The organism is Streptomyces sp. WAC03905 (genome assembly GCF_057371075.1).
This window is the reverse complement of sequence record NZ_JBXYDZ010000003.1, coordinates 4,963,037-5,019,332: the sequence shown is the minus strand read 5'-3', so window position 1 is coordinate 5,019,332 and position 56,296 is coordinate 4,963,037. Positions and strand designations below refer to the sequence as shown.

General features: G+C 72.1%; 50 protein-coding genes, 3 tRNA genes, 2 pseudogenes and 1 riboswitch (2 of these 56 cut by a window edge). Of the genes and pseudogenes, 13 read left to right on the top strand and 42 right to left on the bottom strand.

What is annotated here, in order from left to right; genetic code table 11:
• Positions 1 to 545: pseudogene (locus AC2RP6_RS25155) on the top strand (bifunctional DNA primase/polymerase); it begins 80 nt to the left of the window's first position.
• A tRNA-Lys gene (locus tag AC2RP6_RS25150) sits at positions 536 to 609 on the top strand. Before AC2RP6_RS25155 ends, AC2RP6_RS25150 begins: the two are co-directional and overlap by 10 nt.
• Before the next feature lie 58 nt (positions 610 to 667).
• On the opposite strand, the gene AC2RP6_RS25145 is transcribed toward AC2RP6_RS25150, so the two are convergent.
• Positions 668 to 1,903 (bottom strand): M6 family metalloprotease domain-containing protein, encoded by a 1,236-nt coding sequence (locus tag AC2RP6_RS25145; protein WP_486448247.1) that lies wholly within the window; start codon positions 1,901 to 1,903, stop codon positions 668 to 670.
• A gap of 345 nt (positions 1,904 to 2,248) precedes the next feature.
• On the opposite strand from AC2RP6_RS25145, the gene AC2RP6_RS25140 reads away from it, so the two are divergent.
• Positions 2,249 to 4,138 (top strand): putative bifunctional diguanylate cyclase/phosphodiesterase, encoded by a 1,890-nt coding sequence (locus tag AC2RP6_RS25140; protein ID WP_486448246.1) that lies wholly within the window; start codon positions 2,249 to 2,251, stop codon positions 4,136 to 4,138.
• Positions 4,139 to 4,444: 306 nt separating this feature from the next.
• Here AC2RP6_RS25140 and AC2RP6_RS25135 read toward each other — a convergent pair whose 3' ends face one another.
• The 4 genes from AC2RP6_RS25135 to AC2RP6_RS25120 all read right to left on the bottom strand — a co-directional run bounded on the left by AC2RP6_RS25135 (position 4,445) and on the right by AC2RP6_RS25120 (position 8,781).
• Positions 4,445 to 4,753, bottom strand: coding sequence for a DUF397 domain-containing protein (locus tag AC2RP6_RS25135; RefSeq protein WP_486448245.1), 309 nt, complete (start codon positions 4,751 to 4,753; stop codon positions 4,445 to 4,447).
• Positions 4,713 to 5,561, bottom strand: a complete 849-nt coding sequence (locus tag AC2RP6_RS25130) for a helix-turn-helix domain-containing protein (RefSeq protein WP_486448244.1) — start codon at positions 5,559 to 5,561, stop codon at positions 4,713 to 4,715. The genes AC2RP6_RS25135 and AC2RP6_RS25130 overlap by 41 nt, the downstream gene beginning before the upstream one ends.
• Before the next feature lie 154 nt (positions 5,562 to 5,715).
• Positions 5,716 to 7,413 carry a glycosyl hydrolase family 18 protein gene (locus AC2RP6_RS25125; RefSeq protein ID WP_486448243.1) on the bottom strand — a complete coding sequence of 566 codons (1,698 nt, stop codon included), beginning with the start codon at positions 7,411 to 7,413 and terminating at the stop codon, positions 5,716 to 5,718.
• A 255-nt stretch (positions 7,414 to 7,668) separates the two neighbouring features.
• Positions 7,669 to 8,781 (bottom strand): LLM class flavin-dependent oxidoreductase, encoded by a 1,113-nt coding sequence (locus AC2RP6_RS25120; protein WP_486448242.1) that lies wholly within the window; start codon positions 8,779 to 8,781, stop codon positions 7,669 to 7,671.
• A 251-nt stretch (positions 8,782 to 9,032) separates the two neighbouring features.
• Here AC2RP6_RS25120 and AC2RP6_RS25115 point away from each other — a divergent pair, with 251 nt between their 5' ends.
• A complete protein-coding gene (locus AC2RP6_RS25115; protein WP_030665996.1) occupies positions 9,033 to 9,791 on the top strand; it encodes an IclR family transcriptional regulator in 759 nt (252 codons plus the stop codon).
• An 89-nt stretch (positions 9,792 to 9,880) separates the two neighbouring features.
• On the opposite strand, the gene AC2RP6_RS25110 is transcribed toward AC2RP6_RS25115, so the two are convergent.
• The 5 genes and pseudogenes from AC2RP6_RS25110 to AC2RP6_RS25090 all read right to left on the bottom strand — a co-directional run bounded on the left by AC2RP6_RS25110 (position 9,881) and on the right by AC2RP6_RS25090 (position 16,141).
• A tRNA-Lys gene (locus AC2RP6_RS25110) sits at positions 9,881 to 9,954 on the bottom strand.
• 86 nt (positions 9,955 to 10,040) lie between these two features.
• Positions 10,041 to 11,724 (bottom strand): annotated as a pseudogene (locus tag AC2RP6_RS25105) (AMP-binding protein).
• Positions 11,725 to 11,750: 26 nt separating this feature from the next.
• A complete protein-coding gene (locus tag AC2RP6_RS25100) occupies positions 11,751 to 12,344 on the bottom strand; it encodes a lytic polysaccharide monooxygenase auxiliary activity family 9 protein (RefSeq protein ID WP_486448241.1) in 594 nt (197 codons plus the stop codon).
• 192 nt (positions 12,345 to 12,536) lie between these two features.
• Positions 12,537 to 14,783: an SPFH domain-containing protein gene (locus AC2RP6_RS25095; protein WP_486448240.1), complete on the bottom strand. Its 2,247-nt coding sequence runs from the start codon at positions 14,781 to 14,783 to the stop codon at positions 12,537 to 12,539.
• An 11-nt stretch (positions 14,784 to 14,794) separates the two neighbouring features.
• On the bottom strand, positions 14,795 to 16,141 hold the full coding sequence (locus AC2RP6_RS25090) for a peptidoglycan-binding protein (RefSeq protein WP_486450442.1): 1,347 nt from the start codon (positions 16,139 to 16,141) through the stop codon (positions 14,795 to 14,797).
• A 215-nt stretch (positions 16,142 to 16,356) separates the two neighbouring features.
• On the opposite strand from AC2RP6_RS25090, the gene AC2RP6_RS25085 reads away from it, so the two are divergent.
• Positions 16,357 to 16,430: transfer RNA gene (locus tag AC2RP6_RS25085), tRNA-Lys, on the top strand.
• 104 nt (positions 16,431 to 16,534) lie between these two features.
• Here AC2RP6_RS25085 and AC2RP6_RS25080 read toward each other — a convergent pair.
• The 14 genes from AC2RP6_RS25080 to AC2RP6_RS25015 form a co-directional block, all read right to left on the bottom strand.
• The gene (locus AC2RP6_RS25080; RefSeq protein WP_486450441.1) at positions 16,535 to 17,161 is read right to left on the bottom strand and encodes a class F sortase; all 627 of its coding nucleotides are present in this window, start codon (positions 17,159 to 17,161) and stop codon (positions 16,535 to 16,537) included.
• A 66-nt stretch (positions 17,162 to 17,227) separates the two neighbouring features.
• Positions 17,228 to 17,845 (bottom strand): hypothetical protein, encoded by a 618-nt coding sequence (locus AC2RP6_RS25075; protein WP_486448239.1) that lies wholly within the window; start codon positions 17,843 to 17,845, stop codon positions 17,228 to 17,230.
• A 153-nt stretch (positions 17,846 to 17,998) separates the two neighbouring features.
• Complete coding sequence (locus AC2RP6_RS25070) at positions 17,999 to 18,778, bottom strand: HAD-IIA family hydrolase (RefSeq protein WP_486448238.1); 780 nt, start codon at positions 18,776 to 18,778, stop codon at positions 17,999 to 18,001.
• Positions 18,779 to 18,901: 123 nt separating this feature from the next.
• Positions 18,902 to 20,416: an alkaline phosphatase family protein gene (locus AC2RP6_RS25065; protein ID WP_486448237.1), complete on the bottom strand. Its 1,515-nt coding sequence runs from the start codon at positions 20,414 to 20,416 to the stop codon at positions 18,902 to 18,904.
• Between the two features lie 163 nt (positions 20,417 to 20,579).
• Positions 20,580 to 21,677: a 2-aminoethylphosphonate ABC transporter substrate-binding protein gene (locus tag AC2RP6_RS25060; RefSeq protein WP_486448236.1), complete on the bottom strand. Its 1,098-nt coding sequence runs from the start codon at positions 21,675 to 21,677 to the stop codon at positions 20,580 to 20,582.
• 50 nt (positions 21,678 to 21,727) lie between these two features.
• Entirely contained in the window at positions 21,728 to 22,525 is a 798-nt protein-coding gene (locus tag AC2RP6_RS25055) for an ABC transporter permease (protein WP_486448235.1), read from the bottom strand.
• Positions 22,512 to 23,327: a 2-aminoethylphosphonate ABC transporter permease subunit gene (locus tag AC2RP6_RS25050; RefSeq protein ID WP_486450440.1), complete on the bottom strand. Its 816-nt coding sequence runs from the start codon at positions 23,325 to 23,327 to the stop codon at positions 22,512 to 22,514. The genes AC2RP6_RS25055 and AC2RP6_RS25050 overlap by 14 nt, the downstream gene beginning before the upstream one ends.
• A 388-nt stretch (positions 23,328 to 23,715) precedes the next feature.
• Positions 23,716 to 24,765 (bottom strand): ABC transporter ATP-binding protein, encoded by a 1,050-nt coding sequence (locus AC2RP6_RS25045; protein WP_486448234.1) that lies wholly within the window; start codon positions 24,763 to 24,765, stop codon positions 23,716 to 23,718.
• A complete protein-coding gene (locus AC2RP6_RS25040) occupies positions 24,762 to 25,514 on the bottom strand; it encodes a phosphonatase-like hydrolase (protein ID WP_486448233.1) in 753 nt (250 codons plus the stop codon). The genes AC2RP6_RS25045 and AC2RP6_RS25040 overlap by 4 nt, the downstream gene beginning before the upstream one ends.
• A 5-nt stretch (positions 25,515 to 25,519) precedes the next feature.
• On the bottom strand, positions 25,520 to 26,647 hold the full coding sequence (locus AC2RP6_RS25035; protein WP_486448232.1) for a TIGR03364 family FAD-dependent oxidoreductase: 1,128 nt from the start codon (positions 26,645 to 26,647) through the stop codon (positions 25,520 to 25,522).
• 148 nt (positions 26,648 to 26,795) lie between these two features.
• Positions 26,796 to 27,572: a GntR family transcriptional regulator gene (locus AC2RP6_RS25030; protein ID WP_486448231.1), complete on the bottom strand. Its 777-nt coding sequence runs from the start codon at positions 27,570 to 27,572 to the stop codon at positions 26,796 to 26,798.
• 168 nt (positions 27,573 to 27,740) lie between these two features.
• Entirely contained in the window at positions 27,741 to 28,499 is a 759-nt protein-coding gene (locus tag AC2RP6_RS25025) for a hypothetical protein (protein ID WP_486448230.1), read from the bottom strand.
• A 571-nt stretch (positions 28,500 to 29,070) separates the two neighbouring features.
• The gene (locus tag AC2RP6_RS25020; RefSeq protein WP_486448229.1) at positions 29,071 to 30,249 is read right to left on the bottom strand and encodes an ROK family transcriptional regulator; all 1,179 of its coding nucleotides are present in this window, start codon (positions 30,247 to 30,249) and stop codon (positions 29,071 to 29,073) included.
• Positions 30,246 to 30,422: a hypothetical protein gene (locus AC2RP6_RS25015; RefSeq protein ID WP_486448228.1), complete on the bottom strand. Its 177-nt coding sequence runs from the start codon at positions 30,420 to 30,422 to the stop codon at positions 30,246 to 30,248. Before AC2RP6_RS25015 ends, AC2RP6_RS25020 begins: the two co-directional genes overlap by 4 nt.
• Before the next feature lie 48 nt (positions 30,423 to 30,470).
• On the opposite strand from AC2RP6_RS25015, the gene AC2RP6_RS25010 reads away from it, so the two are divergent.
• Entirely contained in the window at positions 30,471 to 31,721 is a 1,251-nt protein-coding gene (locus AC2RP6_RS25010) for a Gfo/Idh/MocA family oxidoreductase (RefSeq protein ID WP_486448227.1), read from the top strand.
• Here the strand turns inward: AC2RP6_RS25010 and AC2RP6_RS25005 are convergent.
• From AC2RP6_RS25005 to AC2RP6_RS24990, 4 genes are all read right to left on the bottom strand, one after another.
• Complete coding sequence (locus AC2RP6_RS25005; RefSeq protein WP_486448226.1) at positions 31,708 to 32,565, bottom strand: fumarylacetoacetate hydrolase family protein; 858 nt, start codon at positions 32,563 to 32,565, stop codon at positions 31,708 to 31,710. The two genes, AC2RP6_RS25010 and AC2RP6_RS25005, sit on opposite strands and share 14 nt — an antisense overlap.
• A 122-nt stretch (positions 32,566 to 32,687) precedes the next feature.
• Positions 32,688 to 33,533 carry a YidC/Oxa1 family membrane protein insertase gene (locus tag AC2RP6_RS25000; RefSeq protein WP_486448225.1) on the bottom strand — a complete coding sequence of 282 codons (846 nt, stop codon included), beginning with the start codon at positions 33,531 to 33,533 and terminating at the stop codon, positions 32,688 to 32,690.
• Between the two features lie 119 nt (positions 33,534 to 33,652).
• Positions 33,653 to 33,991 (bottom strand): DUF6412 domain-containing protein, encoded by a 339-nt coding sequence (locus AC2RP6_RS24995; RefSeq protein ID WP_486448224.1) that lies wholly within the window; start codon positions 33,989 to 33,991, stop codon positions 33,653 to 33,655.
• Positions 33,992 to 34,091: 100 nt separating this feature from the next.
• Positions 34,092 to 34,874 carry a class E sortase gene (locus AC2RP6_RS24990; RefSeq protein ID WP_486448223.1) on the bottom strand — a complete coding sequence of 261 codons (783 nt, stop codon included), beginning with the start codon at positions 34,872 to 34,874 and terminating at the stop codon, positions 34,092 to 34,094.
• Between the two features lie 74 nt (positions 34,875 to 34,948).
• Between AC2RP6_RS24990 and AC2RP6_RS24985 the strand changes: the two genes are divergently transcribed.
• From AC2RP6_RS24985 to AC2RP6_RS24975, 3 genes are read left to right on the top strand one after another with little or no spacing between them, the layout of a single operon-like run.
• Positions 34,949 to 35,965: an SEC-C metal-binding domain-containing protein gene (locus AC2RP6_RS24985; protein ID WP_486448222.1), complete on the top strand. Its 1,017-nt coding sequence runs from the start codon at positions 34,949 to 34,951 to the stop codon at positions 35,963 to 35,965.
• Complete coding sequence (locus tag AC2RP6_RS24980; RefSeq protein ID WP_486448221.1) at positions 35,962 to 36,861, top strand: NaeI family type II restriction endonuclease; 900 nt, start codon at positions 35,962 to 35,964, stop codon at positions 36,859 to 36,861. Before AC2RP6_RS24985 ends, AC2RP6_RS24980 begins: the two co-directional genes overlap by 4 nt.
• On the top strand, positions 36,851 to 37,318 hold the full coding sequence (locus AC2RP6_RS24975) for a very short patch repair endonuclease (protein WP_486448220.1): 468 nt from the start codon (positions 36,851 to 36,853) through the stop codon (positions 37,316 to 37,318). The genes AC2RP6_RS24980 and AC2RP6_RS24975 overlap by 11 nt, the downstream gene beginning before the upstream one ends.
• On the opposite strand, the gene AC2RP6_RS24970 is transcribed toward AC2RP6_RS24975, so the two are convergent.
• The 4 genes from AC2RP6_RS24970 to AC2RP6_RS24955 form a co-directional block, all read right to left on the bottom strand.
• On the bottom strand, positions 37,315 to 38,526 hold the full coding sequence (locus tag AC2RP6_RS24970) for a DNA cytosine methyltransferase (RefSeq protein ID WP_486448219.1): 1,212 nt from the start codon (positions 38,524 to 38,526) through the stop codon (positions 37,315 to 37,317). The two genes, AC2RP6_RS24975 and AC2RP6_RS24970, sit on opposite strands and share 4 nt — an antisense overlap.
• 120 nt (positions 38,527 to 38,646) lie before the next feature.
• The gene (locus AC2RP6_RS24965) at positions 38,647 to 40,479 is read right to left on the bottom strand and encodes a DEAD/DEAH box helicase (protein WP_486448218.1); all 1,833 of its coding nucleotides are present in this window, start codon (positions 40,477 to 40,479) and stop codon (positions 38,647 to 38,649) included.
• On the bottom strand, positions 40,476 to 41,888 hold the full coding sequence (locus AC2RP6_RS24960) for a ParB N-terminal domain-containing protein (protein ID WP_486448217.1): 1,413 nt from the start codon (positions 41,886 to 41,888) through the stop codon (positions 40,476 to 40,478). The genes AC2RP6_RS24965 and AC2RP6_RS24960 overlap by 4 nt, the downstream gene beginning before the upstream one ends.
• Positions 41,889 to 41,987: 99 nt before the next feature.
• Positions 41,988 to 42,677 (bottom strand): HNH endonuclease, encoded by a 690-nt coding sequence (locus tag AC2RP6_RS24955; protein WP_486448216.1) that lies wholly within the window; start codon positions 42,675 to 42,677, stop codon positions 41,988 to 41,990.
• Positions 42,678 to 42,970: 293 nt separating this feature from the next.
• Between AC2RP6_RS24955 and AC2RP6_RS24950 the strand changes: the two genes are divergently transcribed.
• A complete protein-coding gene (locus AC2RP6_RS24950; RefSeq protein ID WP_486448215.1) occupies positions 42,971 to 43,735 on the top strand; it encodes a hypothetical protein in 765 nt (254 codons plus the stop codon).
• On the opposite strand, the gene AC2RP6_RS24945 is transcribed toward AC2RP6_RS24950, so the two are convergent.
• On the bottom strand, positions 43,736 to 44,323 hold the full coding sequence (locus AC2RP6_RS24945; RefSeq protein WP_486448214.1) for a hypothetical protein: 588 nt from the start codon (positions 44,321 to 44,323) through the stop codon (positions 43,736 to 43,738). It abuts the gene before it with no gap.
• Positions 44,324 to 44,784: 461 nt separating this feature from the next.
• Positions 44,785 to 45,321 carry a GNAT family N-acetyltransferase gene (locus AC2RP6_RS24940; RefSeq protein ID WP_486448213.1) on the bottom strand — a complete coding sequence of 179 codons (537 nt, stop codon included), beginning with the start codon at positions 45,319 to 45,321 and terminating at the stop codon, positions 44,785 to 44,787.
• A 443-nt stretch (positions 45,322 to 45,764) separates the two neighbouring features.
• On the opposite strand from AC2RP6_RS24940, the gene AC2RP6_RS24935 reads away from it, so the two are divergent.
• Entirely contained in the window at positions 45,765 to 46,064 is a 300-nt protein-coding gene (locus tag AC2RP6_RS24935; RefSeq protein ID WP_486448212.1) for a hypothetical protein, read from the top strand.
• Positions 46,065 to 46,110: 46 nt separating this feature from the next.
• Here the strand turns inward: AC2RP6_RS24935 and AC2RP6_RS24930 are convergent, their stop codons facing one another.
• The 5 genes from AC2RP6_RS24930 to AC2RP6_RS24910 all read right to left on the bottom strand — a co-directional run bounded on the left by AC2RP6_RS24930 (position 46,111) and on the right by AC2RP6_RS24910 (position 51,851).
• The gene (locus tag AC2RP6_RS24930) at positions 46,111 to 47,499 is read right to left on the bottom strand and encodes a DUF445 domain-containing protein (RefSeq protein WP_486448211.1); all 1,389 of its coding nucleotides are present in this window, start codon (positions 47,497 to 47,499) and stop codon (positions 46,111 to 46,113) included.
• 946 nt (positions 47,500 to 48,445) lie between these two features.
• On the bottom strand, positions 48,446 to 49,093 hold the full coding sequence (locus AC2RP6_RS24925; protein ID WP_486448210.1) for a DUF1707 SHOCT-like domain-containing protein: 648 nt from the start codon (positions 49,091 to 49,093) through the stop codon (positions 48,446 to 48,448).
• A gap of 108 nt (positions 49,094 to 49,201) precedes the next feature.
• On the bottom strand, positions 49,202 to 50,173 hold the full coding sequence (locus tag AC2RP6_RS24920) for an ABC transporter ATP-binding protein (RefSeq protein ID WP_486448209.1): 972 nt from the start codon (positions 50,171 to 50,173) through the stop codon (positions 49,202 to 49,204).
• A gap of 3 nt (positions 50,174 to 50,176) precedes the next feature.
• The gene (locus AC2RP6_RS24915; RefSeq protein ID WP_486448208.1) at positions 50,177 to 51,043 is read right to left on the bottom strand and encodes an ABC transporter permease; all 867 of its coding nucleotides are present in this window, start codon (positions 51,041 to 51,043) and stop codon (positions 50,177 to 50,179) included.
• Positions 51,036 to 51,851 carry an ABC transporter permease gene (locus AC2RP6_RS24910; protein WP_486448207.1) on the bottom strand — a complete coding sequence of 272 codons (816 nt, stop codon included), beginning with the start codon at positions 51,849 to 51,851 and terminating at the stop codon, positions 51,036 to 51,038. The genes AC2RP6_RS24915 and AC2RP6_RS24910 overlap by 8 nt, the downstream gene beginning before the upstream one ends.
• Positions 51,852 to 52,027: 176 nt before the next feature.
• Here AC2RP6_RS24910 and AC2RP6_RS24905 point away from each other — a divergent pair, with 176 nt between their 5' ends.
• Positions 52,028 to 54,541, top strand: a complete 2,514-nt coding sequence (locus tag AC2RP6_RS24905; RefSeq protein ID WP_486448206.1) for a transglycosylase domain-containing protein — start codon at positions 52,028 to 52,030, stop codon at positions 54,539 to 54,541.
• A gap of 57 nt (positions 54,542 to 54,598) precedes the next feature.
• Here the strand turns inward: AC2RP6_RS24905 and AC2RP6_RS24900 are convergent, their stop codons facing one another.
• The 3 genes from AC2RP6_RS24900 to AC2RP6_RS24890 form a co-directional block, all read right to left on the bottom strand.
• On the bottom strand, positions 54,599 to 54,919 hold the full coding sequence (locus AC2RP6_RS24900; RefSeq protein WP_030026576.1) for a DMT family transporter: 321 nt from the start codon (positions 54,917 to 54,919) through the stop codon (positions 54,599 to 54,601).
• Positions 54,920 to 54,950: 31 nt separating this feature from the next.
• Positions 54,951 to 55,020, bottom strand: a riboswitch (guanidine-III (ykkC-III) riboswitch).
• Positions 55,021 to 55,066: 46 nt separating this feature from the next.
• Complete coding sequence (locus AC2RP6_RS24895) at positions 55,067 to 55,408, bottom strand: GroES family chaperonin (protein ID WP_030009035.1); 342 nt, start codon at positions 55,406 to 55,408, stop codon at positions 55,067 to 55,069.
• Positions 55,409 to 55,451: 43 nt separating this feature from the next.
• Complete coding sequence (locus AC2RP6_RS24890; protein ID WP_486448205.1) at positions 55,452 to 55,772, bottom strand: DUF3618 domain-containing protein; 321 nt, start codon at positions 55,770 to 55,772, stop codon at positions 55,452 to 55,454.
• Positions 55,773 to 55,882: 110 nt separating this feature from the next.
• Here AC2RP6_RS24890 and bcp point away from each other — a divergent pair, with 110 nt between their 5' ends.
• Positions 55,883 to 56,296, top strand: the 5' portion of a protein-coding gene (gene bcp, locus AC2RP6_RS24885; RefSeq protein WP_486448204.1) for a thioredoxin-dependent thiol peroxidase. 54 nt of this gene lie beyond the right edge of the window; the window shows 414 of its 468 coding nt (coding positions 1-414); it begins with the start codon at positions 55,883 to 55,885; the stop codon falls past the right edge of the window.

Below are 56,296 nucleotides of genomic sequence, written 5' to 3'. Positions count from 1 at the left end.
CGTCACCCCGCAGGGCGCGGCCTGGCTCACCTCGGCCTCCGCGCACCCCCGCCGCACCCTCGCGCTGTGGGAGGCCCGCCCCGGCCTGCCGGCCACCCTGCCCTGCGGGACCGCCTTCGACGTCGTCAACGTCCCCCTCGTCCTCGGCCGCCGCGTCCTGGACCTGCTGTGGGCCGAGGGTCCCGGTTCCGGCCCGGTGGCGGTGCACCGCGGCCGGATGCTGCTCTTCGCAGCCCCCGGCGCCGCGCACCGGCTGCCCGCCCTGCTGGCGTGGGAGGAGTGGGGGGCCTCCCGGCCCGCCCCGGCGCCCCTGTGCCACGGGCGCGGGGACGCCGTCACCGTGCCGCCGCTCGCCGCCGGCCCGGGCCCGTCGCGGTGGCTGGTGGCGCCCGACGCCCGGGAGCCCTGGCTCCCGGGGCCCGAGGCTCTGCTCTGGGCCTTCGTACGGGCGGCCCGCACCGCCGCACCGACCGGACCTGGGGATATCGATTTTTCCTTCCGCGGATCCTCCTGCTAATGTCTTCCTCGTCAGCAAGCGCCGCTAGCTCAGTTGGTTAGAGCAGCTGACTCTTAATCAGCGGGTCCGGGGTTCGAGTCCCTGGCGGCGCACAGACGGAAGAAGGCCCCCCACGCGAGTGGGGGGCCTTCTTCGTGCGCCGTCACACCGTCATGTCGTGATCTTCACCGTGTACGCGCCGGACCGGGTGCGGTCGGCCACCTCGACGGTGATCCGCTCCCCCGGCACCGTGAAGGTCTCGCCCACGCCCAGCGGCGCGTCCGCCAGCGGCGGGTACACCGAGCGGTCCCAGCACGCCTCCGTCGCCGGGTGCGCGTCCAGCACCTCGATCGGGCCGCCGCCGGACGCCGCCTCGTTGCGCACCCGGTAGACGAGGACCCCCTCGGTGCAGGTGTCGCCGTCGTTGCCGGACGATCCCCGCGCCTCGACGGCGATGGCGCTGCCGGGCCCGGTACGGACGACCGCGAGCCGGGTGCCGCTCGTGCCGCCGCTTGGCGGCGCCTGCCCGAGCGGCTGCAGGGTGTGCAGCGAGGAACCCGACTGGACGCAGTCCACCTGGGCGGGGTCCAGCCAGCCCAGCTTCCACTTGTGCCAGGCGAAGAGGTCGGGGGACATGCCGAACTGGCTGCCCATGACGTCCCAGTCCCCGACGTAGGTGTCCCAGTCGCCCTTGCCGTCGGTGGGCCGGTGGTAGAGGTCCGGCAGGTCGAAGACGTGTCCGGTCTCATGGGCCAGCACGTTGCGGTCGGGCGGGTGGCGCTCGAAGACGGTGACGATCCGCCGCAGTTCCGTGCCGTCCGCGACGATCGGGCGGTCGAAGTTCACGACCTTCGTGGCGTCCGAGTCCACCCCGGGCGCGTCCGGGTCGGCGACGAAGTAGACGATGTCGTACTTGCCGAAGTCCACCTGCGCGTCGGCCGCGGCGACGGCGTCGCGCAGGTAGGCGGCCCGGTCGCCGGGGGCCCAGTCACGCTTTATCCCGTAGGCGGTGGACGGCCGGGGCATCCGGATCCACTGCTTCTGCGGGTGCGGGGCCAGGCGGAACCGCCCGTAGGAGGCCTGCTCGAAGAAGTCGCTGGTGGCGGGGAAGTAGTCGCGGGTGAGCAGCTCGGGCGTCACCGTGCTCCGGTGGTCGGGGAAGGAGAGGAAGACCATGACCGCGTCGAGGGTGCGCTCGGGTTTGGGGTAGGCGCCGTTCCAGGTGTCCAGCCCCAGGGAGTGGTGCGCGCCCGTACGGGTCAGCGCGCAGGGCCCGGCGCCGGAATCGGCCACCGCGGGACCCGCGACGAGCGACATGGCGGCGAGCGCCGTCAGGGAAGTGAGCGCCGCAGCGGTACTTCGGACGCGAGAGCGGTCCACTCCCCCGGGTGTCTGCTGTCGCGTCACATCGACCTCCGGTGGTGGATTCGTACCTGTTTAGCCACCTTGAGGCGATTGTCTTACTAATGCCCTGTTCCGGTGCCCCACACGAGTGAGGGGTGAGGCAAGCCGGTGACCCCCGGACTTCACGTCGACACCTACAGAACGTCACGACCGATCACCCGAGATCAGCAGGGACCCTCTCCCGCTCAGACCCACGCAGAAACGATCACGCGATCTTGGTCCGACGATCCGTCATCACGCCGAACTCCCGCGTCTCAACCGGTGACGCCGCTGGATAGGGCCTCCCGGCAGCCTCTATGATCGGCACACTTTCCTGCACGGACACTCACGAACACTGCGGGGCCAACGGTGAGCGGAACCTCAGAAGGAACCGGTTCGGCGGCCGACAGCATCCGATCGGCCATTACGGAGCGTCACCCGTCCGTGCCGGCAGTGCCGTCGGCATCGCATCAGCATCGCGCCGATTCCGATCTGCGCGACTACCGGGCCGCGTTCAACGCGGCCCACCTCGCCATGGCGGTCGTCGACCGCGAGGGCTACGTCGTCACCGCCAACCAGGCCTTCGCCGGCCTGCTCGGCAGCGAACCCCAGGCGCTCGTCCACCGCTCCGCCGCCGACCTGGTGGACCTGGCCGCGGAGGCCCGCACCTGGGCCGCCTACCAGGAGGTCCTGCGCGGCCGTCAGGCCCGGCTGCGCTGCACCCGCCGGCTCAAGCACCCCGACGGGCACTCGCTGTGGACCGAGGTCACCCTCGGACCCGTACCGGGCACCGGGAACGTCCTGCTGTCCGTCACCGACATCAGTGACCGGCGCGACCTCCAGGCCCGGCTGCGCCACCTGCAGATGCACGACCCGGTCACCCGGCTGCCCAACCGAGCGCTGTTCTTCGAGCGGCTCTCCGCCGCCCTGGAGGCGTCCTCCTACGAGCACGGCGGCGGCACCGGCCGGATCGGCCTGTGCTACCTGGACCTGGACGGCTTCAAGGCCGTCAACGACACCCTCGGCCACCGCGTCGGCGACCGGCTGCTGACGGCCGTCGCCGCCCGTCTGACCCAGTGCGCCGACCAGTCCGGCTACGGGCGCAGGGGCGGCCACCTCGTCGCACGGCTCGGCGGTGACGAGTTCGCCCTGCTCGTGGAAGACTCCACCGGCACCGAGCAGCTCGCCGACCTCGCGCGCAGCGTACTGACCGCCGTGCAGGAGCCGTTCGACCTGGCCGGGCAGCGGCTGTCGGTGTCCGCGTCCATCGGCGTGGTGGAGCGGGCCACGGACGGCACCTCGGCGACCGGCCTGATGCAGGCCGCCGACACGACCCTGTACTGGGCGAAGGCGGACGGCAAGGCCCGCTGGACCCTCTTCGACCCGGAGCGCAACGCGCACCGCATGACCCGGCAGGCGCTGTCGTCGACGCTGCGGCCGGCCGTGGAGCGGGGCGAGTTCGCCCTGGAGTACCAGCCGCTGGTGGACCTGGAGAGCGGCGCACTGCGCGGGGTCGAGGCCCTGGTGCGCTGGAACCACCCGCAGTTCGGCACGCTCACGCCGAATCGGTTCATCGGTATCGCCGAGGAGGACGGGTCCATCGTCCAGCTCGGGCAGTGGGTGCTGCGCACCGCGTGCCGGCAGGCGCGGCGCTGGCAGATCGAACAGCCCAGCGACACCCCGGTCTTCGTGTCCGTCAACGTCGCCGTGCGGCAGGTGTGGGACTCCGACCTGGTGGGTGACGTCGCGGAGATCCTCGCGGAGACGGGCCTGGCGCCGCAGCTGCTTCAGCTGGAGCTGACCGAGTCGGCGGTCATGGGGTCGGCCGGCAGGCCGCTGCAGGCCCTCCAGGCGCTGAGCGACATGGGCGTCCGCATCGCCATCGACGACTTCGGCACCGGCTATTCGAACCTGGCGTACCTCAGCCGCCTGCCGGTCTCGGTGCTGAAACTGGACGGCTCCTTCGTCCGGGGCTTCCGCTACGACGACGGCGCGCACCCGAACCCGGCCGACGAGACCATCGTCGAAGCCCTGGTCCAGCTCGCGCACCGGCTGGGCCTGACGGTGACCGCGGAGTGCGTGGAGACCGCGGGCCAGGCAGCCCGGCTGCGGCGCGTCGGCTGCGACACCGGCCAGGGCTGGCTGTACTCCCGCGCCGTGGCCCCGGACGTGATCGCCCGCATGATCGGCCGTCGCGTGGAACCGGACCCGGCGGCCGCCCCCCTCCCCGACGAACCGGCCCCGCACCCCCTGGTCTGACCGGCCCCGACCGCGCCGGGACGGCACGGCCGACCCGGTCAGGGGCGCGGCTCAGCCCGTTGCTCCCGTCTGGGCGCGCGGTGCACCAGCGCCCCCGGGGATCGTGGCCTGCCTGGTCACCCTGTTCGGGCCGGACGCGGCAGGCGGCCGTAACCCTGGGGGCGGGCCGCTGCCGGACGGCGCCGGGCGTCACGGACGGGGCCGCCGGCAAGCGGCTCGGGTTGTCGCGCCGTACCGTCAGGCGGCAGGTGGCCACGAGCCGCTTGGAAGCGGGCCTCAAGGCGGCCCAGCAGGGCCGGCCGTAGGTCAGACGCTGCGGACGAAGGCGGTGAAGGCCTCCGTCCCGACGGTCAGGGTGGGCCCGCCGGGATTCTTGGAATCCCGCACCGCGACCCTGCCGGGCAGGCCGTGGCCACCGCCGTACGTAGCCGTGCGCCAGGCGGCGCCGCCGAGGGGTGCGCACTCGACGCACTCGCCGCCGGTGTTCCCGCTGTACGAAGCCTTGCGCCAGGCGGCGCCGTCGAGGGGTGCGCACTCGACGCACTCGCCGCCGTTGGAGCCGCTGTAGGACGACTTACGCCACAGCACGCTCGTCAGGTTCTGGATGGTTCCCATAGCGTTCCTCCATTACGCGAGCGATCAGCTCCGCCGACGCCCGGGGAGAGAGGGCTTCAGCCTGCAAGCGAGCGTAGCCGAGCGAACGCTCCTTGATCACTTGCGGGTTGGCAGTCATATGGCCGGAGTCGTAGCTCTCGCTGTAGTGAACGTCCGGATTGCCATCGAACCGCAGAAGGGTGAACGAGCCCATCATTCCCGCATGCTGGCCGGCCGTGAAGGGCAACACCTGGACTTCCAGCCACTGGCGGTCCTGCATGTTCAACAGGTGGGCGAGTTGGTCGTGCATGACCTCCCGTCCGCCGATCTCCCGATGGAGCGCCGCCTCGTCCAGTACCACCCACAGCACCGGCGGACTCTCTCGGGCGAGGATGCGCTGCCGATCCATGCGCGCCGCCACCGCAGCGTCGAGGGTGTCGGGCTTCTCCACGGCCAGAACGGCCCGCGCATAATCCTCCGTCTGGAGGAGGCCGTACACCAGCTGACACTGGAAGGTGGAGATGAATGCGGCTCGCGCTTCCATCTCAGCGTATGCCTGGAACCAGGGCGGCAGCTGGCTGCGCAGGACGAGGCCCACCAGGCGGGAGAACACTCCGCCCGTGCCGAGGGCGGCATCCAGGCGCTCCGAGAAATCCCTGGTCGGGACGCGGCGGCCGTTCTCCACCATGCCGATCAGGGAACCGGTGCAGAAGATGATCGCGCCCAGCTCGGCCTGCTTCAGGCCCGCCTCTTCTCTCAGCCGGCGCAGCTCGAAGCTGTAGTAGTCCAGCGGCGAGGCGCTGGGATCGATGTCGCGGGCCAGGACCATGGGACGGCACCCCCGAGCGGGAAGACGGACTTGTGGCCGAGGGTAGCGACAGCGCTACGGTCCGGTGTCCGGAATGCGGCAACCATGTCACACACCTCCGCCCCACCCGGGAGGGGTGGGGCGGAGGCGTCGCTCGGCGCGGGGTGGGGGGAGATCAGCAGGCGCCGAGGTCCTTCCAGACACCCCATTCACCGGTGGTGCCCGGCGTCTCGTTCTGCGTCCACCACTGGGCCTTGTACTTGCGGCCGTTGTGGGAGACCTCGCTGCCGCCGGTGTAGACGGTGCCCGCGACGTAGGCCGGGGTCGAGCCGCAGCCCGTGGTCGGCGGGGTCGTGGGAGGCGTCGTCGGCGGGGTGGTCGGCGGGGTGGTCGGCGGCGTCGTGGGAGGCGTGGTCGGCGGGACCGTGGTGCCGCCCAGGGCGTCGGAGATCTGGCCCAGCAGGGTGGCGTTGTTGTCCAGGCCGAGCAGGGAGTACATCATCGCGCCGGCCAGACCGCGCTGCTTGCCGTAGTCGACCCGGGCCTGGATGGACTTCTGGTTCAGGCCGGTGAAGAACTCGCCGTCCTTGTAGAAGTACGAGGACTTCGACTGGTCGTCCCAGAAGGTGGTCGCCGGGTTGTCGACGATGCCGCCGAGCTCCTTGTAGTGCGCGATGCCCGCCTGCTGGCTGAGCGGTCGTGCGCCGGAGCCGCCGGTCGCGGTCTGGGCGAGGCCGTTGGTGGTGCCGGCCGGGACGCCCTTCCAGCCGCGGTAGTAGAACTCGTAGCCCAGCGTCAGCTTGTTGGCGGGGAAGCCGCCGGTGATGCCGTACGCGGGGTTGCCGTCGATCCAGGAGTCGATGGCGTTGTCGATGCTGTACTTCTCGGTGCCCGGCGCGATCGGGTCGGTCGGGTCGGCCGCGGAGGGGTACAGCGGGGACTGGTGGTACGTGGGCCCGTCGCCGTCCCAGGCGCCGTGCATGTCGTAGGTCATGATGTTGGCGTAGTCCAAGTACTGGCCGATCTTGTCGGTCTCGATGTACTTGATCTTGTCCTGGCCGGCCGGGAGGGCCGCCGTCAGCATGTACTTCTTGCCGCCGTTGGCCGCGCCCTCGGCGTCGAGCTGCTTGCGGAACTCCTGCAGCAGCAGGGTGAAGTTCTGCTTGTCCTCGGGGCCGTAGTGGTTGCCCAGGTGGCCGCCGGCGGAGCCGGGGTACTCCCAGTCGATGTCGATGCCGTCGAAGATGCCGGCCGCGGTGCCGGCGCCGCCGAAGCCGCCCTCCACCGGGAGGTCGCCCTTGATGTACTGCTTGATGCAGGAGGCGACGAACTTCTTGCGGGAGGCGTCGGTCTTGGCCGCGTCGTGGAAGTACTTGGAGTACGTCCAGCCGCCCAGCGAAATGTTGATCTTCAGGTGGGGGTACTTGGCCTTCAGTTCCTTGAACTGGTTGAAGACGCCCACGATCGGCTGGTTCCAGGTGTCGGCGACGCCGTCCACGCTGTCGGCGGCGCTGAAGGACTTCTGGTAGTCGGCGTAGGAGTCGCCCGCGCCGTCACCGGCGTTGGGGTTGTTGTCGTCGCCCGCCGCCTTGTTCGCCTCGAAACAGGTGAGGTCGGTGGGGTGGATGTTGCCGAACGAGTAGTTGATGACGTCCAGCTTGCCCGCTATGCCCCGCGTGTCGAGGTGCTTGGGGTAGAAGGCGTTCCCGTACACGCTCCACTGGTCGTAGTAGGCGATACGGACGCCGCCCGCCGCCGCTCCGGCCGCGGCGTCGGCGGCCTGGGCCGTGCCGAGTCCCGCGAAGGAGGCAAGCGCTCCGGCTGCCAGCGCGGCCGTGGCGGCGGCTGCGATGAGGGGTTTACGGATGGGCATGAACTGCCTCCGGGGGGTGGGAGGAGAAGAGCGGGAAGTTCAGGTGGAAGCAGTGATAGCGATCACCGCAACGCCCCGTCAATGGTTCGGACCAAAGAAGGACTAGACCACTCCCGGCACATTTCCCCAAGTCAGAGACCTGAGCGCACATCAGAAACCGCTCGCCACCCCGGGTGACGAGCGGTTTAAGGTTCCCTTGAGACACGCTCCCGCAAGGTTTTGGCAATGAACCAGCCAAACCCCGTTATTGCGCGGTCAGTCGGCGTCGGGCAGCTCGGCCGGCATGCCGTACGCGTCCGCGACGAGTGCGTAGGAGCGCAGCCGGGCGGCCCCGCTGTGGGCGTTGGCGGTCAGCATCAACTCGTCCGCGCCGGTGCGCTTCGCGAGGTCGTCGAGGCCGTCGGCGACCGCGTCGGGGGTGCCGTGGACGATGTTCGCGAGCCAGCCGTCGACGAACTCCCGCTCCAATGGGGTGTAGGGGTACGCCGCCGCCTCCTCGGGCGTGGGCACCAGCCCCGGGCGCCCGGTGCGCAGCCGGAGCATCGACAGGGCGCCCGTACGCACCTGGGCGCGGGCCTCCTCGTCGGTGTCGGCGGCGAGCGCCGAGACCCCGATGACGGCGTAGGGGGCGTCGAGCACCGCCGAAGGGCGGAAGCTGCTGCGGTAGAGGTCGAGGGCGGGCAGGGTGCCGGCCGCCGAGAAGTGGTGGGCGTAGGCGAAGGGCAGGCCGAGTTCGCCGGCGAGCCGCGCGCTGAAGCCGGAGGAGCCGAGCAGCCACAGCGGCGGCCGCCCGGCCGGGCCCTGCACCGGGCCGGGGACGGCGTGCACCCGGGCGTACGGGTGGCCGTCGGGGAAGTCGTCGTCGAGGAAGCGGGTCAGCTCCGCGAGCCGGCGGGGGAACTCGTCCGCGCCCTCTTCGAGGCGTCCGGGCCCGCGCAGCGCGGCGGCCGTGCGCCCGTCGGTGCCGGGGGCGCGGCCGAGGCCGAGGTCGATCCGGCCCGGGGCGAGCGCCTCCAGCGTGCCGAACTGCTCGGCGACGGCGAGGGGGGCGTGGTTGGGCAGCATCACGCCGCCGGAGCCGAGCCGGATGCGGGAGGTGTGCGCGGCGAGGTGGGCGAGGATCACGGCCGGGGAGGAGCTGGCGACACCGGGCATGGAGTGGTGCTCGGCGACCCAGTGGCGGTGGTAGCCGCGGGACTCGGCGAGGCGGGCGATGGCGACGCTGGTGCGCAGGGAGGCCTGGGCGGTGCTGCCGGCGCCGACGGTGACGAGGTCCAGGACGGAGAGCGGTACGGGTGCCCGGCCGAGGGCGGTGCCCCGTATGCCGCTACGGTTCTCCTGCGCCGGCCCGTTCCGTTCGTCACTCATCGTCGCTCCCGTCCCGTTCTTCCCGTGCGTGCGGCGCCCGTGCGACACCGTACGAAGAACTCGAACATTGAACGACCGCCGGGCATTCCCGGCACCGCGGGACAGTGCGCGTGACCATGGCATATGCCAATGGCGTAGATCCAGGCAGACCGTCGTGATCGAGCCATCAATCTCCCCAACAGGCGCTCCACATGGGCCTCTTGATGGCTATCGTGGTAGGGCAAGCGGTAACAACCTGGTAGGGGGAAACCGTGGCGCTGAAGCCCGAGCCGACCGCGCCGTTCCACTCGGTGCAGTACGCACTGCGCGTACTCGAAACGATCGCACGTCACACCGGTGGTGTGACCGACGTGCAGATCGCGCGTGAGACCGGCCTGCCCGCAGTCCATCTCGCCCCGATGCTGCTCATGCTGCGCCGGGAGGGATACGTGCTGCAGGTGGCGGACGGCGCGTACGCCATAGGGGACTCCCTCGTCCTGCTCGGCTCCGGCACCGACCGCCAGCAGGCGCTGACCGACAAGCTCCAGGAAACCCTCGACAGGCTGCGCGACTCGGTCGGCGCAGCCGTCTACATCAGCCGGTACGTGGACGGCGAGGTCAGGATCACGCAGTTCGCGGACAGCCCGCGCACCCCGAAGGTCCACGAGTGGGTCGACTTCCGGTCGGCCGCGCACGCGAGCGCGGTGGGGAAGTGCCTGCTGACGCAGCTCGACCTGAACGGGCGGCGCGACCACCTGTCCCGGCACAAGATCGCCCGGCTCACGTCGAAGACCATCGTGAACGAGCGGATCCTCTTCTCCAAGCTGGACTCCCAGCCGGCCACCGTGCCCATGCTCGACCTGCAGGAATACGCCGTGGGGACGGTCTGCGCGGCGGTCCCGATCACGGCGGGCGCCTCGGTCGGCTGCCTGGCGCTGTCGATGCCGGTGGAGCACGCGCACCGACTGCGGGCAGCGGCCGACACCCTGAACCGGAAGGCCGCGCCGCTGCTGCTGTCGCTCACCCTCTAGGGGCGACCGCCCGGGGCGGCGGGGCCCGCACCGGGCCGGAAAACACTTCGGGCGGTTCCCGGTGAACCGGAAACCGCCCGAAGGACAGGTGCGCCGCCAGGGACTCGAACCCCGGACCCGCTGATTAAGAGTCAGCTGCTCTAACCAACTGAGCTAGCGGCGCCTGCTGACAGAGAAAATACTACCTGGTCCGCGGGGGTGCTCCAAACCATTGCCGCCGGGGTGCGGGGTCCGCCCGTTCTGGCCGGCTCAGCGGTGCAGGAGGTCGAGGCGGCCCTGGGCCTCGTACCTCGCCAGGAGGGCCGACACCGCAGAGGGGGTCAGGAGGGTGTAGCCCCCCGCTGGGGAGCGGTGCCAGACCGGGTCCGGGCAGCGGAAGCCCGCGCGGCGCAGCGTCACGCGGTGGACCTTGTTCGTCGCCGTGACGGGCATCTCCGCAACGACGCGGACGTAGCGCGGGGCCATCTTCGTACCCAGGTCAGGCTGGCCGGAAAGGAACGCCTCGAAGGCTTCCGGGGAGAACACCGCGCCGTCCCGGAGGGACAGGGCCGCCATCACCTGGTCGCCGGCGACCTCGTCCGGGACGCCGTAGACGGCGACCGCGGTCGCGTCCGGCCAGCGGGCCAGGATGTTCTCGATCACCGCCGCGGCGAGGTTCTCGCTGTCGACGCGGAGCCGGTCGTCGGTGCGGCCCGCGAAGTAGAGGAAGCCCGCGGAGTCGCGGAAGAAGAGGTCGCCGGTCCAGTACCAGCCGTCCCGGGTGCGGTCGGCCTCCGCGTCCGGGTTGCGCCAGTAGCCCTCGAACAGGCTGCGGCCGCGGTTGACGAGCTCGCCGATCGCGGCGGAGCCGTTGAGCAGGCGCCCGTCCGGGGCGAGGAGCGCGGCCGGGCACTCCCGGCCCGTCTCGGGGTCGACGACCGCCAGGTCGTCCCCCGCGCCCGCGCGGCCCAGGGCGCCCGGCGGGGTGTCCGGGGTGCGCTGGACGGAGGCGCCGCCCTCGGTGGCGCCGTAGCCCTCGACCAGGCGGACGCCGAAGCGCTCGGTGAAGCGGGCGGCGTCCACGGCCCCGGCCTCGGTGCCGAAGCCGAGGCGCAGGCGGTGCGCGCGGTCGTCGGGGCGGGGCTCGGTGGCCAGCAGGTACTGGATGGCCCGGCCGACGTAGGTGAAGTACGTGGCGCCGTAGGCCTGTACGTCGTCCAGGAACGCCGAGGCGGAGAAGCGGCGGCGCAGCGCGACCGCGGCGCCGCCGACGAGCGCGGGGAGCCAGTCGGCGATGACGGCGTTGCCGTGGAAGAGCGGCATGCAGACGTAGTGGACGTCGTCCGGGCCGACGGAGAACCGGCGCGCCAGTGAGGCCCCGGCGGCGGCGAGGCGGCCCTGGCTGCAGACGGCGGCCTTGGGGGCGCCGGTGGAGCCGGAGGTGAAGTAGAGGAGGAGCCGGGAGCCGGGGGCGGGCGCGCGCAGGGCGGCTTCGCCGGGTTCGGCGGCGGCGTAGGGCGCGAGGAGGGCCTCGTACTCCTCGGTTCCGGTGACCAGGACGCGTACGCCCGGCAGGTCCAGGCCGCGCAGCAGCGGCAGGTGGGCGGGCTCGGTGATCAGGACCCGGCAGTCGGTGTGCAGGACGTCACGGGCCAGTTCGGGACCCCGCCGGGTGGGGTTGATCCCGGCGACGGCGGCCCCGGCGAGGGCCGCCGCGCCGAGCCAGAACGGGAACTCCGGGGTGTTGTCGAGCAGGATCCCGAGGTGCGGTTCGGCCCCGGCGGGCATGAGGTCGACGAGGAGCGCGGCGCGCGCCGCGGCTTCCCGGGCGGTCCGGTGACGGGTGAGGACGCGGCGTTCGCCGTCCTCGTACATCAGCCCGGGCCGGTGGTCGCCCCATTGGCGCGCGATGCAGCTCCGCGACGGTTTCGGGTGCTGTCGTCGTCGTCCGCATGCCGCCGGAGGGTAGCTGACGTATCGTCAGAACTGAACGTCGGAGCAGGCGTAGAAGGCCATCGGGGTGTCGTTGACGGTCCAGACGGCGAGGATCAGGTGCCGGCCGGACTTGCCGCTCGGCATGGCGCCCTGGTGGACGGTGGTCATGGAGGGGCGGGCGCCGTTGTAGGCGACGGTGAGGAAGGGCTGGGGTTCGAGGTCGGCGCGGGTGAGGGCCTTGGTGCCGGTCCAGCCGTTCTTGGTGACGTAGTACTTGAAGTCGGTGGTGGAGTGGTTGGCGGTGAACTGCCACCGGAAGGCGTAGCTCTGGCCGCTGGTCACCTTGGTGGTGGGCCAGGCGCCGCCGCGCGGGTTGTCGAGCTCGGCGAACTGCGGGAGTCCGCCGGAACATATCTTGCCGTCGGCGGGGCCGGCGGCCGGGAAGCCCTTGAAGCCCTCGACGCTCTGCGGCTCCCACTGGATGGCGCCGCAGTCGGAGACGGTCTTGTTGGCGCAGAGCTTCTGGCGGCTGATGGGGGTGTCGGTGTAGCCGTGACTGCTGGCGGAGGGGGCGCCGATGAGGGTGATACCGGCGACGAGGCCGAGGCCGAGGGCGGCGACGCCGGCCCTTCGGGGCATGCGGACGGGACGCATGATGCTCCTTGAACGTGGGGGGAGTCCGGTGAGCGCGCGCGGGTGTGGGGAGGGTGGTGCGTTCAGGTCTAGACCAAGTTCCAGATTATTGACGGGAGTTGGCCATGTCCATACCAATGAGGAAACGGGTGGTCCGGTAACTTCCGGCCACCCGTCTCCGTCGTGCCACGTGCTCCGCTATTCGGTGCGCCCCGTGCAGAAGGCGACCGTGAGGTCCTTCACCAGGGCCTTGCGCTCGTAGTCGTCGAGCTCGACGAGTCCGCGCGAGGTCAGCCGGTGCACGGTGTCGTCGACGGCGTCCACCACCGAGGTCAGCACGGCGTCCCGGTGCTTGGCGTCGATCGCGGCGACCCGGCGGCGGCGCATGGCCTCGGCGACCTCGGGCGCGTACTCGATCCGGGTCGGCTGGGCCGAGTACACCTCGATCCCGACGGCCTCGGTCTCGGCCGCCAGCATCCGGGTCAGCGCGTCGCCGACGGCCTCGGCGTCGCGCAGGGTCGGGGCGTCCTCGTGGAAGGCGTCCGCCGGGAGCTGGGACAGCACGCGGGCCATGGCCGACTCGACCTGCTCGGCGAGGTACTCCGTGTGGTCCGCGACGGCCAGCGTGGCCCGGGCGGTGTCCTTGACCTGCCAGACGACCTGGACGACGACCTGGAGGGCGAGTCCGCCGGAGTCGACGGCGGGCATCGGATCGCTGCGCCAGTGCCGCAGGCGGACGTCGACCCGGCGGCGCAGCAGGAGCGGGCTGACCCAGGTCAGGCCGGTACGGCGGACCGTGCCGCGGTAGCGGCCGAAGAGGGTGAGCACCCAGGCGTGCCCGGTACGGGCCCGGCCGAGGCCGCCGAGCGCGACGAGGGTGACGATGCCGAGGAAGGCGAGCGGGGGCCAGTGGGTGGCGCGCAGGCCCTGGTAGGCGCGGGGTGCCGCGCCGAAGGCGGCCACGAGGGGGGCGGGGACGACCCCGGCCCGCCAGAGCACGGCCGCGCAGCCGGCGAGGGCGAGGCCGCCGACGGCGACGCCGACCCAGCCGGGCAGCACGGGGCCGCGGTGCTCGCGGAGCCGGTCGTCGCCGCGCGGGACGCGACGGCCGGGGGCGGGCCGCGGTGAGGCGGTGGCCCTGCGGGTACGGGTGGGCTGCGGGAGCGCCGGCGCCGTGGCGTGGAAGGGGAGGTTGGCCGGTACCTCGCTGACGGCGGTACCGCGGTGGGAGACGGTGACCTTGGGGAGGTCCTGCGTGTCCTCCTCCTCCGCCATGCCGCGGGCCACGGCGCGGGCGACGATCTCGGCCACGCCGGGGCCGGGCACGCCGGAGTGCGCGGCGCCGGGCTCCTCGTGCGGGTGCGGGTGCGGTGGGTGCGGGTGCGGGACATCGGAGCCCGCCCCGTCCCCGGCCCGCGCGTGCCGCTCCTCGGGCTCGGCGTGCCCCCGCGCGGCGGGCACCCCCACCTCCGCGGGCGCCTCCGCGGGCGCCTCCGCGGCGGGCGGGGCCTGCCCGCTGTCGACCGACGCGCCCGGCGACTCCGCCGGCCCGGAGGTCGCCGCAGGACGCGGCACGTGGCCGTCCGCGACCCCGCCGTCCGGCTCCGCCGAACGGGAACCCGTCCCGGCCTCCGCCACCGCAGCGGTCCGCGGGCCGGACCCGAGCCCCGGGCCGGAGGCGTGAACGGGCTCCGGCTGCGCCAGACCCGGCAGGGAACCGGAGTTGTGTACGGCCCCGGCCCGCATCGCCGTCGGAACGGGCCGCGGGTCGGCCCCGGACACCGCGCCGCAGGCGTGAACGCCCTCGGCCTGCCCCACGCGGGACGGGCCCGCGGAGGCGGTGGCCACCGCCTGGGCGGCCGCGCCCCCGCCGTCCGGCTCCGCCGGACGGAAACCCTGACCGGCCTCCGCCACCGCCGCGAGCCGCGGGCCGGAGGCGCGAACGGCGGCCGCTACGGCGTGCGGCTCCGGCCGCGACACCGGGCCGGAAGCGTGTACGGCCTCGGGCTCCGCCGTGCGGGGCGGGGCCGCGGTGGGGGTGGCCAACGCCTGGGCGGCTGCGGCTGCGGCGTCCGGCTCCGGCTCCGCCGAACCGGGATGCCCGGCCTGCACGGCCGTCGGCGGGGCGACGTCGGACGCGCGGGCCGCGGGGTGCGCGGCCGGCTGGGCGGCCGGGCCCGGGACGGAGGCCGGGGGCTGGACCGGGTCCGCCGGCGCGGCCAGCGGCAGGGCCTCCGGCGACGGGGCCGGGAGCGCCAGGGCGGGCTCGGGCGCCGGCACCGCGGCCGGGGCGGCGTCCGGAGCCGCCGTCGGGGACGGTACGGCGCCCAGGGCCGGCTCGGCCGGACGGAGGTCGGTGGTGCCCCAGCCGAAGGTGGTGGGAGCCGTGGCGGCCGGGGGGACGCGGAGGGTGCCCGTCGTCGTCGTGGTGCGCGTGGGGAACATCGTTACCTCCGTCATGCGAACAGCCGGCGCCAGGTTTCCGGGCCCGGATAGCCGTTGGCCGCGGCCCCGCGCCAGCCCTGCGCGCGCTGGAAGGCCTCGACGTTGCGGCGGTCCGCCTCGCTCCAGCGGACGCCCGGGCCGGACGTGTAGTACTTGCCGAAGCCCTTCTTCACCAGCTGCCGGCCGAGGGCCTCGATGGCCGGGTGGGACTGGCCCGGGCGGAACACCGCCGCGCCCGGGTAGGCCCGTACGCCGCCCGGTCCGGGTGCCGCGCCCACGATCGGCGGGATGTTCTTGCCCTGCTTGTCGACGAGCAGGCGCCAGGTGTGCGCGCCCGGGATGCCGTCGGCGTCGGCGCCCGTCCAGCCCTGCGCGCGCTGGAAGGCCTGGGTGGCGAGCTTGTCGTGGTTGCTCCACGTCCGGTCGGCCACCCCCTTGGGGTAGAACCGGTACGCGCCCCGCTCGATCAGCATCCGGCCCAGCTGCGCCACATGGTCGTTGGTGGCGCCCGGGGCGAACTTGTCCGCGCCGGGGAAGGTCTTGGCGGCGTCGCCCGGCTTCGGTCCCGCCGGCGGTGCGGGGACGGTGCCGGGGGCCTGGGGTGCGACGCCGCCCGTCACTCCGCTGAACCGGTACGGGACGTACTTCGCCGCGTTCGCCCAGTACCCGTACGGCGTGGCCAGCTTCCGCGTCGTGGGGCGCGTCTGCTCGTAGGCGACGTAGTGGGTGCGCGTCTGGTCGACCCAGCCGCCGAAGAGGACGACGTGCGAGCCGTTGTTGGGGTCCGCAGGGTTGTGGAAGAGCAGCATGTCCCCCGGCAGCAGCTCATCCTTCGTGATCTTGGTGGCGAACTTGTCGAGGCTGCCGGTCCACTCGTTCGAGCCGAGGTTCCAGGCCATGGAGACGTAGCCGGAGCAGTCCTGCCGGTACCCGTCCGACCAGTACTCGGACATGCTGTACGGGACCTGGGCGTCCAGCCACAGCTTCGCCCGGTTGATGATCGTCGTGCGGTCGATGCGCTTCACGGCGCCGGGCCGGGCCGGGGCGCCGGGGCTGCCCGGCTTGCCCTTCGGGCCGTGCAGGGGGGTGCGGGCGCCCTGCGGGCTGCCGGGGTCGTCCAGGGCCACCGGCCCCGTGGCCGGGGTGCTCAGGGCGAGCGCCGTACCGCCGCCACCGCCGAGGACCACGCCGGCGGCGGTGGCGAGGACCAGCGCCCGGCGCGCCCCGCGCGCGGCGGGGTGCCCCCCGTCCCGGAGCGGTATGGCGCGGGCCCGGGCGAGGGCGCGGCGGCGCTGGGCGCATCCCCGGCACACGCAGTCGCCCTCGGGCTCGTACTCCTCGAAAGCGGGCATCGGCATCTGCACATGCGTCGGGGGCTGCATCGTCATGCGGTTCCGTCCACTCCCCTGCTGTTCCAGTGGTCGACCGGGGCCGCACCTGATAAAGCATCAGATGCGGTCGGCGCAGACATATCGTGCACGATAAACCCCTCAAACATGGGTTAATCGGACAAGGCGGGCGTGGCTGGTCACGAGCACCCGCGCAGGTGGGGTAGAGTTTTCCCTGTCAGCAAGCGCCGCTAGCTCAGTTGGTTAGAGCAGCTGACTCTTAATCAGCGGGTCCGGGGTTCGAGTCCCTGGCGGCGCACAGACGGAGGAAGCCCCTCACAGCGAAAGCTGTGAGGGGCTTCCTCGTTCCGTCCGTCCTGCCCGTCCGTCAGCCCTTCAGCCCTTCAGCCCGTCACCCGGCCGTCATGCCGACGTGCCCGCGCGGGTGCCCACGCCCGTCAGGTAGGCGGAGACCACGACGTTCGCCGTGTACTCCTTGGCCGCCTTGTCGTAGGTCCCGCCGCAGGTCACCAGCCGCAGCTCCGCGCGGCCGGCGACCCGCGGGCCGTACGCCTTGTGCGCGTCGAAGTCCGCGCGCTCGTAGACCCGTACGTCCTCGATGGTGAACTCGGCGACGGAACCGTCCGCCCGCACCACGCGCACCTTGCCGCCCGCCTGCGCCGAACTCAGGCCGTAGAAGACCGCCGGCTTCGACCGCGTGTCCACGTGCCCCACCATCAGCGCCGTCCCCGCAGCCCCCGGCTGCACCCCCTGGCCCCACCAGCCCACCGTGCCCGGGCTGTCGTACGGCGGCGGATCGATCGCGCCGTCCTTGTCCAGGCCCCGGGACACCACCGGGGCCTGGATGCCTATGGACGGCACGTCGACGCGCTGCGGCGGGGACGCGGCGACGGGGGCGTGCGCGGCCGGCAGCCCCGCGACCACCGCCCCGCCGGCCTGCCCGGAGAGCGGGGCCGGCGGCACGGTGAGTTCACGGCCCCACAGCCACAGGCCCAGCACCAGCACCGACCAGGCCGCGAAGGTCAGCATCCGGCCCCCGGCGGAGGCCTTCGCCCCGTCGTCCGTACGCCACTCGCCCACGTGACGCCCGTCCCCTCACTCGCCGCTGCGGCGGCGGCGCAGGGTCAGCGCCCGGCCGGCGACGGCCAGCGTGGCCACCGCGGCGAGCACGGCACCGATCACCGTGTGGGGTGTGCCCGGACCGTCGCTCCCGTGTTCCTTCTTGGCCGCGGTGACCAGGCCGGGGGCCTGCGCCGGGTGGTCCGCCATGCCGCCGCCGCCCGCGTGGACGGGCCAGACCGGCGAGGCGTGGTGGGAGGGGTGCCGGTACTCGGAGACCTGCACCGAGCCGGTGAACTTCTCGTCGCCGTCGCAGTACACCCGGACGGCGTGCCATCCGGGCGAGGCGTGCGAGCTGATCATCGCGTCGCCGTAGAGCGGGCTGCGACGCCCGCCGTCCCGCCCGTAGAGGTCGGCGTCCGCGACGAAGACGGCGGACTTGGCCACTCCGCGGCTGCCGTCGCACCCCTGGACACGCAGCTTGACCTGCGCTCCGGGGTGGGCCGGGCTCGGGTCGACGGCGATGCTGCCGCGTTCTCCGCGACCTCCGCGGTCCTCCTCGCCCGCGAGGGCGGTCGGCGCGGACACCGCGGAGAACGCCGCCAGGACGGCGGCCACGGCTGCGGTGCGGACAGCGATCGGAACACTGCGCATGGTGAACCTCCTCGACAAGGAGATTCACGCGTGGCACGCCCCGCCGCATCCGGAGCGGCGCCGTACGTGTCAGCCGTACGCCCCGAACGCGTGACGCCCGGTCGGCCCCACGGCTCGCCCGGACGGGCCCGGCCATGATCCGCCGGACACCCCCTAGACCAGGTCCACCAGGTCGGCGATCGAGGCGACCGTCTTGGTCGGGCGGTACGGGAACTTCTCGGTGTCCTGCTCCGTGGTCAGGCCGGTGAGGACGAGGAAGGTCTGCATGCCGGCCTCCAGACCGGCCAGCACGTCGGTGTCCATCCGGTCGCCGATCATCGCGCTGGTCTCCGAGTGCGCGCCGATGGCGTTCAGCCCGGTCCGCATCATCAGCGGGTTCGGCTTGCCCGCGAAGTACGGCTGCTTGCCTGTCGCCTTGGTGATCAGCGCGGCGACCGCGCCGGTGGCCGGCAGCGGACCCTCGGTGGAGGGGCCGGTCTCGTCGGGGTTGGTGCAGATGAAGCGGGCGCCGGCGTTGATCAGGCGGACCGCCTTGGTCATGGCCTCGAAGCTGTAGGTACGGGTCTCGCCCAGCACCACGTAGTCGGGCTCGTGGTCGGTGAGGATGTAGCCGATGTCGTGCAGGGCGGTGGTCAGGCCGGCCTCGCCGATGACGTACGCCGTGCCGCCGGGGCGCTGGTCGTCGAGGAACTTCGCCGTGGCCAGGGCGGAGGTCCAGATGTTCTCGACGGGGACGTGCAGGCCCATGCGGTACAGGCGGGCCTGCAGGTCGCGCGGGGTGTAGATGGAGTTGTTGGTCAGCACCAGGAAGGGCTTGCCGGACTCGCGCAGCCGCTTGATGAAGGCATCGGCGCCGGGGATCGGGGTGCCCTCGTGGATGAGGACCCCGTCCATGTCCGTCAGCCACGATTCGATCGGCTTGCGCTCTCCCACTGGACTGCTCTCCGCTCTCGCTCTGCCCGCGACCTCGACTTCTGGTCTGTACCACCTGTGGCCACCCTATCCGGGTCGGGCCGTGGACGGCAGGGTCGTCCACGGCCCGGACGCCGGAGGGGCTCAGCCCAGGCGGACGTCGTCGACGGTCCAGAACCAGTTGTTGGTGCCGCTGTAGCGGAAGCGGACCTGGACGTCGCCGGCGCCGGCCGGGACCTGGAGCGGAAGGGACTCGGTCTTGGCGAGGGCGTCGGCGGTGTAGGTCTTGACCACCGTCGGGGCGGCGCCGTCGTAGGAGACCAGGACCTGCGCGGTCTGGCCGGCCTCGTGGCGGTAGTGCGTCTGGAAGCTGAGGGTGCGCGTACTGCCGCCCGTCACCGCCCACTTGGGGGTCACGAGGGTGGAGTCGAAGGTGCCGGTGTGGGCCTTGTCGTCCCACTCGTCGGAGTCGGCGACGGCGAAGACGTCACGGGAGCGGACGTTCAGCTCGCGCCACTGGTCGCGCTGCGACTGGGTCCAGAACTCGTCGGTCGCGAAGGCCCAGCCCGCCCACTCGGTGACCCCGCCGGTGCCCATCCTGGAGTTGTCGACGGACCAGCCGGCGGGCGGGGTGTGCGTGAAGCCCCTCACTCCGGCCGGGATGCCCGTCTCGTCCACGCGGGTCTGGAGGGCCGGGCGGACGGTGTCGAAGGGATCGGTGTCCGGGGCGCTCAGCGGGACCCCGTCGATGCCGGAGGTGCTGACGCCGACCTGCGCGAGGGCGGTCGCGGCCACGTCGGCGAGCTTGACGTCGTCGCGGACCGAACCGGCCGGGATCCCGGCACCCTTGGCGATGACGAAGGTGCCGCGCTCGGCGGTCGTCGAACCGCCGTGGCCGCCGGAGGGGGTGTGGCCGTGGTCGGTGGTGACCAGGACCTTCCAGTTCTCCTGGGCGTACGTGGGGCGGTTCTGGACGGCGGTGAGCAGCTGGCCGACCAGGGCGTCGACGCGGGCGACGGCGTCGAGGTACTGCTGGCTGGCGGCGCCGTAGGAGTGTCCGGCGGCGTCGATCTCGCCGAGGTAGACGAAGGCCGCGTCCGGGTTCTGTCCGCGCAGTTCGGCGGCGGCCGCGGCGGCCACCTTCGGGTCCTCGGTGCGGTAGCCGTCGCGGTCGCCCTTCAGGGAGAGGCGCTTGTCGACCTTGGCGGAGAAGATGGGACCGTTCTGGTCGGTGGAGGTGATGGGCTCCCAGTCGGCGGCCGCGTAGGTGTGGAGCGCCGGCTTGGCGTTCTCGATGCGGGTCAGGAAGTCGGGGTACGCGGCGTAGTTCTTGCCGGCGAAGGAGTTGTCCTTCACGCCGTGCTTGTCGGGCCAGACGCCGGTGGCGACGGTGGACCAGCCGGGGCCCGAGGAGGGGGCGGCCATCGGGCTCGCGTAGAGGGTGCTGCGGGCGGTCAGCCCCTGGGCCATCAGGCCTTGCAGGTGGGGGGCGTTGGCGGCCTTGACGCGGTCCAGGACCGCGCCGTCGACGCCGATGACGAGGACCTTGTCGGTGGTGGCGGCGGCGGTCGCGGTGTGGGTACCGAGGACGGTGGCGAGCAGGGCGGTGGCGGTGACGGCCACGGCGAGGGTGCGTCCGGCGGGGACGGCAGGGGACACGAACTCCTCCGGGAGTGGTCGTGGAAGGAAGGCGCTGGGGACCTGGAGAGCCGGGGACGGGCGCCGGGCCCGGACCGAAGGTGCGGTCTTCGGTCCAGACCCGTTATGCAGTGCACACTCTGCCGGTCGCGGGTGACCGGGAGGGTGACCTGGAAGCAACCAGTCAGCTTCCGGTTGCCGACTTCCACGCGTCGACGTAGGCGGTGAGGTTCTTGTCGATGTCCGACCAGTCCGGTTCGAAGACCTCGACACCCGTCATCAGCTTGGTGAGTTCGACGGCATTGGCGTCGGTGGGCTTGACGTCGGAGCGGGCCGGGAAGCCGCCGCCGACCTCGCTGACCAGCTTCTGCGCCTCCTCGCCGAGCAGGTGGTCGAGGAGCTTCTTGCCGTTCTCGGAGTGCGGGGCCTTGGTGACCAGGCCGGCCGCGTAGGGCAGGGCGAAGGTGGTGGGCCTGCCGCCGTCCTTCGCGGGGAACCAGATGCCGAGGTTCGGCATGGACTTGGACTGCGCGAAGTTCATCTGGACGTCGCCGTTGGCGACGAGCAGCTCGCCCTTGTCGGTCTTGGGTGCGAGCTTGCTGGTGGAGGAGGACGGGCCGACGTTGTTGGCCTGGAGCTTCTTCAGGTAGTCCATCGCCGGCTCCTTGCCGCCGAAGTCGTGCATCGACTTGACGAGGACGGCGGTGCCGTCGCCCGCGACGCCCGGGGTGGAGTACTGGAGTTTGCCCTTGTAGCGGGCGTCCAGCAGCTCCTCCCAGGTCCTGGGGGCTTCGGCGAGCTCCTTCTTGTTGTAGACGAAGCCGAAGTAGTTGTTGACGACCGAGGTCCACTTGCCCTCGGTGGACTTGTCCGCGCCGTCGACCTTGTCGGCGTCCCGTGGCACGTAGGACTGGAGCAGGCCCTTGCCGTCGGCCTGCTGGATGAAGGGCGGCAGTGTGATCAGTACGTCGGCCTGGGTGTTGGTCTTCTCGCGGACGGCGCGCTGCACCATCTCGCCCGAGCCGCCCTCGACGTACTTGACCTCGATGCCGGTCTTCCTGGTGAAGTCGGCGAAGACCCGGTCGTACCAGCCGTCGCCCTTCTCGCTCTTGAGGCCGTCGGCGCTGTAGACGGTGACGACCTTCTCGGAGCCCTTGGCGTCGGCCGCGGAGGAGCCGCCGCAGGCGGTGAGGGAGGCGGTGAGGGCGAGGCCGACGGCGGTGGCGGCGACGGCACGGAGCGCGGGCACGGGCACGGGCGTGGGCGTGAGTGCTCTGGGCATGGAACTTCCTTACGGGGAAAGGGAGTCTGCGGGGTGGCGAGGGGCGCGGGTCAGCGGTAGGAGGCCCCGGTGCGGATGCGGGAGACGGCCAGCAGGACCAGCAGGGTGGTGGTCATCAGGACCACGGCGACGGCGGAGCCGCTGAAGAGCGAACCGCGGTCGGTGGCGGTGAAGATGCGGACCGGGAGGGGCATCCAGTCCGGCGGGTAGAGCATCATCGTCGCGCTCAGCTCGCCCATGGACAGGGCGAAGCAGAGCCCGGCGGCGGCCGTGAGGGACGGCAGCAGGAGGGGGAGCCGGACCCGCCACAGCACGTACGCGGGCCGGGCGCCCAGGGAGGCGGCCGCCTGCTCGTAGGCGGGGTCGAGGCGGACGATCGCGGCCGACACCGACTGGTGGGCGAAGGCGGTGACGAGGACGGTGTGCGCGAGGACGACGATCGAGCCGGTGCCGTTGAGCAGGAGGGGCGGGCGGCTGAAGGCGACGAGCACGGCGAGGCCGACGACCACGGACGGCACGGCGACGGGCAGCATGAACAGCGCGTCCAGCAGCCGCTTGCCCCGCTTGCGCAGCGCTGCCCCGGCCAGCGCGGCCCAGGTTCCGACGGTGAGCGCGAGGAGGCTGGCGGCGACGGCGGTGACCAGGCTGGTGGTGAGGGCCTGGAGGGACTCGCCGCGGACGGCGGCCGCGTAGTTCGCGGTGGTGGGGCCGGACGGGAGGGCGCCGGACCAGTGGGTGGCGAAGGACGCAGCGACGACCACGAGCAGGGGCAGCGCGAAGAGCGGCAGGAAGAGGACGCCGAAGAGGCCCCAGGCGGCCCAGCGACCGGCTTTGCTATGCACCAGCACGCTTGCTCACCACCCGGTAGACGCCGAACAGGCCGACGGAGATCGCGATGTTGACGACGGCGACCACGCAGGCGGCCGGGTAGTCGGATTCGAGGATGGCCTTGCCGTAGATCAGCATCGGCAGGGTCGTGACGTCTTTGGCGCCGGTGAACAGGACGATCCCGAACTCGTTGAGGCACATGACGAGGACGAGGCTGCCGCCGGCGCCGAGGGCGGGGAGGGCCTCGGGCACGATCACCCGGCGGACGATGCGGGCGGGGCGCGCGCCGAGCCCCGCGGCGACCTCCAGCTGGGCGGTGTCCAGCTGGGAGAAGGCGGCGAGGAGGGGGCGGACGACGAAGGGCGTGAAGTACGTGACCTCCGCGAGGAGGACGCCCCAGGGGGTGGTCAGGAAGTGGAAGGGACCCTCGGCGGCGCCGGTAAACCCGGTGACGAGGCCGTTGGCCATGCCGACGGTGCCGTAGACGAAGAGGAGGGCGAGGGTGATGAGGAAGGAGGGGAAGGACAGGAAGACGTCGATGAACCTGGCGACGGCGCGGGCGCCGGGGAAGGGCACGAAGGCGATGATCAGCGCGAGCGTGAAGCCGAGGACCAGGCAGCCGACGGTGGCTCCGACGGCCAGCCAGACGGTGGTCCCGAGGGCGTCGAGGAAGGCGCGGGAGCCGAAGACCCGGGCGTAGGCGTCGAAGGCACCGCCACCGCCGTCGGGGGTGAGGGACTGCTGCACGACCAGCGCGAGGGGATAGAGGAACACCGCCGCGAGCACGGCGACGGGCGGCAACGCCCACACCCCACGCGGCACCCGGCCTCCCGGCCTGGGGCCCGGGCCGACCGAGCGGTGATCCGGTGCCGCACCGGGCGCGAAGTCGCCGGTACCGACGGGTCCGGCGCCGCGTTCGGCACCGCGTTCGGCGCCGGGTCCGGCTCCGCGCTCGGCGCCGGGTCCGGCTCCGCGCTCGGCGCCGGGTCCGGCCGGGGCGGGCGTCGGCCCGGCTCCGCCGGAGCCCGGCGCGGCGTTGACCGCCGGGCCGGTGGGCGGAACCTCGCCCATCACTCCGGGCGCCGCGCGGTCCGGGGCCGGGGGTCCGGCGGGCGTGGGGCGGCCCGGCGGGTCGGGCGCCGGCACGGCCGGGGCGGAGGGGTGGGGGACGGCGGGGGTCGGGCGGGGCGGCAGGGCTCGCCGCGAGGCGTCAGGCACGGGAGACCCCCGCCGCCAGCAGGACGGCGTCCCGCGGCTCGAAGTGCAGGGTGATCCGGTCCCCCGGCGCGGGCGTCTCCCGCAGTTCGGGGAGGTCCGCCTTCACCCGGTGGCCCTCGACGTCGACGTACAGCCGGTGCGTCGAACCCCGCCACTGCACCTCGGCGATGGTGCCGCTCAGTGCGTTCGGCCCGGCGCCGAGGCCGAGCAGGTGCGGACGTACGCACAAGGTGGCCGCGGAGCCCGGCGCCGCGCGCCCGCGGTCGAGGGTGAGGGCCCGGCCCTCGAAGACCGCGCCGGCCTCGGCCACCGTCACCGGGAGCAGGTTCGCGTTGCCGACGAACGACGCGGTGAACTCGGTGCGCGGGGCCCGGTACAGCTCCTGCGGCGTCCCGCAGTCCCGCAGGCGGGCCCGGTCCATGACGGCGATCCGGTCGGCCAGCGTCAGCGCCTCCACCTGGTCGTGGGTGACGTACAGGATCGACACGTCGGGCAGTTCGCGGTGCAGCCGGGCCAGTTCGGCGAGCATCCCGGAGCGCAGTTGCGCGTCGAGGGCGGAGAGCGGTTCGTCCAGGAGGAGGACGCCGGGGCGGATGGCGAGGGCGCGGGCGATGGCGACCCGCTGCTGCTGGCCGCCGGACAGCTCGCGCGGGTGGCGGCGGGCATAGGCGGCCATGCCCGTCATCTCCAGGGCCTCGGCGACCCGTCCCGGGATCTGGGCCCTGGGCGTCTTCTGCGCCTTGAGGCCGAAGGCGACGTTGTCCTCGACCCGCATGTGCGGGAAGAGCGCGTACTGCTGGACGACCATGCCGATGCCGCGCCGGTGCGGCGGGAGCGCGGTGACGTCCCGGCCACCGAGGAGGATCCGGCCCGCGACGGGCCGTACGAATCCGGCGACGGCGCGCAGGGCGGTGGTCTTGCCGGAGCCGGAGGGCCCGAGGAGCGCCATCACCTCGCCCGGCTCGACCGTCAGGTCCAGGCGGTCCAGGACGGTGGTGCCGTCGTAGGCGACGCTGACCCCGTCGAAGCGGATGCCGCTCACGCCGACTCCAGCAGCAGGCGCGGGAGTGCGGCGACCGAGTCGAGGACGTGCGTCGCGCCGTTGCGCGTCAGCGTCGCGCGGTCGTGGGCGCCGGTGAGGACCCCGGCCACCGTTCCGGCGCCGGCGCGGAGTCCGCTGAGCATGTCGTAGGCGGTGTCGCCGACGACCACGACGTCGCGTACGTCGTCCACGGCGCCGGTGCGCAGGAACGCCGTCAGCACCATGTCGGGGTGGGGGCGGCCGCGGCCGCCCGCGTCGGCGGGGCAGAGGGTCAGGTCGGCGAGGTCCTGCCAGCCGAGGGCGTCGAGGATGGCGTCCTGGGTGACCCGGGCGAAGCCGGTGGTCAGGACGACGGTCCGGCCGTCGGCGCGCAGCGCCTCGATCGCGGCGCGGGCGCCGGGGAGCGCGGTGACGAGGCCGCCGTCGACGAGCTCCGCGTACGCCTCCTCGAAGGCGGAGTTGGCGCGCCGGGCGCGTTCCTCCGTGCCGAAGAGGTGGCGGAAGACGGAGATCTTGGACTCGCCCATGGTGGCGAGGACGTACCGGAGCTTCTCGGCGTGGTCGGGGGTGCCGGGCTCGACGCCGAGGCGCTCGGCGGCCCGCTCGAAGGCGCGCTCGACGAGGCCGCCGTCGGCGACGGTGGTGCCGGCCATGTCGAGGACGACCAGTCGGCGGGTGTCGGTGGTGTGGGTGACGTCGGGGACGTCGGGGACGTCGGGGGTATCGGTGGTGTCGGGGATGTCGGTCATCAGACTTACCAGCCCAGTTCGTTCGCGGTGGATTCGGCGATGGCCGGCGAGCAGGTCATGCCGCGCCCGCCCGGTCCGGTCACCAGCCAGACGCCGTCGGCGACCTGCTGGCGGTGGACGACGCGAGCGGTGTCGGTGCACTGCGCGTACACGCCCGCCCAGCGGTGCCTGATCTTCGGCAGGGGGCGGCCGAGGAAGGACTCGACCACTTCGGTGAGGTGCTCGTAGGGGTCTTCGAGGGTGTCGAAGGCGAAGGGGTGCTCGTACTCGTGGGTGTCGCCTATGGTCAGGCCGCCGTCGCGGCGCTGGACCATCAGCAGTTGCATCCTGTGCGCGGCGGCGACCGGTGACTGGGCCTGTGCGGCGTTCAGTTCGTCGAGGGCCGCGGACCGGTAGGCGGGGTAGTAGCGGAAGCTGTCGGCGTCCGCGACGGAGGTGGTCAGCTCCTCGCCGAGCGGCGCGGTCTGCATCATCTGGAGCCGGACGCGGCGCACGGGCAGGTCGGGGGCGAGTTCGCGGACCAGGCCGGAGAGCCAGGCGCCGGTGGCGAGGACGACGGCGTCGCCGCGGTGGACGTCGCCGTGGTCGTCACGGACCGCGCCGGGACCGGTGACCTCGCGCACCTCGCGGCCGGGGAGGAAGGTGTAGCGGCCACCTGCCCTCCTCTGCAGGGCCTCGCGCAGGTGCAGTTGGGCGGTGCGCGGTTCCACGGCAGCGTCCCGCTCGCACCACAGGGCGGCCTCGAACGCGCCGCGCAGGGCCGGGTTGATCGTGCGCGCCTGCTCGGCGCCGAGCAGTTCGTAGCCGCGGGCGGCGGCATCCGGGCGGGCCAGGGCGGCCTCGGCGACGGCGTACTCGCGGGCGTTGCGGACGGGGGTGAGGGAGCCGATGGCGCGGAAGCCCAGTCCGGGCACCTCCGCGCCGATGCGCTCCCAGAGTTCGCGGGCCCGCAGGGCGGTGTCGAGTTCCTCGCCCCCGGCCCGTCCACTGACCCAGATCTGGCCGAAATTGCGCAGTGAGGCACCGCGCGCCTCGGCCTCCCGCTCGATCTGGACGACCTCGTGGCCGCGTTCGACTGCTTGCCAGGCGTGCATGGTGCCGACCACGCCGCCTCCGACGACTATGACTCTCACGCCGCCAACGGTGGGCGCGGCCCGTGGCCCCGGGTGATAGGCCCGGCGACGCGCCGGTGAACAGCCCTCGACGCTTGGACCAGACCCGTTATCGACCCGTGATGTTGCGGTGTCCGCTTCTGCCCATTACGCATCGATCTGCGCCGGGCTATTCGGCGCGCAGGCGGGTCGTGAAGCTGAACCGGTCGCCACGGTAGAGCGAACGCACCCGCTCCAGCGGCCGGCCGTCCTGGTCCCGTGAGAAACGGTGGATGAGCAGCATGGGGAGGGCCGGCGGGGTGCCGATCAGCAGCGCCTCGCGGGGGGTCGCGAGGACGGTCTCCAGCTTCTCGTCGGCCTCGCCGAAGCAGATCCCGAGGCTGTCGCGGAGGTATCCGTAGAAGGAGGAGTCCGGCTGGAAATCGACGTCCAGGCGCGGGGCCCGGGCCACCTGGATGTAGGTGCTCTCCAGGCCGACGCGCTCGTCGTCGGCGAGCAGGACCCGCTCCAGGTGCCAGACGGGCTCACCGGACTCGGCGCCGATCCCGGGCGCCAGGTCGGACGGGCAGGGGAACCGCTCCAGGCCGATCAGCCGCCGGCCCGGCCGGCGGCCCTGGCGGCGCACGCCCTCGGTGTAGCTGGCGAGGGACAGCGGCTGTTCCAGCTTGGGCCCGGCGACGACGGTCCCGCGGCCGGAGCGGCGCAGGCGGCCTTCCAGCAGCAGTTCGCGCAGGGCCTGCCGGACGGTTTCGCGGGACACCTCGTACCGCTCGGCCAGATCCCGCTCGGTGGGCAGGACCCCGCCCTCGCCGAGTTCGTCGAGGAGTTCGGCGATCCGGGCCTTGACGGCGTAGTACTTGGGGATGCGGCCGTGCTCCGGGATGCCGGACCGCACGGGAGAGCCGGGGCGGTGACCCGGGAGGTGACCCCGGAGGTTCTTTTCCACGACGGGACTCTATGCGGGCCGACCGGGTCTCCCGGCCCGGGGTGCCCGGGGGTTGCTCGGGGGTGCTCGGGGTGCCCGGGGGTTTGCTCGGGGTGCCCGGGGGTGCTCGGCGTGCCCGGGGTGCCAGGGGTGCCCGGGGGTTGCTAAGGGTGCTGGACGTACCCGGCGTCAGCGGCCGTCGGCGGGTGTACGGGTACGGAGCCGGCGGGCCCCGAGCAGGAGACCGCCACCGGCGGCGAGGGCGGCCACGGCGCCGACCCCGTACGCCCACTCGCGCGGACCGGTGTGCGCGAGGGAGCCGCCCTCGACGGAGTCCTCGGACTGCTCGACGGAGAAGCGGTAGCCGCCGGCCTCCCCGATCCAGTCCCCGTCGTCGCCCTTGCGCTGGACCAGCGCGGCGTCGGCGACGACCTCTCCGGTGGGGGCGTCGGGGGCGAAGGCGAGGGTGACCTTGACGGTGCGGGTGCCGCCAGGGCCGACGGTGAAACCGGGGAAGGCGTCACCGCCGTCGAAGACGGCGATGACCTCGTCGCGGTCGCTGTGTTCCAGCCCGGCGGGCAGGGTGCCGGCCGGAGCCTCGAACTCCATCCGCAGGTGGGCGGGGCGCAGCGTGCGGGCCTTGTCGGTGAGGACGACGACGGGGTGGATGGCCTTGCACTCGGAGTTCGTGGTGTTGGTCAGGTCCAGGAACCACGTCTGCGGCTCACCGCCGGTGCGGTACACGGCCGGACCGCCGCGGATGCGCGCGCCGATGGGGAAGGCGGAGCTCTTGCCGTCCCCGCAGGTGGCCTGGACGCGGGAGGGGAACGCCGGGGCGGGGCGGGGACCGCCGCCGGTGCCGATGTCCGCACCGGCGGGGGACGCGGTGGCGGCGGCCAGGGCGGCGGAGAGGAAGGCGGTGAGGGCAAGGACTTTGCGCAGTCGCATGGAAGACCTTCGCTGCTCGCCGGACAGGACGATGGTCGGACGAGGTGACCATCACACCCCGGCCTGCCCGCACCCTGCCACGCACGCGCGACCCCGCTCCGCGCACCACGCCCGGGTCCCCCCGGTTTACGCCCGATCAGCCCACCCGTCAACCACCACCCCCGCCACCCCCACCGACCCACCCACCCAGCCCCGCCACACCCCCCAGCCCCGCCGGCGTTTGAGGCGCGGGGGCCCGGGGGCAGCACCCCCGCAACGACGCCGCACCCCCCAACTCCGCCCGCACCCCCCAGCCCCGCCACACCTTCCAGCCCCGCCGGCGTTTGAGGCGCGGGGGCCCGGGGGCAGCACCCCCGCAACGACGCCGCACCCGCCAACCCCGCGCGCACCCCCCAGCCCCGCCACACCCCCACCCAGCCCCGCCGCACACTCCAGCCCCGCCGGCGTTTGAGGCGCGGGGGCCCGGGGGCAGCGCCCCCGCAACGGCGCCGCACCCGGCACGGCAGCGCACCGCAACGCACCCGGCACGGCACGGCTGCGCAGCGCCCCGCACCCCCGCGAGGACCGGCAGCTACCCCCGCCCGAACAGCGGCGCGAGCGCCATCTCCGCCGCCCCTTCCGCCACGCCCGCCCCCGCCAGGGCCACCACCGGCCGGGCCGGATCCAGTGCCCGGGCCGCCAGCACCGCTCCGACCCCGGCCACGAAGACGTCCGGTGCCGCCGCCACCACCCGCCCGCCGAGCAGCACCCGGTCAACATCCAGCAGCGCGACCAGGTTGGCGGCGGCCTCGCCGACGATCCGCGCCGCCCCCCGCAGATCCCCGCGGGCCACCGCCTCCAGGCACAGCACCTCGACGCAGCCGCGCGCCCCGCACCGGCAGGGCGGGCCGTCCATCAGGAGCACCTGATGACCGAACTCCCCCGCCGCCGAACGGGCCCCCCGGTAGACCCCGCCGCCCAGCCACAGCCCCGCGCCGAGCCCGGTCCCGACGTGCAGGTACACGCAGGTACGGGGCCCTCCGCCGGGGTAGGCGTCCGGACCCGCGACCACGTCTCCCCCGGCCCCGACCCCGGCACCGACCCCGGCCCCGACCCCGACCCCGGCTCCGGCCTCCGCCTCCGCCCCCGCCTCCGGCCACGTCGCCCGGAGCCACGCTCCCGCGGCCGCGGCCGCACCGGCGTTCGTGTCCTTGTCGAGCACCACCGGCAGGCCCAGCCGCCCCTCCAGCACCCCCTTCAGCGGGAAGCCCTTCCAGCTCGGGAATCCCGTCACCCGTCCCATCACCCCGCCCCGGTGGTCCAGCGGCCCCGGCGCGGCCACGCCGACGCCCACGAGCGGCGGTCCGGCCGCCGGGTCGCCGACCCGCGCGACCGCCCGTACCACCGCCTCGACCGCCGCCTCCGGTCCGGCCGCGAAGTCGAGCGCGCCGCCGCTCTCGGCGACGACGCGGCCCGCCAGGTCCACCCGTACCGCCCTGAGCGCGTCCCGGTCCAGGTGCACTCCCACCGCGTGGCGCACGTCGGGCACCAACCGGAGCAGGGTGCGCGGCTTGCCGCCGGTGGACGCGGCGCGCCCCGCCTCCGCGATCAGGCCGTCCGCGCCGAGCCGCGCGGTGATCTTGCTGACGGCCTGCGGGGTGAGTCCCGTACGGGCGGCGAGTTCCGAGCGGCCCAGGCCCACCGGTCCGGCGCCGCGCAGCAGTTCCAGCACCAGCGCTTCGTTGTGGCCGCGCAGCGCCGGCAGGTTCACCCCGCCACGCCGACCGTGGGCATCCCCGTGGCCGACACGACCCTCATGACCGCCATGGCCGCCGTGACCGTCACGCCCGCCCACGCCGCCACGCCCGCCCGCGCCGCCGCGCCCGCCCTGACCGCGGTGAGCGTCGTGATCGCTGTTCCTGCTGCCGCTGTCCACCAGCCCATTGTCCACCTTCCTTGCACTTCGGCAACACTGTTGCCAAAGTGGTGCCCATGAGCACCCCCGCCCCCAGCGCACCCGCTTCCCCCACCGCACCATCCTCACCGCTCCGCGTCGGCGTCATCGGCTACGGACTCGCCGGTTCCGTCTTCCACGCCCCCCTCGTGGCCGCCACGGACGGACTCGCACTCGACACCGTCGTCACCTCCGACCCCGACCGGCAGGCGCGGGCCCGCGCGGAATTCCCCGACGTCCACACCGTCGCCACCGCCGACGAGCTGTGGCAGCGCGACCTCGACCTGGTCGTGATCGCCTCCCCCAACAAGACGCACGTCCCGCTCGCCACCACCGCCCTGGAGGCCGGCCTGCCGGTGGTCGTGGACAAGCCGCTCGCCGCCACCGCCGCGGAGGCGCGGGCGCTCGCGGCCCTGGCCGACCGGAGCGGCACCTTCCTCTCCGTCTTCCAGAACCGCCGCTGGGACAACGACTTCCTGACCCTGCGCCGCCTCCTCGCCGACGACGAACTCGGCGAGATCCAGCGCTTCGAGTCCCGCTTCGAGCGCTGGCGCCCACAGCTGAAGGGCGGCTGGCGCGAGTCGGGCGCCCCGGAGGAGATCGGCGGTCTGCTGTACGACCTCGGCAGCCACGTCGTCGACCAGGCCCTCGTGCTGTTCGGGCCGGCCGTACGGGTCTACGCCGAGACCGACGCGCGCCGGCCCGGCGCCGAGACCGACGACGACACCTTCATCGCGCTCACCCACGCGAACGGGGTCCGCTCCCACCTCTACGTCAGCGCGACCACCGCCCAGCTCGGGCCGCGGTTCCGCGTGCTCGGCTCCCGGGCCGGCTACGTCAAGTACGGCCTGGACCCCCAGGAGGGCGCCCTGCGCGAGGGGCTGCGGCCGGACGGACGACTGCCCTGGGGCGAGGAGCCTCCGCACCTGTGGGGGCGGGTGGGATCGGGCGAGTCCCCGCTGACCGGCGGCGGCGCCCCCGTACCGACGGAACTGGGCGACTACCCGGCGTACTACGCGGCGGTCGCCGAAGCCCTGCGCACGGGCGGGCCGGCCCCGGTCACGGCGCACGACGCCGCGCACTGCCTCGACGTGCTGGAGGCGGCCCGCATGTCCTCCCAGGAGGGGGTGGCGGTCGAGCTGCACCGTCACGCCGGAGCCCGGGGTCGCGTGACACCCCGGTCGCGGGCATGTCGAGTGCATGCGCGACGGGCGGGGCCGCCGGTGCGGCGGCCCCGCCCGTTCCCCCTCGCTGCGCTCCGGCCGCAGCGGCCGGCTAGGCGCCCTTGAACTCCTGGCGCTGACGGCCCAGACCGTCGATCTCCAGCTCCACGACGTCACCCGCCCGCAGGTACGGCTTCGGCTCCGGCTGGCCCATCGCCACGCCGGCGGGCGTACCGGTGACGATGACGTCACCCGGGTACAGGGTCATGAACCGGCTCAGGTACCGGACGACCTCGCCGACCGGGAAGATCTGGTCGGAGGTGTTGCCGTCCTGCGTGAGCTCACCGTTGACCCACAGCTTCACGTCCAGGACCTGGGGGTCCGGGATCTCGTCGGCGGTGACCAGCCACGGGCCGAGCGGGGTGAAGGTCTCGCAGTTCTTGCCCTTGTCCCAGGTGCCGCCGCGTTCAATCTGGAACTCGCGCTCGGAGACGTCGTTGACCAGCAGGTAGCCGCCGACGTGCGCCAGGCCCTGCTCCGCGGAGTCGAGGTAGCGCGCGGTGCTGCCGATGACGACGCCGAGCTCGGCCTCCCAGTCGGTCTTCACACTGCCGCGCGGGATCAGGACGGTGTCGTCGGGGCCGACCACGGTGTCCGCTGCCTTCAGGAAGAGGATCGGCTCGGCCGGGGGCTCCGCGCCGATCTCCGCCGCGTGCCCGAAGTAGTTCAGGCCGATGCCCACGATCTTGCCGATGCGGCCGACGGGCGCGCCGATCCGCAGCCCCTCGGCGTCGAGGACCGGAAGCTCGCCCGACGCGGCCGCGTCCCGTACCCGGGACAGCGCGGAGTCGTCGGCCAGCACGGCGCCGTCCACATCCGTGATCAGGCCGGACAGGTCCCGCAGGGTCCCGTCCCCGTCGAGCAGCGCGGGGCGCTCCGACCCGACCGGTCCGACACGCAGCAGCTTCATGGGCATTCTCCCGTGGTCGTGGGTGGTCGACCCATGGGCATGCCCCGGGCCGGACGATGGGTTGCGGCCATCGGAGGATTGGTCGATCCTCCAAGATGTCCACCCAATCCGCAAGACCCTGTTCACAGACTGGAACGCGACGCTCCGTCGGCCTGCCGCCGCTTCCGGCCCGCACGCTTCGCGACGCGCCCGGCGGCGGGCCGTGCGGCGCTCCTGGGGGCGGGCTCGGCAACGGGCTGTGCGGCCGGCTCGGTAACGGGGCGGGCGGCCGGCTCGGCGGCGCTTCCCGTAGCGGGCTCGGCGGCGCGCTCGGCGGCGCGGGCCTTGCGGTGCTCCAGCCAGGTCCGTTCCGCCACCGTCCAGGCGGTGGTGGTGAGCAGGTAGAGCCCGGCGGCCAGCGGTACCACGGCCGCGGTGATCAGCGTCCCGAAGGACAGCAGGGGCAGTACGCCGCCCAGCTTGCGCATGACCTCCTGCTGCTCGGCGCTCAGCTCGGGCACGCCCGCACCCGCCGCGGGCTTCTTCCCGGGGGCGGAAGCAGCGGCCGCAGCCGCCGTCCGCGCAGCCGTCGCCGCCGAACGGCGCCCCCGCACGGCACTCCACGCGGCCACCACCGCGATCGCCCCGAACAGCCCGAGGAACACCAGCCCCCGCGCGCCGAACGGCCCTCCGTCCCCGAGCGCCTCGGTCCACCGGGACCCCAGCGGCGCGGCGAACAGCCGGTGGCTCAGCAGCTCACCCCCCGAGGAGAACGCCTGGTACATCAGGAAGAACACCGGCAGCTGCAGCAGCAGGGGCAGGCAGCCGGCCACCGGGGTCGCGCCGCGGAAGGCGGCCCGGCTCAGCGGGTGCAGGGCGAGCCGTACGAGCACGGTGAACAGCACGATGGCGGCAGCGGTCGCGGACTCTGCCAGCACCGGCTCCAGAAGCCGGCCCAGCTCAACAACAAGGTGGGTGAAAACGGACACGTGGGCCCTCCGAGGGGTCTCGTCGAACGTCGAAAGAGGTGCATTTCGGCGTGACGACCCGCGAGGGGGCGACAACAGTGATCGGTCAGTCAGCAGAAGGCGAGAGGTACTGCGCGCCCCTACGCGGCCGTCGGGACGGGACGGCCGGGCGCCCGGGGCCGCGACCGGCCCGAGGCGTCGGGATCGCGCTGCGGCAGGAACGCCGTGCGCTGCTCGCGATCACGGATCGCGGTGCGTATGCGGTGGGGCGGCACGGGCCGTACGAGCCGTGCGGCGGCCGCCAGGGCCTCCGCGCCCACGGAGACGGCGGCGACGGTCGCCGCGAGGGCCACCACCACGGCGCCCAGCCCGCCCTCGCCGGCGAACAGGCCGAGGGCTCCCCCGGCCAGCACCAGGAGCGGCAGCAGCACGGAGAGGACCCGGGCGAAGGGGACGACGTCGCGTCGCGGTCCGGTCATACGAACCTCCCCCTCCCCGCTCGACGTTCTCGAAACCCTGTTCCCGATCGATGGTAACCGGGCCCGCCGACAACCCATCGACAGAACGGCGGGGCGGACATCAGGACCTGAGGGTCCCCCACACCACCAGCCGGTACTTCGAGCTGTACTCGGGCGTGCAGGTGGTGAGCGTGATGTAGGCGCCCGGCTCGCCGTAGCCGTACCCCGGCTTCACCACGCTGCGCGGCACCGGCGCGATCACTCCGGTGTCCCGTTCCGTCGTCTCGCTCAGCGTCTTGTCCACCACGTACGTGTACCTGCGCCCGCGCAGGTCGACGATCAGCTCGTCGCCCGCCCGCAGCCGGTCGATGCGGCGGAACGGCTCGCCGTGGGTGTTGCGGTGCCCGGCCAGCGCGAAGTTCCCCCGCGCCCCGGGCCCGGCGGTCCCCGGGTACTGCCCGACGTAGCCCTTGTCCAGGACCGCCCGCTTGTCGATGCCCTGCGCGACGGGCACGACCAGGCCGAGACGCGGAATGCGCAGCACGGCGTACGCCCCCTCCCGGCCCCCCGGGGCCCCCGGCTCCCTCGTACCGGGCGCCCGCGCCGGAGGGGAGGACGACGACACCCCGGCGGAAGCGACCGGAGAGGGGGACGGCTCGGCGGGCCCGCGGGACTCCACCACGGCCGGACCGGAATCGGCGGCGGGCTCACGCTCCCAGGCCCGCTCCAGGGCCCGGACCTGCTCCTGCGCCGCGGCCGCCGCCTGCCGGTTGGTCCACCACACCTGGTGCACCACCAGCAACAACACCACCACGCCCACGGTGACGGTCAGCTCGGCAGCCGCCCACAGGACCCCCACGAGACCGGCCCGGCGCGCCCGCCGGCCCCTCCCCTGAACCACCACAGGTATGTGATCCCGCACGGGCGGCACCCTAAGTCCTCCCCCGTCAACTGACCAGCGGCAGTACGGTGTGAACCATGCGCCCCGACACGCCTGCCGAGCACATCGCCGAAGCCGAGCGCCTCATCCGCACGGCGACCCGCTACCCCGAGGACCAGGAGCCCTTGCTCCTCCAGGCCGCGGCCCACCTCGAACTGGCCGACGAACGGGACCGGGCGAGCGCCCTCTACGACCGACTCCTGTCCGCCGCGCCCGCCGACCCCCACCTGATCAAGGCCCTCCAGGCGGCGAACCTCTGGGAGTACGGCCACGAGGCCGAGGCCCGCGCCCTCATCGCGGGCATCCGCGCCGCCTCCCCCAAGGACCCGGCGCCGTGGGAGGTCATCGCGGAAGCTCTGGAGGCCCACGACGAGTTGGAAGCGGCGGAGGACTGCTTCACCCAGGCCGCCACCCTCCTGATCGCGGACTCCACCCCGCTCACCCCGGCCACCACCGCCCTCCTGACGGGCCGCCACCGGGTACGCCGCCTCCTCGGGCGCCCGCACGACGACTGGGACATGGTCGCCGACACCCGCCACATCGGGCCGATCCCGCTCGACGAGCTCCACGACCCCAAGCGCATCTGGGCCCTGGGCTCCGACGACCCGGCCGAGCTGCGTGCGGAGATCGCCCGCCTGCGCGCCGAGCTGGGCGACCGCCGCGCGGCCCTGTCCCGCCCGTTCCCGGTGGCCATCCTCCACTGGCCGCAGCGCGAACTGTCGGAGCTGCTGACCAGCTACCCGACGCTCGGCTCGGAGTACGCCTCGCACGAGGCGCACCTGCGCGACATCGAGACCTCCCTGCGCGCCCTCGCCGCGTCGGGCACGACGAACCTGGGCATCGTGACGGCGAGCGTCCCCTCGTACGAGGCCTTCGCGGCTTCGGAGAAGACCTCCCCGGCCTCGCCCAGCCTGCTGGCCGAATACGCCACGACCCTCGCAGCCCGCGGCAAGGCCACCCCCTGGCCCCCCACCCCCACCGCCCCCTGCTGGTGCACCTCGGGCAAGCCGTACTCGGAGTGCCACGGGGAACCTTCGGGGACTGCACGCGCATGAGCAAGGGACGTCTCGCACTGCAGGGACCAGGCGAGACCTGCACCAACGACGCCGCTGATGAACACGTCCTGCTCGCACCGGACGACGACCCAGATGTGCAGGCCGTCCTGAACTGGCTGCGGCTCTTCGACGTGGCCGGCCTGTACACGAGCGCCATCGCCAACTCCATTGACTACGTGCTGGACGGGGCACGCACTGGCCGCTATGACCTGATGGCTCCCGATGTCCACCCCGGAGAGAAAGCGTCCGTCGGTGCAAAGCTGGAGTACGAGGTCCTGCGGTCTTTCGGCCTGCCGAAGACGCGGCCACTGGACACTCACATCGCGAACGTGCCCATCGACATAAAGGCGACTGTCGGCTCGAACTGGGCCATACCGTCAGAAGCGCACTGCCAACTCTGCATCTGCACCCAGATACAGATCGGGCGGGGGCGGCACCGCTCGTGGCTGGTGCGGGCCCACCGTTCGTGGCTGTACCGCGGCAGCGGCAACCGCGACGGCAAACGCGGCCTTGCCGTAGACGCTCGTGACCAGTGGAGCGTGCCGCTCTACGACTGGACACCGCTTCCCGTCAATCCCCTGACCCTGCTCTCCGAGGACCAGGCCGGCCTGGTCCTCGCAAAGCGGCCAGGCCAGGAACAGCGGTTCAGAATGATGTTCCGCTACCTCGAGGGGCACGTCATCCCGCGCAGCGTGATCACTACGGTCGGGGCGGGCCGGCATGACCCGCTGCGCCGGGCACGCAACATCAGGAAGCACCTCGCCCAGGACGGTCTTACGCTGCTGTGTGGGAAGTGGCGCGACCAGCAGGAGCTTGCTGCCGCTCACAAGATCACGCTGGGTCCGGAAGACTGGGTCGCCCTGCGGCTTGAGGGAGGTCAGGCCCATGAAGGGTGAGGGTCCCTGGCAGCCCCCTGCGGGTTCCTGGGCTTCGTCGGCCGCACGGCGGCGCAACATGCAGGCGATCCGCAGCCGCGACACCAAACCAGAGCGCGTGATCCGCCAGCTCGTACATGCCAGGGGTCTGCGCTACCGGGTCGCGGCCCGTCCGCTGCCAGAGCTCCGCAGGACGGCCGACCTGGTGTTCCGGCCTGCCAAGGTCGCTGTCTTTATCGACGGCTGCTACTGGCACGGCTGCCCCGAGCACTACGTACCCCCCAGGACCAATTCCGGCTATTGGTCAGAGAAGGTCGCACGGAACATCGCACGGGACCGCGACACCGACCGGCAGCTGGAGGGTGCGGGCTGGCTCGTGCTCCGGTTCTGGGAGCACGAGCAGTCCGATGCCTGCGCTGCGACGATCGTGTCGGTTGTCGGCGAGCGGCGCCTCCGGCCGGAAATGCCCAAGCGCTAGAGGGCCGCGTCGTCGCCGTTCGGGGCGGCTGGTACAGCGGACCTCAGCACCTTGGCGATCGCCTCACCGACGACACGCGCCACGGGCGGCGGGAAAGCGTTACCCACCTGTCGGTACTGGGCTGTCTTGCCCGGGAGCGGCTTTTCCCGCCCCTCTTCGCCTTCGAAGTCCCATTCCGGCGGGAAGCCCTGGATCAGCGCCGCCTGGCTCACGGTCAGCATCGGTCCATCTTCCCGGAACAGGTCACGCTCGCTGCTGTCCTTCCGGTCCACGTCCTTGGGGGAGTTGGCAACTCCCAGGGCGTTCACACCCAGGTCGCGCCATGCGGCCTTGGCCCGGCTCGGACCGAGGTCTGCTCCGCCGTGCTTCTTTGATCCGCCGACCAGGGTGGGCGCAATGGCCCCGCTCTTGCCCTTCCACCTCTCCAGCTTGTCGTGCGCTCGCTGCCCGACGACTCCGCCTTGGTCGATGTACGGCTTGTATCGGGCCTCCATGCTCGGACCGAGCTTGTCCGCCACGGTGACGATGTCCCCCTGTGGCTGCGGCCATGTGAACTCGCTGCATCCGAGAATGTCCTCACGGATCGCGACCAGGATGGCCCGCGGGCGAAGCTGCGGAACACCGAAGTCGCTCGCTTCGATGACGTTCCAGCCGCAGACCCGATACCCAGCGCCTTTGAGATCCTCTTCGATGCCGGTCTGGGGATCCTTAGCCCGTCCCCCCTGGAGGCGGGCGAGAACCCAGTCGCGATATTCAGAGAATTTGTCATCCATGATTCCGCGGACATTCTCAATCATCACTGCCTGCGGGTAGAGCTCGTCCACCAGATCAAGCATCCGCGGGAAGAGGTCACGCTCATCGTCCTTGCCCAGCTGCTTGCCGGCATGCGAGAACGGTGGGCACGGCACACCGCCAGCCAGAAGACCGAGCTCTCCGCGCCGCAGCTGGCGCCCAAGATATTCGACTGGGTTTTCCAGGTCCACCAGCGGCTTGAAGTCGTTGACATCTTTGAGAATGATGTCGCAGAATTTGCGCTCGAATTCCCAGCCGTCTCGCGCCGCCACGTTGCGGCGCAGCGTCGCCACCGCATGCTGGTCGATCTCTACGAGAGCGAGATGGCTGAAGCCAGCCTGGTGGAGGCCGATGGCCTGCCCCCCGGCGCCGGCGCAAATCTCAATCGAGGTCAGCGTGTGATCGCTGGCACCCATCGAGTCCTCCTGGTGTGGCAGATGCAGACAGGCAAGTGTCGCATCCGCCACTGACACCACTGCGCCACGCGCTCCAGACGGGCACGCCAGCCTTGGCCAGCACACCTGTCTCAGGGTGTCTCAGGAGACCGCCGCAGCCCCGACGTGCTCCAGCAGCGCCCGCACGTCCGCCTCGTCCATGCCCGCAGCCATCGGCGGCTCCTCCTGCAGATCGCCGAGCTGACGGACCGCTGGATCGTCGAGGATGCCCCCCATGAACTCCAGCTTCTCGGACAGCCGGAGGGCGACCACTTCGTCTATCGTCCCCTCCGATGCGAGGACGGTGACGCGGGTCTCAGCGTCCGGAGCGAGGCCAAGGCGATGGATGCGGTCCAGGCTCTGGAGAAAACGGCCGGCCATGAAGTCCCGGTCCACGTAGACGGCGTCATGACAATCATGGTGCAAACTGATGCCCTCACCGAGCGTGGCTGGGTTGGAGATCAGGACGAAGCAGTCGGGGTCCCGCCGGAAGCGGGAGATCTGCTCCTCCCGGTCCTGCGTGCCCCCATGGACCACCGCCGGACGGTACTCGGCGAGCAGCACCTCCAGACTCGTGATGTTACGCACGAAGGTGGACCAAACCAGGGTTTTCCGCCCAGCTGCTGCGTTCCGGGAAACGATCTCCTGGACCTCCCTGTACTTCGGCGGCATCTCGTGTTGGGGAAGTTGCTGAAGCAGGGTATAGAGCGACTCGTCAGCAGGGATATCCAGCGGCGGCACCTGGAAATTAAGGGGCTCGTACTTGCTGCTTCCTTCCACGAGCAACGCAGGACTCGTGGCCGCCATGAGAAGCCTGAGCATGGCCTTGCCCAGCGCGTCGAAATCGCCCCGGGAAATTTCGGCGCGTGTGGTGAACCTCCCCACTAGAGCGTCGTAGATCTCCCGGTGCAGTCCTGCGAGCGGAACTGTGCGCATGAGCGGCTGGAACGGAGGCAGTCCGAGTTCCTTCTTCGTCGTACGCGTGAAGAGCGGCCGGAGAACCGAACTCGCGTAAGCAAGGTCACCTCCCGCCACAGCCTGGGTCACGACCCGTCGGCCGTGTCCGGGCCAGACGAAGGACAGAAGGTTCTCGAGGTCCCGTGCACCGTTGGGAGCCGGGGTGCCCGTCAGGATGAGCCGGCGCCGGCTGAGTGGCCCGAGTGCCATGCAGGCACTTCCGTACGTGCCTTGCGCACCCAGCTTCATCCGGTGCGCTTCGTCGAGAATCACCATGGAGGGCACCGCGCGGAGCCAGCCTGCGAGAGTCGTCAGCGAACGGTCAAGCCGCTCATAGTTGACAATCAGGATCTCCGCGTACGGATCCGGAGTCTTCTCCATGACGGTAGTCACGGGGGGCGCTTCGAAGCACTCCTGGCTCTCTGATATCCATGACTCATAGGCCGATTTAGGACTCACCACGAGGAGACGGCGGGCCGTCCCGCGCTCTTTCATGGCCGCATAGACCGCGAGACCGACACGGGTTTTCCCTGCGCCGGGAACGCTGAAGTTCGCCCCATGCCTCATCGCCAGCAGTCTGGCAATGTCACGCCGCTGAAAAGCCGTGAGGTCCGCCCGCCAGCCCGGCCCCAGGGCCGCAGGCAACAAGACCGTGTCCTCATCCGCTGCTTCCAGGGTCCCCTCGGATCCCCGCTCCAGATACCTGGAGGCCTGGTCAGCGTCATCAAGGACGTCACTGACAAGGGCAAGCAGATCCTCCTCCCACTCGACGGACTCCGGTTCCGGCCAGTCCGACAGCAGCTGCAGGCCTGACAGGAAGTCATCGAGCGGCACCTCAAGCAGCAGCGGGCCACGCTGGCCACCCCCTGGAAAACCAGCCGCCAGATGCGTCAGATCCGTTCCGAAGGCATGGGAAGCCCTGAGCAGAGCGTTGGTCCGGGAGACATCCAGGCCGAGGCGAAGCGACGGCCCGCTCACGCTTCCTCCTGCCGCACGGCATCCAGCAGCCACAGCACACCGTCTCCGGGCTCTTCGATCCGTGCCGCTTCGCGCGCCAGCTTCTTCAGGCTGGCCCTCAGTGCGAGGATCGCCTCGTCCAACAGCTCCTCGTCGAGGTTGCGCGAGGCGCGCGCGAGCGTCATGTCCGTCACGCACTGCTCGAGGGACTGGACTGCGTCGTGGAGACGGTCCGGTGCCGCCTGCTTTCGCTTGCGCACACGCGCATCCTTACCCGCCGGCACGAGGGCCTCGTTCACCGCCTCCCTGGCCTGCTTCCACACCGTGGCCGCCTCGTCGGCCGCCTCCCCGCTCACTCCCTCCAGTGCCTTCACCATCGCCTTGGCTCGCAGGAGTGTGTCGGTGAACGCCTTCGCCGCCAGTACCTGCGGGTTGTCACCCGGCAACGAACGGTTGAGCCCCGGGATGACCCGGGCAGCCGAAGCCTGGTCAGGCGCCTTCTGCAACTGCTCCGGAAGGTGGCGCTGGAGGTAGCGCGTGCGGAAGTCCACGTCGGCGAGGCGAACGTCAGTCTTGGAGAACTCCAGCACGATCAGAGCAAGCTTGTTCTCTTTCAGCAGGTCTGCCTGCGCCGGGTTCTGGCGCACCGCCTTGGCGTAAGCCCGGTGCAACTCGCGCAGCTTTTCCTGCTGCTCCTCAAAGTCCATCAGCTTCAGCTGGGCAGTCCCGGTCCGGGAGCGCATGACGAGATCGTTGAGGGTCGAGAGGACCCAGCGGTCCTGCTCAGCGGTCTCCGTGCGGATACGGAAGTCCTTGGCGATGTCGGCGAGTGGCCTGCCTGCCGCTGCCTGCTCCTCGATGGTGAGCAGTCTGTTGATGTACGAGTACGGCCGACGCGTATCGTGACGGAGCTGCAGGGACAGCTCAACCGCGTTAATGTCCGTCCACGTGCAGGAATCAGGCAGCACACCGACCCTGACGCTGGTCACTCCGAGCTCACGCAGGGCGGCTACACGCGTATTGCCGTTGACGAGGATCCCGTCGCGCGTGACGAGGCCCGGTTCGTTCTGTCGGTAGTCCTTGAGACTTTGCTTGAGCTCGTCGAAGTCCCCGTCCCGCTTAGCGGGGTTCGACGGGAGCGCCTGCAGGAGGTAGCGCAGGTAGTCCTGACTGTCAGTGCTCCAAGGATCATCCGTCAGCTGCAGGTCACGGTCCGGGTCGAAGCTGCGCTGGGCCCGGATCCGGTGCGTGGCCGGGTTGAAGTACACCCGCTCAATGGGCATGTCGATGACCTGCACCACCGTGGGCTTGGTGCGCCACTCGACGGTCAGCGTCTCCTGGAGCCCGCCGCCGCTGGCTTCCTTCAGCCGTTGCTCGACCAGCTCCTGTGTCTCTGCGGCACGGGGCGGCCGGCCGAAGTCCATGCTCACGGTGGGTTCTCCTCTGACTTGTCTATGGGTACGTAACGGAACCCGCCTGGCGGGCGTGCATCCTGGGGCCGTACTCACGTACGGCCCCAGGATGTGGTCCTATCCTCCGGCCGACGGAAGGGAGAGAGCTTCCCTGACCGCGTTCCGGGCATCGGCCGGCAGCGTCCTGTAATCCGCCCAGAGGCGCTCGACTTCGGCGAACTCCCTGGCATCAGCGGCCACCCAGTCGGCCATCGTCTTGCGGTCCATCCCACTGAGCCCCTGCAGGCGCCCGAGGACTCCGGTGAGATCAGCGGTCAGGCCCCGGCCGCCCACCCGGCACCGGTTGCATTCAGCCACGTTTTCTACGGTGGTCGTTCCGTCGTGACAGAGAACCGGGCGCCGCGCGATGTCGAGCTGGGCCGACACATACGTTCCCGGATAGGTCTCGCCGGCCGTGATTCCGCAGGAACGGCAGTGGTGTCCGTCCCTCGCCAGGATTTCGCGGCGCTGGGTGTCAGTGAGCGACGTAGCCGGCCTGGTTCCCTTCCCGGGCTCCCAGACGGGCTCGCCGGGAAACACGAAGCGCTGCTCGTTCTGGCTGAGGGTCAGATCCTCGCGGTTCGTATCGATCCGCCACCCGAAGTCCCGCAGGTCCCTGACGCGGCGGTCGGCCTGGCTGACCCCGGGGAACGCCTGCTTCACCTCTTCCTTCGTGAAGGAGTTCCCTTCCCCTACCACGCTGACAAGCCACAGCGCGGCACGCTTCATCGTGCCCAGCTTCTTGTCCTCCCAGGACGGAAGACCCATCGCGTATCTCCTTTTCCCCGCCAGCCGTGAACTGTCCGCAGCGCCGGAGCAGACCCCGCCCACCGGCTTGTCTGCGGACGACGCAACTGTGACGCAGCAACTCGGCCGAAATCCAGGCCTCCAGGGGTTTCGAGGGCGGATGAAAACTTGAGACGGTTCACCTTTGGACGCTTGCCGGAAGACTTTGACGACGTATCGGCATTCGGTTGGACGGAGTTGTGTTGCCGCGACAGAGCGGGAAGTGGAAGGAACTACCCCTGAGCCTTGGGGCGGAGCACCGTGTTCTGGTTCTGATGCTGCGCAGGCTGCGTGACTGCAGCACGCGCACACAGGCCGAGATCGCCGCGTCGCGCTTCCTCGTGCCGACCAGCCTCTCCAACCACCTCAATGGCGGCCGCATACCTACAGAGCCGCAGGTCACGGCTTTCTTCGAGGCTATTGAGGAGGAAGTGTCCGCCTCTGGTTCCGCAGCGGTGAAGTTGCCCTGCACTCTGGCCGAGCTTCTGGAGCTGCGGCGCCTCGCCCGCGTCCCGCACTGCACGTGCGTGCCTCACGTCCCTACGGGGGAGGCTGCGGGCACCATCCCCGAAACGCCGGCTTCGCCGTCACCAGCCGGTCCGGCTGGCCCGTCCGCTCTTGAAAGAAGGGGGCGGCGGCGCAGCGGACGATCCCTTTCTCGCGCTGCTGTGAGTGCAGCCTCGGCCCGTCGTGCGCGGCCGGTCCCCCTCAACGAGGGGGACCGGCCGCGCACGACCGTCCCCGACACCAGCTGGACCGAGCTGAAGACACTCAATGTCTACCTCGCCGACGGCAGGCATCGGGACGCGGGCCTGCTGCTGTGGCGAGCGGGGCGGACCCTCAGCGCGGCCGAACTCGTGGAGGCAGTCGAATCCTGCCGGACCGCCGGTCTGAATGAGGCTGCCGAGTCCGTCCTCTCGAGCGCCAGCGAACGGGCCGACCGACAAGCGGTCTTGAACATCGCAGCCGCGCTGGGGCACGCCGGCCGGGGAGAGGATGTGGCGTACCTCCTCAAGGCCGCCACACGCGGCACCCCGTGATCAGCTCGCATGGAAAAGGGGGAGCTGCTGGTGGCCGCGGACCAGGGCCGCGGGTGGGGCGAGGCGGGCGGCGGCAAGGGCGAGGAGCGTACGGAGGGCGGCCAGGACTTCGGCGGGCGAGTCCCGGATCATCGAAGGGGTCGCACTGACCACCAGGACGCCGTGCGCCTCCAGGCGCAGGCGACGACGGAGGGTGGCGTGCCAGGCGTCACGCGTGTAGTGGTACTCCGCCGAGTCGACTTCCAGGGCCACGCCCTCGTCGGGCCAGTACGCGTCTGGGCTGGCCAGGAAGGCCCCCTCAGGTGTGTACAGGCGAGCGTTCCACAGCGGGGTCGGAAGGTCCGTCTTCTCGATCTTGTCGCGTGCCCGGGCCTCGGCGATCGAACGGACGCCGGCAAGTAACTCCGCTGCCGCGGCACGGACCGCCGGTCGGCCGAGCAGGCGGGCAGCCCGCAGTTCCTCGTGCAGGTCCTGCGGGTGGCACCAGCCGGCCTGCACGACGTGGGCCAGGGTCGACCGGAGCCGGTCACCGTCCTCGCAGCGGGCGGCGAAGTCGGAGGCCGCCCGGATGGGCCGGGTGCTGGGCACGCCCGAGACGGTGATGGTCCGGGGCCACCGCGCGGTCGGGACCGGCCGGACGTCCGCGGTGCCGCCCAGCCTCCGCGGGGCGCGGATCAGCACATCGGCAGGAGTGCACCGTGCGTCGCGGATGCCGAGGAGTGCGAGCGCGGCGCCGCCTGTCAGGGCAGCCGTCTCCCCTGACAGAGGGTCGGAGGCGGGTTCGGCCGCATAGAGGACAGCGGCGAGAGCACGTTGCCGCGGGTCGGGGGGACCCGTCTGAAGGAGGTACACCCTGGGAAGCAGACGTTGCCAGGGCCCGCCGGGGCGGGAACGGGAGGTAATCGTGCCGCCGGGGACGCCAGCGGCGATGAGCTGGTGGCGAGTGGCCAGGTTGTACCGGCGTCGTGAGGTGCTTACTGATGCTTCGGGGTGCTGCTGAGGGCTGATCATGGGGCGGTGATGCCCCGGCCATGCCAGGTGGACACCCGCTAGCGGCCGGGATGCTTGGGAGCCAGAAAAACGATCACGCCGGTCTCGGTGCCAGGTCGCGCTTTGATCTCGTGCCAGCCGAGCCGCCGGTACGTCGCCACGGTATCGGTGGCCAGGCGGGAGGTCAGCAGCCAAGCGCGCTGGTCCGGGGCGTCGGCGGTGATCTCAGTGAGAAGCGCCCGCCCGGTACCGCGACCGCGCGCGTACGGTCGCACGGCGAGTTCGTCGATCTCCAGCGCGCCGGTCAGGAGTTCCTTCACGCGGTCCCGTCCGAGCTGCGCCGCGACCTGGCCGTAGGCGCGGCCGACCGGGAAAGCGGACGGGGTGACCCAGGCCGTGGCGAAGCCGTCGATACCGGCTTGAGATTGCGCGAGGGCGGTACGAAAGCCGACCCGCCGGGTGTCGGCCTGGAGGCGCACGGCGAACTGGCGAATGGTTTCTTCGTCCTCGTTCCACGGCGGGGCGGAGAACACGTCGGCATAGGTGTCGACCAGTTCATCCGTGAGGTCGAGGATGGCCTGTCCGTAGCAGATCACGGTGTCATGGCTCCTCATGGCTTGGATGGGGGATTTTCCCCTTTGGATAGGGAGAGTGAATGTATGCCCTCCGCGCTCCCGGAAGCGGGCATCGCGCGGATCCGGCGAGTGTGCGACAAATCGACCCCAATACTGTCCTGTTGCCCGTCCGGCCCGTCCGGCCCATCCGGCTAATCCGTGCCGGCAGGCCGGCGAGCGCGTTGAGCAGTCATGGAAAGACTGCTTCGCGCTGCCGGCCGGTGTGCCCTTGCGTTTCTGCTCGTACTCGGCCTGGTGGCGGTGCTTCCGCGCGCCGTACGTGACGCTGTGCCCAATGGGGTGATCGGCGGAGCCGTGGTTGTGGTGGTTTGGGCGCTGGGCGCCCACCGGATGGCGGGACGGTCACGATAACCTCGTACGCGGCAAAAGGCGGCTCATAGGACAGACGCACGAGGGAGTACGAGATGGCACGCGTACCGAGTTCCGCGATGGCGGCAGCCGGGCTGGTCGGCGGATACGCCGTCGCCCGGTGGACGAAGAAGCGCCCGCTTGGAGGTGTCGTCCTCGGCGCAGCGGGCCTCGCGGCCGGACGGGAGTGGCACCGTAGCGGCGGTGTACCCGCAGCGGCCGGGCTCGGGGCGCTGTACCTCGTCGGCTTCGCGGGGGCGCACCCCCTGGCCAAGAAGGTCGGCGCCTGGCCCGCCGTCGTCGGCGCGGCGGCCGTCGTGGCCGCCACCGCCTGGGCCGTCTCCGACCGCGCCTGACCGGCACTCCGGCCAGGCGGCCCCGGGCGGGACCGCCCGGCCGGAGTCAGGCGCCGAGCGCGCGGGAGACCGTGTAGATCAGCAGGCCCGCCAGGGCGCCGACCACCGTGCCGTTGATACGGATGAACTGCAGGTCCCGGCCGATGTGGGCCTCGATCTTGCGGGAGGTGTGCTCGGCGTCCCAGCCCGCCACCGTGTCGGTGATCAGCGAGGTGATCTCCCGCCGGTAGGTCGTGACGACGTAGACGACCGCCCCCTCGATCCAGCCCTCCACCTTCGCCTGCAGCCGGCCGTCCGTGGCCAGGCGCGCGCCCAGGGAGATCAGCGAGGAACGGACCCGCAGGCGCAGCTCGCTCTGCTCGTCCTCCGCCGCCGAGATGATCATCGAGCGGATCGCGGACCAGGCGGACGCGATGACGTCCTGGACCTCGTCGCGGGCCAGGATCTCGGACTTGAGGCGCTCCACGCGCGCACGCGTCGCGGTGTCCGACTGCAGGTCGGTCGCGAAGTCCCGCAGGAAACGGTCCACAGCGGCCCGCGCCGGGTGCTCGGGCATGTCCCGCATCTCCGTCACGAAGCGGAGCAGCTCCTTGTAGACGCGCTCGCCCACCTTGCGGTCCACGAACCGGGGGGTCCAGCCGGGGGCTCCGCCCTGGACGGCGTCCGTGATCGAGTCCGCGTGCGTGACCAGCCAGTCGTGCGCCTTGGCACAGACCAGGTCGACGGCGCGGCGGTGGCCGCCGTCGGCGACGACCTTCTGCAGGGTCTTGCCCAGACCCGGCGCGATCTCCGCGGACTCGGCACGCCGGGTGATGGCCTCGCCCACGACGGCCTGCACGTCGGAGTCGCGCAGGACGGTCAGCGCACCGCGCAGGGCGGTGGCCAGTTCGGCGGTGACGCGGTCGGCGTGCGCGGGCTCCGCCAGCCAGGCGCCGAGCCGGCCGCCGATGCCGAGGGCGTGGAGGCGGGCACGGACGACGTCGGAGGAGAGGAAGTTCTCGCCGACGAACTCACCCAGGGTCGCCCCGAACTGGTCCTTCTTGGTCGGGATGATCGCGGTGTGCGGGATCGGCAGGCCGAGCGGGTGCTTGAAGAGGGCGGTCACGGCGAACCAGTCCGCGAGCGCGCCGACCATGCCGGCCTCCGCGGCGGCGGCGACGTAGCCGGCCCAGGCGCCGGCGCCGGCGTGCTCGGCGTACGTGGCCAGTACGTAGACCAGCGCCACCAGGAGCAGCAGGCCGGTCGCGATGGCCTTCATCCGGCGGACACCGCGGCGGCGCTCCTCGTCGGCGGCGTTGAACACGAACCCTCCGCGGGCGGGGGGCGGAGGCGGTGGTGGTGGAGCCGGCGGCGTGGTGGTGCCTCCGGCTGTGCTGCGGTCGTCCACGTGCTCCTGCCTTCCCCCGGGGGCGCCGGGCGCCGGTTTTGTCTGCATAGCATCCGACTCCTGGGAGCCCGGTGGAGTTCCCGCCACGCCCTTCCGCTCCCGCGGCGGGTGGCGGTCCGGGGTGGGCGGGCCCCGAGCCCTTCCGCTCCCGCGGGGGGCGTACCCGGGGTCGGCCCCGGCCGGTGGTGCTGGGCTCCGCCCCCTCCGCTCCCTCCGCTCCCGCGGCGGGTAGCAGATCCGGGCCCCCCGGCCGGTTTCTAGGGCGCTGCCCCAGACCCTGCGCCTCCGCTCCCGCGGCGGGTAGCAGATCCGGGGCCCCCGGCCGGTTTCTAGGGCGCTGCCCCAGACCCTGCGCCTCAAACGCCGGCGGGGCTTCGGCGCGCCTGCGCTCCGACGGCGGGCAGGCGTACTCGGGGCCGCCCCGGACCGGTGGCCACCGGGGCTCCGCCCCGGACCCCGCGCCTCAAACGCCGGCGAGGCTGGATGGTGCGGGCCGGTGCGCGGGGCCGCCGAGGGGTGTCTCCTCGGCTCGGCGCGCGCGAGCCTTCTCGGTCGTGGGCCGGGGGTTGCGCGCTCGTCCTGCGGGGACACCCCTCACCGTCCCCGCTCCCCCCGCGACGGGGTGGGGACACGGCGGAGTGTCCCCGCAGGACGAGCGCGCACCACCGGGCACAACCGCGAAGTACGGTTCCGCGCGAGCCGAGGAGACACTCCGGCGGGGCACCGCCCCGTACATCACGAAGCCAGACCCAGCCCCGCCGGCGATTGAGGCGCGGGGTCCGGGGCAGAGCCCCAGCAGCCACCGGCCCGCAGGCCGACCCCGGATCCGCCACCCGCCGCGGGAGCGGAGGGGCGGAGCCCCAGCAACCACCGGCCCGCAGGCCGGCCCCGCACCGCCACCCGCCGCAGGGGCAGAGCCCCGGAAGCCACCGGCCCGCAGGCCGGCCCCGAGCACCGCCACCCGCCGCGGGAGCGGAGCGGCCGGAGGGGAGCGTTACGGCTGCTTGCGCAGCGACGGCCGCTTCGGGGGTTTGACCTTGACCTCCACCCCGCCCCAGAAGGCGAACCCCGTCACCACCACCCGCGGAGCGCCCGGCTCCGTCGGCCCCGGGCTGTCCCGCTGGTCGAACGCCCCCATGAAGCCGAAGCCCCGCACGTCCACGTCCACCCCGGGCGGCACCGTGATCTCGATCCCGCCCATCACCGCGACGCAGTTGATCACCACCTCGCGCTGCGCGAAGTCCGCCTCCCGCAGGTCCAGCTCACCACCGCCCCAGAACGCGACCGCGTCGAAGCGCGGCGGTACCGTCCACCGCCCCTTGCGCTGGAAGCCCGACATCACCGCGACGGCCAGCCCCGACGACCCCGTCCCGCCGATCCGGCCCGGCCAGGCGGAGCCGCCCGGCTCCACCGTCGCGGGCGGGGCGGCCGCCGGGCCCGTCGGCGCCGGAAGGTCGGCCGTCAGCGGCTCCAGCTCGGCGTACGTACGGGACTTGTACGCCGCCTCCAGCCGCTCCTCGAACTCGTCCATGTCCAGCCGGCCCTCGGCGACGGCGTCCCGAAGGCGCTCCACCACCCGCTCCCGGTCGGCATCCGACGCCCTCAACTCCGGCAACGGCTTCTCCGGCCGCTCGTCACTCATACGCACCAGACTATGCACGCACGCCCGGGAGTTGTATGGTCCCGCCCCTGATACCGCCCCCGACCGAACCCTGAGAGCACCCCCGAGGCCCGGCCGGGACCCCGCCGCTCAGCCCCGCCCCGCGTACATCCGCGCGATCACGTCCTCGATGTCCGGCTCCCGCACCGACAGGTCCACCAGCGGGTACGCCGCCGCCACCGCCGACACCAGCGGCGCCGCCGACGCCCCCGCCGGGAACGCCAGCCACTGCCTCGGCCCCTCCACCCTCACCACCCGCGCCCCCGGCACGCTGATCGGCGCCAGCTCCCGCTCCAGGTCCACCACCAGCGTCCGCTCGCTCTCCGCCACCGACCCCGCCGCGTGCAGCCCGCCCAGCGGCCCGTCGTACATCAGCCGCCCGTGGTCGATCACCATCACCCGCTCGCAGAGCTGCTCGATGTCCTGCAGGTCGTGCGTGGTCAGCAGCACCGTCGTGCCGCGCTCCTCGTTCAACTGCCGCAGGAAGCCCCGTACCTTCGCCTTGCTCACCACGTCCAGCCCGATCGTCGGCTCGTCCAGGTACAGCACGTCCGGATCGTGCAGCAGCGCCGCCGCGATGTCCCCGCGCATCCGCTGCCCCAGCGACAGCTGCCGTACCGGCACGTCCAGCAGCTCCGCCAGGTCCAGCCGGTCCACGCACCGCTCCAGGTTCTCCTCGAACCGCGCCCGCGGCACCCGGTACATCCGCCGCATCAGCCCGTAGGAGTCCTTCAGCGGCAGGTCCCACCACAGCGTCGTGCGCTGCCCGAAGACCACCCCGATCCGCTGCGCCAGACGCACCCGCTCCCGCGCCGGGTCGATGCCCGCGACCCGCAGCCGGCCACCGCTCGGCGTCAGGATGCCCGTCAGCATCTTGATCGTCGTCGACTTCCCGGCCCCGTTGGGCCCGATGTAGCCGACCATCTCCCCCCGGGCGACCTCGAAGCTGATCCCGTCCACCGCCCTGACCCGGCGTTTCTCCCGGCGTACCAGGCCCACCCGGCGCCGTACCTCGAAGACCTTCTCGACCCCGTCCAGCGAGATCAGCGCATCATCCACCACGGCTCAGCTCCCCGTGCTCCGGTACGAACGGACACCCGCGCGCCAGGCCAGCGACGCGGGCACGAACACCGCCAGGGCCACCAGCGGGCTCAGGAACGCCACCCACCCCGGCAGTCCCAGCGGATCGGGCCGCCCCAGCACGTACAGCGCGGGCAGCCAGTTGACGAAGGCCAGCGGCACGACGAAGGTCACCCCGCGCAGCAGGTCCGTCGCGAAGACCGTCGGCGGGTACTGCAGCATGGTGCAGCCGCCGTACGTGAAGGAGTTCTGCACCTCCGCCGCGTCCCCGGCGACGAACTGGAAGGCGGCCCCCGCCACCATCACCGCCGCGAAGATCGACCCGCCCGCCACCAGCATCACCGGCACCAGCAGCACCTTCCCGGCCGTCCACTCCAGGTCCAGCGTCCACAGCGCCCAGCCCAGCACCCCCAGCCCCTGCCCGACCCGGCCCAGCCGACGCAGCGCGAACCGGTCGGCGGCGACCTGCGCGAGCAGCGGCACCGGACGCACCAGCATGGTGTCGAGCGAACCGTCGCGGATCCGGGCGCCGATCCGGTCGGTGTTGCCCAGCAGCAGGTCCGCCAGCCCCAGGGACGCCGAGCAGGACCCGTACAGCAGGGCGACCTCGGGCAGCGTGAAGCCGCCGAGGACGTCCACGTGCGAGAACATGATGTAGATCGCGACGAAGTCCAGCAGTGTGATCGCCGCGTTCCCCAGCGTCGACAGGACGAAGGACGTCCGGTACGTCATCGTCGACCGGATCCACATCGCCACGATCAGGCCGTAGCCGCGCAGCCCCTCGCGGACCCGGCTCCGCGCCCGCGGCACCTCCAGATCCGCGAACTCCCGCTCCAGTACCGCCTCAGCCACCCTGGACCACCACCTTCCGCGTCGCCGCCGACTGCAACAGCCGTCCCGCGCCCAGCAGGACGAGGACCCAGACCGCCTGGAAGCCCAGCGCGCCGGCCGCGTCCCCGGCCCCCGCGTGCTCGCCCAGCAGCACGTCCAGCGGCACCTGGAGCATCGCCGCCCACGGCAGGACCCGCACGAACTCTCCGAAGGCGCCGGGGAAGACGGTCAGCGGCAGCAGCATCCCCGAGAAGAAGATCGAGGCGACGGTCGCCATCAGGTTGATCCCGGACCCGTCCAGCAGCCAGAAGGCCAGCAGCCCCAGCAGGTAGCGCAGGGCGAAGCCCACCACCAGCCCGAGCGTCACGGACACCAGGAACAGCAGCCAGCGCGCCGGGTCCGTGGGCAGCGCCAGCCGGAAGACCAGCGCCCCCGCCGCCAGCGGCACCAGTCCCCGCCCCACCAGCTGGAAGGCGGCCCGGCCCATGTCGGCCGCCAGCCACCACAGCTGCAGGTCGGCGGGCCGGTACAGGTCGACGGCGATGTCGCCCGTACGCACCCGCTCCTGGACCTCCTCGTGGAACCCGCCGCCGATCAACGCCCCGGCGGCCAGCAGCGACTGGCTCACCCAGACGAAGGTCAGGGCCTGGGCCTGGTCGTAGCCGCCGAGGCCGGGGCGCTGCTCCCACAGCGCGATGTACGTGAACGCGACGATGAACCCGAAGACGGTGTTGGTGAACACGCCCGCCGCGGTCGCCGTCCCGTAGGTGGCGTAGCGCCGGAATCCGCCGGCCGCGACCGCACCGTAAAGGGCCACTCTCTGGCGCACCGTATCCCCTCCGTTTTCCACGTCGTTCCTACGTCGGCCAAAGCGCGCGAGCTTAGTGCGGAGGGGCGAGCCACGCGACCGATTTACCCCCGTCCGGAGCGGTTGTCACCGGCCATCGGGTAGACACCATGAGGTACAGAAGTGGATATTTCGAACAGCGTCGAGGAGTCCTGGAGATGAGCGACCCGTCACCACCCGCGGGCTGGACCCCTCGCGACCCGGACACCCCGCCCGCGGGCGGCGCGGGCGGCCGGGACGGCGCGGGCGGCCGGGACGGACCGGGCCGCCCGGGACACCTCGACCACCCGGACCGCCCGGGCCGTCCGGACCGCGCCGGGAAGAAGGCCCGCCGGCGGCGGACCGGCCCGCGCCGCCTCCTCCCCACCTGGCGCATGGTCCTCGGCACCGTCCTGCTCCTCGCCCTCCTGATCGGCGGCGGCCTCGTGGCCGGTTACCTGCTGGTCGACATCCCCCCGGCCAACGCCGCCGCGACCGCGCAGTCCAACGTCTACCTCTACTCCGACGACTCCCTGATCGCCCGCGACGGCGAGGTCAACCGCGTCAACGTGCCCCTCTCGCAGGTCCCGCTGACCGTCCAGGAGGCCGTACTGGCCGCGGAGGACCGGGACTTCTACTCCGAACGGGCGGTGGACCCCAAGGCCATGGTCCGCGCCGCCTGGAACACCGCCACCGGCAAAGGCACCCAGTCCGGTTCGACGATCACCCAGCAGTACGTCAAGAACTACTACCTGGGCCAGGAACAGACCCTCAAGCGCAAGGCCAAGGAATTCTTCATCGCGATCAAACTCGGCCGCGAGAAGTCGAAGGCCTACATCCTGGAGGGCTACCTCAACACCAGCTACTTCGGCCGCAACGCCTACGGCATCCAGGCCGCATCGCAGGCCTACTACGGCAAGGACGTCGGCAGCCTCACCACCGCAGAGGGCGCCTACCTCGCCACCCTCCTGAACTCCCCCAGCGCCTTCGACGTCGTCTCCCACCCGCAGAGCCGCCCCCGCGCACTCGCCCGCTGGAACTACGTACTCGACGGCATGGTGAAGAAGGGCTGGCTGCCCGCCGCCGAGCGCGCCGCCACGCGGTTCCCCGAACCCGGCAAGGTACGGGCCGCCGCCGGCCTGTCCGGCCAGCGCGGCTACCTCGTCGAGGCGGTGAAGGAGTTCATCCTCGACCGCGAGATCCTCGACGACAAGACCCTCGCCGAGGGCGGCTACCGCATCCGCACCACCATCGACCGGCGCCGCCAGGCCGACTTCGTCGAGGCCGTCGACGACCAGATGCTCGGCAAGCTCCGACCCGAGACCCGCACGGCGGACCGGCTGGTGCGGGCCGGCGGCGTCTCCATCGACCCGGCCACCGGCAAGGTCGTCGCCATGTACGGCGGTGTCGACTACACCCGGCAGTACGTCAACAACGCGACCCGGCACGACTACCAGGTCGCCTCCACCTTCAAGCCGTTCGTCTTCGCGGCCGCCGTCGAGAACGGCTCCCGCACCCAGGACGGCCGCAGGATCACCCCCAACACGGTCTACAACGGCGACAACAAGCGCCCCGTCGTCGGCGGCCGGATCCGCTTCGCCCCGGAGAACGAGGGCCAGGTCTCCTACGGCAACATCACCGTCAACACCGCCACCGACCTCTCGGTGAACGCCGTGTACGCGCAGATGGCCGTCGACGTCGGCACCGCCCGGGTCAAGAAGACCGCCATCGACCTGGGCGTCCCCGAGGACACCCCGAATTTCGTGGTCGGCCCGGCCATGGCGCTCGGCACCCTCCAGGCCAGCGTCCTCGACATGACGCAGGCCTACGCGACCCTCGCCGACCACGGTCGCCGCACCCCCTACACCTTCGTCGAGGAGATCGCGAAGGGCGGCGACAAGATCCCCCTGCCCGAACGGACCCCCGTCCAGGCCATCAGCCGCGAAGCCGCCGACACCACCACGTCCATGCTGGTCAGCGTCGTCGACAACGGCACCGGCACGGCCGCCCTCGCCGCCGGCCACCCCGCCGCCGGCAAGACGGGCACCGGCGAGCTGGACCGCTCGGCGTGGTTCGCGGCCTACACCCCGAACCTGGTCACGGTGGTCGCGATGATGGGCCAGGACCCCGACACCGGCACGCTGCAATCGCTGTACGGGGCACTCGGCGAATCCCGCATCGGCGGTGGCGGCTACCCGGCCCGGATCTGGGCCGCGTACACGAAGGCCGCACTGGAGGCCACCGACCCCGTCGACTTCGACCTCGACCTCCAGCCGGGCGCCGCACCGCCCCCGCCGCCGCCCTCCTCGCAGTCGAACCCGCCCGAGGAGACCCCGGACGAGGACGGCCCGTCCCCCTCGTCCCGGCCGACCCCACCGTCCGGCGGCCAGGACAACGCGGGGCAGGACAACGGCGGGCAGGACAACGGAGGCCAGGGCAACGGCGGCCAGGGCAACGGCGGCCGGGACAACGGCGGCCAGGGCAACGGGGGCCGCACCCAGGGCGGCCGCGACAACGGCGGCCAGGACGGTGGCCGCACCCAGGGCGGCCGGGACAACGGCGGTACGGGCACCGATGCCGGCACCGGCAATGGCACCGGCCAGGGCGACGAAGGCGGCACCGGCGGCCCGGGCGGCTCCGACGGCGGCGGCGTCGTCGGAGGCCCGCGCCCGCCGTCGGCGTTCCTCGAATGAGCGGGACCGGTAACCGGGGCAGTGACCGGGATCGGTGACCGGGATCAGCGACCGGGATCAGTGACCGGAGGTCGCCTTGAGCCCCACCACGGCGACCAGCAGCAGGCAGATGAAGAAGATCCGGGCGGCGGTGACGGGCTCACCCAGCACCGCCATACCGAGCACCGCGGCACCGGCGGCGCCGATGCCCACCCACACCCCGTACGCCGTACCGATGGGCAGCGTCTTCGCGGCGTAGGACAGCAGCACCATGCTGGCCACGATCCCGGCGCCCGTGAACACACTGGGCCAGAGCCGGGTGAAGCCCTCGGTGAATTTCATGCCGATCGACCAGCCCACTTCGAGCAGACCGGCGAGAAGAAGAAGAACCCAGGCCATGACGGCACCTCCGAGACATCGGGCGATACGGGGTGCGTCGTCTTGTCGTACCCGGTACGGCGCGTCTCGTCGGGTTCTCCCCCACCGTAGCAAAGGGCAGCGAAAAGGGCCGGTGACCTCCGCCACCGGCCCCCTCCCGCCGCTCCGCTACAGGTACAGCCCGGTGGAGTCCTCCGACCCCTCCAGCCGCTCCGCGGCCACGGCGTGCAGGTCCCGCTCGCGCATCAGCACGTACGTCGCCCCGCGCACCTCGACCTCGGCACGGTCCTCCGGGTCGTACAGCACCCGGTCACCGGGCTCGACGGTCCGGACGTTCTGCCCGACCGCGACGACCTCGGCCCAGGCCAGCCGCTTGCCCACCGCGGCCGTCGCCGGGATCAGGATGCCGCCGCCGGAGCGCCGCTCGCCCTCGGGCAGGTCGGACTTCACGAGCACGCGGTCGTGCAGCATGCGGATGGGCAGCTTGTCGTGGGTGGTGTTCTCGCTCACGCCCCGAACCTACCTGTCCGCACGCCTCCCGTACCGCGCAGGGTCATCCGCGCCTGCGGCGCGCCGAGACCACGAGCAGCCCGACCACACCGACCGCGAGCAGCGCGACGGGGACGACGCGCTCCAGGCGCGGGCTCCCGTCCTCGTGCCGCATGCCGTCACGCAGGTCGGTCACGACGCGGTTCACGGAGGCGAAGGCCCGCCCCGCGGTCTGGTCGACGGTCGAGGCGACCCGGGCCCGCGCGTCCCCGATGATCGTCTGCGGGTGCATGCGCACGCCGATCTCGTCGAGCGTCTCGGCGAGCTGCTCGCGGCGGCGGACGATGTCCGCCTCGATCTGTGCGGGGGTCCTGGCTTCCGACACCGCGCTGCCTCCGTCGTCGTGGTCGTGATCGTGTGGGGGCGTAGTCCGCCGTGAACAGTCTGTCAGCTTAGTCTCGTGACGTACCGATCCCCTCCCGAGGAGACTGTCAGATGAGCGAGCGACTCCAGCCGGGCGACACCGCCCCCGCCTTCACCCTGCCCGACGCGGACGGCAACGAGGTCTCGCTCGCCGACCACAAGGGCCGGAAGGTGATCGTCTACTTCTACCCCTCCGCGCTGACGCCGGGCTGCACGAAGCAGGCGTGCGACTTCACGGACAACCTGGACGTCCTGGCCGCGGCCGGCTACGACGTCATCGGCGTCTCCCCCGACAAGCCGGAGAAGCTGGCGAAGTTCCGCGAGCAGGAGCACCTGAAGGTCACGCTGGTCAGCGACCCGGAGAAGGAGACGCTGGCGGCGTACGGGGCCTTCGGCGAGAAGAAGCTGTACGGCAAGACGGTCACGGGCGTCATCCGCTCCACGGTGGTCGTCGACGAGTCGGGCAAGGTCGAGCACGCCTTCTAC

Coding starts and splice junctions, on each gene's coding strand:
- AC2RP6_RS25075 (WP_486448239.1), bottom strand. CDS start 17,845: ATGCGCAGTGTTCCGATCGCTGTCCGCACCGCAGCCGTGGCCGCCGTC.
- AC2RP6_RS24955 (WP_486448216.1), bottom strand. CDS start 42,677: ATGGGTCTTCCGTCCTGGGAGGACAAGAAGCTGGGCACGATGAAGCGT.
- AC2RP6_RS25015 (WP_486448228.1), bottom strand. CDS start 30,422: ATGGGCTGGTGGACAGCGGCAGCAGGAACAGCGATCACGACGCTCACC.
- AC2RP6_RS25100 (WP_486448241.1), bottom strand. CDS start 12,344: ATGCCCCGAAGGGCCGGCGTCGCCGCCCTCGGCCTCGGCCTCGTCGCC.
- AC2RP6_RS25025 (WP_486448230.1), bottom strand. CDS start 28,499: ATGCGACTGCGCAAAGTCCTTGCCCTCACCGCCTTCCTCTCCGCCGCC.
- AC2RP6_RS24970 (WP_486448219.1), bottom strand. CDS start 38,526: ATGGGTGCCAGCGATCACACGCTGACCTCGATTGAGATTTGCGCCGGC.
- AC2RP6_RS24905 (WP_486448206.1), top strand. CDS start 52,028: ATGAGCGACCCGTCACCACCCGCGGGCTGGACCCCTCGCGACCCGGAC.
- AC2RP6_RS25125 (WP_486448243.1), bottom strand. CDS start 7,413: ATGCCCATCCGTAAACCCCTCATCGCAGCCGCCGCCACGGCCGCGCTG.
- AC2RP6_RS24930 (WP_486448211.1), bottom strand. CDS start 47,499: ATGCAGACAAAACCGGCGCCCGGCGCCCCCGGGGGAAGGCAGGAGCAC.
- AC2RP6_RS25090 (WP_486450442.1), bottom strand. CDS start 16,141: ATGCCGATGCCCGCTTTCGAGGAGTACGAGCCCGAGGGCGACTGCGTG.
- AC2RP6_RS24925 (WP_486448210.1), bottom strand. CDS start 49,093: ATGAGTGACGAGCGGCCGGAGAAGCCGTTGCCGGAGTTGAGGGCGTCG.
- AC2RP6_RS24950 (WP_486448215.1), top strand. CDS start 42,971: ATGCTGCGCAGGCTGCGTGACTGCAGCACGCGCACACAGGCCGAGATC.
- AC2RP6_RS25010 (WP_486448227.1), top strand. CDS start 30,471: ATGAGCACCCCCGCCCCCAGCGCACCCGCTTCCCCCACCGCACCATCC.
- AC2RP6_RS24985 (WP_486448222.1), top strand. CDS start 34,949: ATGCGCCCCGACACGCCTGCCGAGCACATCGCCGAAGCCGAGCGCCTC.
- AC2RP6_RS24995 (WP_486448224.1), bottom strand. CDS start 33,991: ATGACCGGACCGCGACGCGACGTCGTCCCCTTCGCCCGGGTCCTCTCC.
- AC2RP6_RS25060 (WP_486448236.1), bottom strand. CDS start 21,677: ATGCCCAGAGCACTCACGCCCACGCCCGTGCCCGTGCCCGCGCTCCGT.
- AC2RP6_RS25120 (WP_486448242.1), bottom strand. CDS start 8,781: ATGAGTGACGAACGGAACGGGCCGGCGCAGGAGAACCGTAGCGGCATA.
- AC2RP6_RS25135 (WP_486448245.1), bottom strand. CDS start 4,753: ATGGGAACCATCCAGAACCTGACGAGCGTGCTGTGGCGTAAGTCGTCC.
- AC2RP6_RS24900 (WP_030026576.1), bottom strand. CDS start 54,919: ATGGCCTGGGTTCTTCTTCTTCTCGCCGGTCTGCTCGAAGTGGGCTGG.
- AC2RP6_RS24980 (WP_486448221.1), top strand. CDS start 35,962: ATGAGCAAGGGACGTCTCGCACTGCAGGGACCAGGCGAGACCTGCACC.
- AC2RP6_RS25080 (WP_486450441.1), bottom strand. CDS start 17,161: ATGCTGACCTTCGCGGCCTGGTCGGTGCTGGTGCTGGGCCTGTGGCTG.
- AC2RP6_RS25095 (WP_486448240.1), bottom strand. CDS start 14,783: ATGTTCCCCACGCGCACCACGACGACGACGGGCACCCTCCGCGTCCCC.
- AC2RP6_RS24935 (WP_486448212.1), top strand. CDS start 45,765: ATGGCACGCGTACCGAGTTCCGCGATGGCGGCAGCCGGGCTGGTCGGC.
- AC2RP6_RS25130 (WP_486448244.1), bottom strand. CDS start 5,561: ATGGTCCTGGCCCGCGACATCGATCCCAGCGCCTCGCCGCTGGACTAC.
- AC2RP6_RS24975 (WP_486448220.1), top strand. CDS start 36,851: ATGAAGGGTGAGGGTCCCTGGCAGCCCCCTGCGGGTTCCTGGGCTTCG.
- AC2RP6_RS25040 (WP_486448233.1), bottom strand. CDS start 25,514: ATGACCGACATCCCCGACACCACCGATACCCCCGACGTCCCCGACGTC.
- AC2RP6_RS25005 (WP_486448226.1), bottom strand. CDS start 32,565: ATGAAGCTGCTGCGTGTCGGACCGGTCGGGTCGGAGCGCCCCGCGCTG.